We start from the raw sequence: 54,959 nt of genomic DNA on the forward strand, positions 1-54,959 counted from the left end.
GGCGCCGAACAGCTCCGGCGCCACGTCGAAGGCGGCCTCCGAGGCCGCCGTCGTGTCGGTCGGCCCGGTATCGTCGGCCGCTCGGTCCGCGGCGGCGTCGCGGTCGGTCGCTGGGTCGACCATTAGTCGTCCGCCGAGAGCGGCTGGCCCTCGGCGTCGGTCGGCGCCGGACTCTCGCCGTCGGCGAAGGGGTACCACGACTGTTTCCCGTCGGCGAGACAGGGGTCCTCGTACCCCTCGACCTCTTCGGGCTCGGCGAGTTCGACGATGGTCTCGTGACCGGTGGCGTCGACCCACTCGCGGAAGGTCTGGCCCTCCTCGCGCAGCGCGGCGTAGGCCTCGACGAGGTTTGCGATCATCCCCGGCACCTCGTCGGCGGGGACGCGCTGGCGCACCCACTCGATGAACGTCGGCTCCTCGCCGATGCCGCCGCCGACGCCCACGTCCAGCGCCTCGACCATCTCGCCGTTCTTGCGAGCGCGCATGCCCTGCAGGCCGATGTCGGCGGTCATCGCCTGGCCGCAGTCGGCCGTGCAGCCGGAGTAGTGCATCTTGATGCGGTCCACGTCGTCGGGCAGTTCGACCTCCTTGGCGAGGTACCGCAGCATCCGAGCCATCCGGGCCTTCGTCTCCGTCAGCGCCAGCGAGCAGAACTCCGTCCCGGTGCAGGCCATCGCGCCCTGCTCGAAGGGGTTGGGCTCGGGCCGGTAGGTGTCGAGCAGGTCCTCGTTGAGGAGGTTCGCGAGCTGCCCGTCCGGCACGTCCATGATCAGCGGGTTCTGGCGCCGGCTCAGCCGGACCTCGCCGGAGCCGTACGCGGAGGCGAGGTCGGCGAGGTCGATGGCGTCCTCGGCGGGCATCCGTCCGACCGGGACGGAGAGACCGACGTAGTTGCTGCCGTCTTTCTGGTCGTAGACGCCGACGTGGTCGTGGGCGCCCCGCTCGCTGGACTTGCCGGCGTTGTAGGTGTACTCGCCGCGGAGGTCCGTGCCCGCGCGTTCGAGCTCGAAGTCGAGCCGCTCGTCCAGTTCCTCGCGGATGGCGTCGGTGCCGTGCTCGTCGACGAAGAAACGGGCGCGGTTCTTCGAGCGGTTCTCGCGGTTGCCCGCCTCGTGGTAGTACTCGACGAACGCCCGCACGGTCTCCTTGGCCTGGTCGCGCGTGACGAACAGATCCAGCGGGCGGGCCTCGCGCGGTTCGCGGCCGCCGAGGCCGCCGCCGACGCGGACGTTGAAGCCCTTGACTTCCTCCCTTCCGTCAGACTCCGTCTGCCGACTCTCCGAGTCGAGCTCGGAGACCTCGATGAACTTGTGCGCCGGTTCGAGGCCGATGTCGTTGATCGAGTCCTGGGCGCAGCCCTGGCGACAGCCCGTCACCGAGATGTTGAACTTCCGGGGCATGTTGGCCAGCTCGTCGTCGCCGCGAATGTCGGCCTGGATCTCGTCGAGCAGTTCCCGGGACTCGACGTACTCCTCGGCCTTGCCGGCGACCGGGCAGCCGGAGATGTTGCGCATCGTGTCCCCGCCCGCTGAGCGCGAGGAGACGCCGACCGCTTCGAGCTTCTCCCAGATCTCGGGGACGTCCTCCAGCTTGAGCCAGTGGAGCTGGATCGACTGGCGGGTCGTGAAGTCGATCCACCCGTTGCCGAACTCGGGGTTCTCGACGGGGCCCTCGGCGTAGTCGCGAGCGACCTCGCCGATGGCCTTCAGCTGCTCGGGTTCGAGCACGCCGCCGCAGTTGGTCAGCCGCATCATGAAATACGACTCCTGGCCCCCGCGGTGGTGGAATACCCCCCAGAACTTGAACCGGGAGAACCACTCGTCGCGTTCGTCCTCGGGGATGGCGTCCCACCCCTTCTCGGCGAACTCCTCGATCTTCTCGCGTACTTCGTCCCCGTACATCTCGTCCTTCCAGGCTTCCTTCTTGTGTGGCATGGATTGTCTCTGTTTAGGTTTGTCCGCAATTTCGGCAAATACTCGAACGTTCGTCTTCTTGTTTACGTCTCAGCTAGCCGACTGCGACGCATATAAGAATAATCGTTTAACACTTCGATATACTGTCTCGATATTCGAACGAACGCTCGAAATACAATGATCTTAAACGCATTTGGGTGGGATCGGGCGGCAGTTCCGGTCGTGGGGTCAGGTGCCGAGTCGGTCCGTGGCCGGCGCGAGGTCCGCGTGCGAGCCGGCGGTCAGGGGGTGGGCGTCCACGTCGGGCGCTTCGGCGTCGACGACGACGGGGTCGAGCCGCGAGAGCACGTCGTAGAGCCGGCCGGAGCCGGCCGCGAGCGTGTGATCGCAGGCGACGCGGGCCGCGTCGGCGTCGTAGACGGCGTGGAGCGGGTGGAGCCGGCCGTCGCTGCGGGGCACCGCGGCGGTGTCGGCGCAGGCGTCGAAGCAGTCGTCGAGCAGCGACGTGTCGACGGTCGGCACGTCGCCGGCGACGACGGCGACCGCGTCGCCCGTCGTGACCCGGACGCCGGTCCGGACGGCTGCGACCGGGCCTTCGTCGGCGATCGGGTCGACCGCGAGCCGGTGGGGGAGGTCACCGAGCGCCTCGGACGCGGCGGCGCGGTCGTCGGCCGAACAGGTCACCACGACCTCGTCGACCGCGGACGCGACCGCGTCGGCGACCCGACGCAGCGGCGTCGCTTCGGCGTGGGGGTCGAACGCGTTCCCGACGCCGGCCAGCAACAGTGCCGACCGCATCTCAGTCGTCCCCCGGGGCGGCCGACTCCGAACCACCGCTCGCGCCGACGAAGCCGCTCTCGGTCGCGATCTCGGCGACGTGGGGCTGGAACACCCACGCCGCCAGCAGGACGATCGGGATCATCGAGACGGCGACGATGGAGTAGCCGATGTGCAGGTTCGCCAGGAACGGCGCGGAGTAGACGAGCGGGTAGACGATCCCGCCGACCGTCCCGACGCCGCCGACGACGCCCGCGACCGCGCCGGAGCTGTTGGGGAACATCGCCGGCACCTGCGCGAAGATGGAGCCCTCCGCGAAGGCGCAGGCCGTTCCGACCAGGAAGCCGGCGGCGACGGCGCCGAGCACGACGCCCGAGAGGCCCGCCAGCGTCATCCCGAACATCGTCAGAATGACGAAACACAGCGTCACGAACGTCCACTGCTCGCGGTAGCGTCCAGTGAAGACTGGGAGGATGTTCCGCTCGTTGCGGGCGAGCACGTCGCTGACGTAGCCGCCGATGGGTCGCAGCAGGCCCGCCGCGACAGAGAACGTCGCCGCGAACGTCGACGCGAGCACGAGGTTGTCCGTCGAGAACCCCTCCCGGTAGTAGGTCGCGAGCCAACCGTTCATCGACAGCTCGAGCCCGAAGGTCATCACGTAGGCGAGCGCGAGGACGACCGTCCCGTAGCGGGTGGCGGTGTAGAACCAGCCCTTGAAGCTCGCGTTGTCGGCGGTGGCCTGCCGTTTCTCGTCGCTCTTTGCGGCCTCGCCGAGCGCGTAGTAGACGACCGCCAGCAGGATGGAGACACAGCCCGTGTAAAAGAAGGCAGCGCGCCAGTTCGTCTCGAACAGCGGACCGCTCCAGTTCGAGCCGAACACGCGCGGGAGGATGAGCGCGCCGCCGGCCGCACCGGCGTTGCCGATGCCGGCGTAGATGCCTTCGGCGGTCCCGAGGTTCTCCTCCTCGAACCACTCGGAGACGTGCTGGATCCCGATGACGAAGGTGATCCCCGCCGTCGCGACGATGAGCCGCTCGACGAAGAAGACGGCGTAGCTCTGTGCGAACGCGCTCGCTATCGAGAACACGCCGACGTACGTGAGCACGATGGCGAAGACGGCGGGCGCCCCGAACTTGTCGGAGAGCCAGCCCGTCAGGATGCGGCCGAACGGCGCCAGCCAGATGGCCGCGCTCGCCAGGATCCCGATCTCCGCCAGCGAGAGCCCGAACTCCTCGGCCATCGGCTCCGTGAACGGGGCGAACGAGAACCAGATCAGGAACGAGAAGTTGAACCCGACCGTGGCGAGCACCAGCGTCCGCCACTTGGTCATCCTGATCAGTCCCATGCCGGCACCTCCCCCTCACCGGCGGCCGCACCGACGACCGCTGAACCGTAATTAACGACCATTTCCGTTTGTTCGTCCAGTATTTTATCGAATCCCATATTGAACGTCCACCTTTACACGGATATAATTTGGATACTCGTAACATATAATCCTAGTCGTTTAGAAGTTCAACACAGTAGCTCGGCATCTGGACGAACGGGAGATATTAGGAGGAATAACGAAGATATAAGGATGTAATACGTCGAATCCGCACTCGGAAAACCGGACGGGCGTCGAGTTTCGGACAGGGGTCGCCGAATCATCAATCTTCTATCACTGCGCGAGTGTGCGCGCCGGACGCGGCCGGACGTCGCGGGTCAGATCGCGCCCGTTCCGGCCGCTGGGTGTGATGAGCGGCGGTAGCGAGGGTGGCGAGAGATCCGGACGGAGCGGTCAGTCGTCGGCGCGCGCGGTCGACGTGGCCGCGGCGGTCGCCCGGTCGGCGGGTGCGACGAGTCGGACGGCGCACTGTTTGAAGTTCGGTTCCTTCGACTGTGGGTCAAGCGCGTCGACGGTGAGGCGGTTGGTCGCCGGGTGGTGGATCGGGAGCCAGACCAGCCTCTCCGGCACGGCTGGGTCCGGGTCGACCGTCGCGGGGACGGCGTCACGGCGTGTCTCGACGACGACCGCGCCCTCGTCGACGGCGTCGCTAGCGGCGACGGTCTCGGGGTTGATTCGCGCGACCACCGGATCGAGGTCGTCCACGTCCCGCGAGCGGACGCCCGTGTTGTACTGCTCGGACTCGCGGGCGGTCGTCAGCGTCAGCGGGTAGTCGTCGTCGACCGGTTCGGGTAGCCCTTCCTGACGGGCCGTCGAGAACCCCGCCTTCCCGCTGGGCGTCGGGAACGACCACGATTCCTCGCCCGTGTCCGGTTCTGGCGCGACCCCGTTGTCGCCCTCGCTCGGGACGTAGCCGCGGTTGCCGTCGTCGCCGTCGTAGTAGCGATAGCCGGCGTCCGTCTGGGCGTCCGGCGCGGGCCAGCGCAGCGCCTTGCGGTCCTCGAGGCGGTCGTAGGTGATACCTGACATGTCTGCGATACTGCCGGCGGTCATCCCGGCGAACTCGTCGAACAGCCGCTCCGGGTCGGGATTCGGGTCGTCGAACAGCTCGGGGAACAGCCGCGCGCCGATCGTCGAGACGATCCGCAGGTCGGTCCAGACGCCGCTGGGCGGTTCCGTCGCCGCTCGCACGCGCGAGACGGTCCGCTCCATGTTCATCGCCGTCCCCTCGGATTCGCCCCAGGTCGCCGCTGGCAGGACCACGTCGGCGAGGTCGGTCGTCTCGGTCCGGAAGGCGTCCTGGGCGACGAGGAACGTATCCTCGAGCGCCGCCTTGGCCGCGCTCGCGTCGGGCATCCCCGCGACCGGGTTGGTCGCGACGGTGTAGGCGACCCCGACCTCGTCGTCGAACGCGTCGAACGTGCCGACGGGCCCGGGGCCCGCGTCGTCCGGGAGCCGGTCGACGGGCACGCCCCACTCCTCGGCGACGAACGCGCGCTCGTCGGGGTCCTGGAACGGTCGCTGGCCCGGCCAGCTCCCCTTGCACGAGCACACCCGGGTCCCCATCGAGTTGGCCTGGCCCGTCAGCGAGAACGGGCCGCTCCCCGGCCGGAGGTTGCCCGTCGCGAGGCAGAGGTCGATCAGCGCCCGGGAGACGTCGGTCCCCTGGACGTGCTGGTTGACGCCCATCCCCCAGTAACACAGCGCGTCCCGCGCGAAGGCGTCCGCGAGGCGGTCCACGTCGGCCATCTGGACGCCGGCCCGCTCGGCGGCGGTCTCGCTGTCGGGCAGCGTCTCCCGGAGGTCGTCGAACCCCTCGGTCGCCTCGGCGACGAACTCTGCGTCGACGCGGTCGGTCTCGACGACTCGGGCGAGCACCGCCCGCGCCAACGCCAGGTCCTGTCCGGGCTCGGGCGCGACGTGGGCGTCGGCGTGGCCAGCCGTCTCGGTCTCGACGGGGTCGACGGCGATCAGTTCCACCCCGTCCTCGCTGGCCGCCTGGCGGATCCACCGGAACATGACGGGATGGGCCGCCGCCGGGTTGGCTCCCCAGACGACGTGAGCCTCGGCCTCGGGGATGTCGTCGTAGCTGCAGGGCGGCGCGTCGCTCCCGAACGCCTGGTAGTAGGCGGTGACGGCGCTGGCCATGCACAGCGTCGTGTTGGCGTCGTAGTACCGGGTCCCGAAGCCACCGCGGGCCAGCTTACCCAGCGCGTAGGCCGCCTCGTTGGTCTGCTGGCCGCTGCCCAACACCGCTACTTCGCCGTCGGGGTAGTCTTCGATCCCCTGGAAGGCGCTCAGCGCCTCCGACAGCGCCACGTCCCACGTCGTCGAGACCAGCTCGCCGTCCCGGCGCACCATCGGTCGCGTCAGCCACTCCCCGCCGGGGTCGGCCGTCTCGCGCACGCCGCGCTGGCAGGCCAGCCCCTGGTTGACCGGATGGGCCGCGTCGCCGCGCACCACGTCGATCCCGTTCCCGATGTCGGCCCCCCGCTGGAGGTGCCCACAGCCGACCGCACACCGCATGCAGGTCGTCGGCACCCAGTCACTCATGGCCCGATCACCACCGGTCGGCCCCGACTACCGGTTCGTCCCGATCTTCCGCTGCAATGTAGACGATCTCGGACCATTCTGTCGTTCACTAGTCTATACGTCCTACACTAAACACTATCCCTTAGAGAATTAAAGTATATTTCGAAGAAATCGGAACGAACGGTCAGTTCGGTAGCGACTACCCTGGCAGGTAGTCCCTCATCGACGAGGACTCGGGTTCGGGCAGGTCGAGGTCGGCACCGGTAAGCGTCTCCACCGTGGAGGCGACGGCGACGGCGAACGCGGTCGGTTCGACGGCGGCCGGTGCGTCCGAGAGCGACTCCGTCTCGCCCACCGGAACGACCGCGTCGGCCGCTTCGACGGTCGGGTCGCCGTCGACACGGTTCGCGACCACGGTGTCGACCGCGGCGTCCACGTCGGCCAGTCGGTCGCACAGCCGCGGGACGGCGTCGCTCCCGCGCTCGGCGTCGGGGACGACGAGCGCCACGGCGTCGGCGGCGGTCACGGCCGCGACCGACTGGTTGGCCCCCACGGGCGGCACGTCCACGAAGACGGCGTCGTAGCGCTCGGTCGCCGCCGACAGCCGCTCGGCGAGCCTGCGAGCGCACTCGCTGGTCTTCGCGCGCGCCAGGCGCTCGAAGGGCGTCCGCGCCGGCGCCACGGTCACCGACCCCGGGACGTCGAGCCCGAGTCGCGTCTCTGCCGCCGCCAGCGGCCGGTCGTCGGTCAGCACGCGCGTCACGTCCGGCTCGATCCGCTCGGGCACGAACGCTGCCAGCCCCTGGGTCGAAAACGCCGCGTCGACGACCGCCACGTCGCGGCCGGCCCGCGCCAGCGTCGCCGCGAACTCGACGGACAGCCGCGTCGCGCCTGCGCCGCCGACGCCCCCGACCACCGCGTAGATCTCACCGCCCCGCGTTCCGTTCATGTGGTCGGTTTGTCAGCTACTCTGTGAAAAACCTACGCCTCGCGGTCCGGTCGGAACGGGGGCGGTTCGGTCGCTACTCGGCGCTCCCGGAGATCGACGCGGCGATGTCGTCGAGTTCGTCGTCGTCGAGATCCGGCCGCTCGCCGAAGACCGAGTGGATCGGCCGTCCGCCGTCGTCCTCGAACCGTGGGACGACGTGGCCGTGGGTGTGGGGCACTTCCTGGCCTGCGACCTCGCCGTTGTTGAACGCGACGGTCGACCCGTCGGCGTCGACGGCCGACTCGATCGGGTCGACGAGTCGCTGCATCGCGGCGAACACGTCCGCCGCGAGGTCGTTCGGCATGTCCTGGACGTGTTCGTGGTGCGCTTTCGGGATGACCAGCGTGTGCCCCGACGCCAGCGGGTTCGCGTCGAGAAAGGCCAGCACGTCGTCGTCCTCGTAGACGGTTCGACTCGGGATCTCCCCGGCCACGATCGAGCAGAAGATGCAGTCGTCGCTCATGCCCGGGTGGTCGACGCGAGTCCCAATCAAGGCGTCGGTGGGTGGCCCATCGCGCTCGTCGTCGGGGGTGCAGTCGCCGGTGCGGGCTCGTACGTCACGCGAGAGACGACCTGCAGGACACGTACGTCGTCCGCGTCCCGTTCGGGACTGCGGGACGCGTCCGACTGAGCGAGTTCGCACGGCGGCGACGCGGCCGGGAACGCGACGCTTAACCGGCCGAGGCAAGTACGAGGGGCCAATGAGTCGCTCAGGCGAGTTCTGCCCCCGTTGCGGGACGGAGATAGAGGCGGACCTCGACGCCCGGCCGGCGGCGCCGGGCGGGGCGGGGTCGCGCGACGGCGACAGCGTGCTCTGTGACGACTGTTACTTCGAGGAGTTCGATCTGGTCGACGCGCCCGACCGCATCGACGTGCGCGTCTGCTCGCAGTGTGGCGCGGTCCACCGGGGCAACCGCTGGGTCGACGTGGGCGCCGAGGACTACACCGACATCGCCGTCGAGGAGGTCTCGGAGGCGCTTGGGGTCCACCTCGACGCCACCGACGTGAGCTGGGAGGTCGCGCCCGAACAGGTCGACGAGAACAACATCAGGATGCACTGCCAGTTCTCCGGCGTGGTCCGGGGGACGCTCGTCTCCGAGGAGGTGGTCGTCCCGGTGAAGATCGCCCGCCAGACCTGCGACCGCTGTGGCCGGATCGCCGGTGGCTCCTACGCGGCGATCGTGCAGGTCCGCGCCGACGAACGCACGCCGACCGCCGAGGAGGAGGAGACCGCACAGGAGGTCGCCGAAGCCTACATCGCCGAGCGGGAGGCCACCGGCGACCGCAACGCGTTCATCACGGAGGTCACGGAGGTCGACGAGGGGCTGAACATGAAGATCTCCACCAACCAGATGGGTCAGGGGATCGCCAAACGGATCACCGACCGCCTGGGCGGGGGCTTCGAGGACTACGAGACGCTCGTGACGGAAGACGGCGACGGCAACGAGGTCTATCGCGTGACCTTCGCCGTCCGCCTGCCCCGCTACCGGGCGGGGGAGGTCATCGACCCCGAGGACGGCGACGGGCCGATCCTCGTCCGCAGTGTCCGGGGCAACCTCAAGGGCACCCGGCTGGCCACCGGCGAGGACTACGAGGCCAGCTTCGAGGACGGCGACGCGCCCGACGCGCGCCGCCTGGGCACTCGCGAGGACGCTACGGAGACGACCGTCGTCGCCGTCGAGGACGAAAACGCCGTGCAGGTGCTCGACCCCGAGACCTACGCCGCCGAGACGATCCCCCGTCCGGAGTATTTCGATACCGACGCCGACGAGGTGCCCGTCGTCAAGAGCCGCGCGGGCCTCCACGTCCTCCCCGAGGACGCCGTCGACGCCGGCGAGGACTGACGAGAGCCGTCGATCGCCGGAACGGCGGCGGCTTCTGACCGGGCGGCGACAACTTTTTTCGTGGTTCGACCGGTTGACCGACACATGCGCGAAGCCCTCCGTTCGATTCGGACCGTGACTCGCCGGTTCGTCGCGCTCCTGCCGGTGCTGATCGCCGTCTCGACGCTGCCGACCGTCTTGCTGGTGTTGTTCAACGGCGGTGTCGTCACCGCTCTGGAAGTCGCGATCGCGGGCTGGCTGCTGGCGACGCCGGTGACGGCGCTGCTCGTGTGGGTCGTTCTGAACCTCTCGCCGGTGGACCTGCCGGGGTCGCTCGGCGAGCGCACCGTCGACCTCCCGTCGGTGCTCGACGGCCGGGAGGCGAGCGGTAATCGACCCGACGGCGACGACCCCGTCGAGACGCTCCGCGAGCGGTTCGCCCGCGGTGAGATCGACCAGACCGAGTTCGAGCGCCGCCTCGACGCGCTGCTGGCGGCCGAAGACGGTGCGGGTGAACGGGCGAGCGAGGGCCCGTCGGATTCGGCCGTGCGACCACCGGCGGCCCGCCAGGGGTCGCACGCGCAGTCACGGACGGACGACCGCCCGCAGGCGCCCGGTCGCGACCGCGAGCCGGAGTCGACCTGAACGGCGCTCGGACTCGAAACCGTTTCGGCCGTCGACCGTCTGGGGAGGAGTAGATGGACGAGCGCGACGAGCGACTGGCGGTCGTCGTCGACAAGCCTCGCGCGGAGGCGGTCATCGACGACCTCGAACGGGCGGGCGTCTACGACCCCGACCGCGCGGTCCGCGAGTACGACGAGGGCAGCGTCTCGCTCCCGGTGACCGCAGTTCCGGTGGCCGTCGACTACCGCGAGGTCGTCCGACAGGTGGGCGAACCCCGCCTCCGAGACCTCTCCGACCACCTCCGCGAGCGCGGCTGGACCGACGAGGAGATCGAACTGGCGCCGTCGTCCTGGGCGGTTCTGGGGACGGTCGTCCTCGTCGACCCCGGCGAGGCGCCACGGCCCGAAGAACTCGGCGAGGCGCTGCTGGCCCTGCACGGCGCCGCCGACACCGTCCTCGCTCGCGGCCCGATCACCGGCGCCCACCGCGAGCCGGACGTGACGGTGCTGGCGGGCGAGGGCGACACCGAGACCGTCCACCGCGAGCACGGCACCACGTACGCGATGGATCTCGCCGAGGTGATGTTCTCGCCGGGGAACAAGGCCGAGCGGGCGCGGATGGGCGACACCGTTTCGGACGGCGAACGCGTCGTCGACATGTTCGCCGGTATCGGCTACTTCACGCTGCCGATGGCCCGCGCGGGCGCAGAGGTGACCGCGATCGAGCGCAACCCCGCTTCCTTCGAGTTCCTGCTGGAGAACGTCCGCCGAAACGGCGTCACCGACCGCGTCCAGCCCTACCGCGCGGACTGTCGGGACGTGCTTCGCGTGGCGGCGGATCCGCCACGGACCGACGAGGGCGACGAAGCCGACCTCGCACAGGTCGGCTCGACGACGGACGTACGGGCCGACCGGATCGTGATGGGCTACTACGACGCCCACGAGTACCTCGACAGCGCGCTCGGGGCGCTCGAACCCGGCGGCGTCGTCCACATGCACGAGGCCACGCCCGAGGGACTGGTGCCCGACCGCCCCGTCGAGCGGTTGCGTGGGGCGGCCGCCGAGCGCGGCCGGTCGGTCGAGGTCCTCGAAACACGGCGCGTCAAGGGCTACAGCGAGGGCGTGGCCCACGTCGTCGTCGACGCGCGCGTCGACTGACCGGGTCGGTCCGAGGCGGACGGATCGGTCGGTCCCGTGGGGGTCGTCGGCTCGGTGGCACGGCTCCCGACAGCGTGGGGCGGTTCCGGACCGCGGGCACCACAGTAGTTTTTATCCCGTGGGGCGGAACAGTCCGTACATGGCGCCGGGGCCGTACGAGCGGGTGCTGGAGACGCTGGACGATTTAGACGCCCGTCTCGCCGGCCTGGAGGTCGGCTACAACGAGACCAACGCCTCGGCGGCCCGGGAGCACGTCGACCGGTTGGGGGCGTTCTTCGAGAACGAACCCGAGCACTTCGTCGCGCTCGAGGAGGCCGTCGACCGGCTCGTCGAGACCGAGGACTCGGCACACGCCGCGACGGCCAAGGAACACGCCGACGCCCTCAAAGAGCGCGTCGAGGTCCAACTCGACGAGGAGTAGCGTCTACTCGTTGAGCAGTGGTTTCTGTTCGATCTGTCGTGGAAGAAAACGGAGTGAGTGTGACCGTAGTCGACGGTGAGCGATGAAAGCCCTCGGCGCGCTCGTGGTCGCTGACCGAGATATCCGCGCTCTCCGCACCGCTCGCGCGGATAGTGCCCGCTCAGACGACTAGACAAGCACGAGCGCGCCTCGCCCTTTCAGTCCGCCGGAAGACTCACTGCGTTCGTCTTCCGAGCCTCGGCTCACTCCGTTCGCCGAGACGCCAGGACAGCACTGCCACGCACAGCAGCCGCAAACGGCCACGATCCTCCCCAACCGATTCGCTCACTCGCTACGCTCGTTCGCTCATCCCTCGCGCGGTGCTGTCGCGACACGAGAGTCGCGACAGCGCGCGCCACCACAATTGCACACTCTATCCCCTACACTGAGCGAAGACCGAGAACGAAGGAGTGGTGCGGGAACCGTCGCGTGACACCTCACGGGAACGGCGAGCGACGGCTCGCGCTCACAGCCAGTCGACGAAGGTGCCCTCCAGTAGCGTCTCCTCTTGGTGGTCGACGTAGGCCGATTGCATCCCCCAGATGGCTTCGGCGAGGGGAACGTTCTGGTCGACGGCGGCGGCGACGTGGTCGTGTTTCCAGCGGGCGGGGGTAATCCGGCGGTCGGCTCGCTCGCGTAGCGGGCGGACGTAGCGGCGGGCGGCGTCGGTCGGCAGGCCCTGGGTCTCCAGGCCCTGCCGGGCGGCTTCGAACAGCTCGCCGTAGACGTGGTCGAGGTCGGTCGTCTCCTCGCCGTCGCTCGTGATCCAGGTGAGGTCCGCGGCCAGTCCCTCGCGGCTGGCGGCGTAGAAGTTCTCGCGGGCGGTCTCCCACTCCATCGCGCGGACGGGGTGTTCGATACTGGTGAGCGTGGTGAGCAGGCCGGCGAACACCGCCTGGAAGCTGACGGCGTCGCGGACGGTCGGCTGGCCGGGCAGCGGCCGGAACTCGATGCGGGCGTTGGCCTGGGGTTCGGTGGGGCCGTCGAAGACCGGGCGGATCCACCGCCAGTAGCTGCCGTGTTTGTGTCGGAAGTGAGCGAAGGCGTCGTCGAAGCGCTGGCCGGCCTCGACGTCCATCGGGACGATGGTCTCGTCGGCGACGACGTCGTCGATGGCCGCCTCGACGGAGTCGAAATCGGGGGGGAATCGGACCTTGTCGGCGGCGCCGTCGTCGTCGGGGTTGAGCACGTCCTCGAAGACGGTGATACGGTTCTCCAGCCAGGCGTCCTCGACGATCGTCTCGTCGTCGGCGTCGTCGTCGTACAGATCCGGCGGGAAGAACGGGGCGTTGACGCCGAGTGCGAGCAGCGGGCCGGCGACCCGCAGGGCGTAGCGGAAGTACTCGGGCAGGTCGGGGGCGTGGGGGATCTGGTAGTGCGGTTGAATGGAGGTGATGAGGCTCTCGGGCATCACGGTGTCGGCCGACAGCGAGACGTGGGGCGCCTCGACCCGCATCCCCGTCGGGTAGTCGGTGTTGGCCATCGTGTGGTAGCGAGCGGCGTCGGACATGTTGGTCGCGATGCGGACGCCGTCCTGTTCGACCGAGTCACAGAGGTAGTCGGTGGCGGTCTCGCCCGTGGGTGGAACCGTCCACATGCCGTCGCTGACCAGACGGATGTCGTCGCGGCCGGTCCGGTCGAGGGCGGGCGCGAGGTTGGCCTTGAGTTCGTGCTCCTGTGCGACGAGGCCGTGCTCGTTGAGCGGCTGGGGGCTGGTCTGCATCTCGGCGTTGTGCAGCCCCAGCTCCTTCTCGAAGCCGATGAGATCGAGCAGGCCGCGGGGCACCCGCTTGAGCGAGCCCGAGCGGGCGTCGACGGCGTACAGTTCGAGTTCGAGGCCGACGATGGCCTCCGTGTTGTCGAAGGTGCCGTCGCGCACCTCGGCTTTGAGCCGCTCGGCCTCCTCGGCGGCCCGCCGGTCGAACGCCTCGCGGTCGACCGCCTGTGCCGCTCGGACGCGAGCCGCGAGTTCGGAGCCGGACATACCACTCCGTTCGACCGCCGCGGTACTTGAACGTGGGGCACTCGGCCGAGACGAGCCACGAGATATTTACCGCCGAGCCCCGACGCTGGGACAGATGCCCCGACTCACCCGCCGCCGCGCCCTCCAGGCCGCGGTCGGACTGGCGGCCGGCCTGGCCGGCTGTCCCGACGGCGGGACCGACGCCGGTCCCGAGGACGCCGCCACCCCTGTCGAGTCGTCGTCCCGGTCGGTCCCCACGGCCGCCGCTGACCGCGTCGTCGACCCCGAGTACGTCACCCTCCGCGCCGACGAAGCCGACTACAGCGACCCGCTCGCCTGGTTCGTCCCCGACCCAACGGACAGACCGACCGCCGACGCCACCGTCGAGCCGACCGCCCGCGAGACCGACGGGCTGATCGCCGACGCGGCCACCGCCGAGACGCTCGTCGTCGCCGACCGCGCGGCCGAGACCGAGGTCTCCGCGAGCGCCGAGACCGCCCGTCGGTTCGTCGCCGAGACGGACTTCGACAGCGAGACGCTGCTGGTCGAGGGGCGCTCGGTCCGCGAGTGCTACCGGCTGGTGCTCTGTCACGTCATCTGGAACGACGGTGAGGTCGAGACCGGCTACGGTCGGTTCCTCCGTGGCGCCGACGTGGCCTGCGAGAGCGGGAAACGTGACACCCGCGCCACTATCGCTCGAATCCCGGCCGCCCTCGACCCCGACGAGTTCGAGATGGGTGCCACCGGCGTCGCCAACGGGCGGTGTTTCGGGGTGGGACGCGAGCGCGAGCGCACTCGCTCGACGCCCCGCCCACGCTCGGCGACCGCCGCGGACGCCCCCACCGCCACCGACGGGGAGTCCCGATGACGGACGAGCGAACGGAGTCGGCTGACGCCCGCCTCACCCGCCGCGGAGCGCTCGCGCTCGGCGCCACGACGCTGCTGTCGGGCTGTGGTGCGTTGCCGAACCCGCTCGGGGCGAACCCAGTAGAACTCGACGCGGCGCCCCTCGCTCGGATCGCCGACCGCGAGAGACCGACGGTCGACCACTCGTTGCCCGTCGACGTGGCCGACGCCCACGTCGCCGACTCCCGGGAGCGCGCCCACGCGATGCTCGACGTGGCGCCGCTGCCGCTGACCCCCGAGGACCTCCCCAACGGCGCCATGCGCGAGGAGATCGCCGACCGCGCCGAGCACGCTCGCGAGCACCTCGCCGAGGCGGTCCGTGCGACCGACACCCGCGAGCGGCTCGAACTACTCGCTCACGCCCGCGGCCCCGCCCGCGCAGTCGAAGCCGCCTGGGCCGCTATCGAGGACGAACTGGCCGCCGTCGACGTGCGCTCTACCCGGCGGTCGGTCGACGAGGACCGCCGCGAGTTCCGCGAACGGCGGACCCTGGTCGGTGAGGATCCGGTCCGGGCGCTCGTCGTCCACGCGCTCGTCGGCGACTGGCTCCGCGACGCCGAGCGCCACCTCGCGGAGGGGTTCGACGAGTCGTCCCCGGTCACCCCGCTGGTCGTCGGCGAACACGCCAGCGAGGTCGAACAGGCTCGCGCCACCCTCGCCGACGCGCGCCACGTCGACGAGCGGTTCACCGCCTCGCTGTCCGAGCCCCGATCGCTGGAGACGACGTTCGCCGACGCCCGCGACGCGCTGGCCGAGACGATCGATTCGCGGATGGCCGACAAACCCGCCGAGCACGCCGAAGTTCCTGCTCTCGTCGACGGCGGCGGCGATCTGGACGGGACGGTCGCCGGCGCGGCGCTCCGCGAGTTGCACGGCGACCTCCCCTACGAGGGGGAGTTCGTCCCGGAGACCGAACTTCCCGGACGGATCCTGTGGCAGGTCGAGTCGCTGGCACAGATCGGCGGCTTCGAGACGCTGCGCGAGCGGATCGCCGCCGACGAGCACCGAACTGTCGAGAGCGCCGACGACGTCGAGACACTGCGCCGGGCAGCCGAGACGGCCGTCGAGGACGCGCTCGAAGCAAGCGCCGACGAGCGGCTGGCGCGGACGGAACTCGCCTCGCTCGCGGGCTGGTTCGACTACGTGAGTCGTCACCTCGATCGACAGGCCGGCGACGACCCGGTCGAACTCGGCTGGGTCGTCGAGGATATCGGCCTGTATCTCCAGATCGAGGTGATCGCCGGCGCGGTCCCCGCGGCCGTCGACGAGACCCTCGCCGCGCTCGGTGTCGAGTGAACTGGCGACCGCGACCGTCGTTCCGTTCGAGACCACGAGACATTTATCGAGCCGCTCTCTCGACAGTCGTGTCGATGGATAGATTGACCCGACGACGGCTGCTGGCCGTCACGGGGGCGACGGCGCTGGGGGGCTGTGCCGGCCTCGGGGTCGGTGGTGAGCTGGAACCGACGCCGCTGGACGCGACGGCGGTCGCGACCGCCGTCTCGGGGTCGCTTCCGACCGTGACCGAACCGTTTCCCGTCACCGTGGCCGGGTCGCACTTCGAGGCGTCCCGGCGTGCGGTTCGGTCGACGCTCGACGGACTCCCCGACCCGATCCCGTCGACCGGGCCGCCCGACGAGGCGACGCGGGCGATGGTCCGCCGCGGCGTCGAGCGCACCCGCGTGAACCTGACGGCGGCGGACGACGCCGAGACGGCTCGGGAGCGACTCGGCGAACTCCGCGACGCGCGCTCGTCGGCCGCGCGCGCCGCGGCCGCGTGGGCGTTCGCGACCGACGAGCTGACGCGCGAGGCGGTGCGCTCGCGGGGGCGAACGCTCGAACGCGAGGTCGAGGCGTTCCGCGACGCTCGGACTCTCGTCGGCGACCCCGACGAGCCCGTCCGGGCGCTGTTCGCCAACTCGATCGTCGGGTCGCTGGCCGAGCGGGCGGGCGACGACGCCACGCCCGAGTGGGACGACTACGAGCGCGACTCCTCGGACGCGCCGACCGCCGCCGACGCCGCGGCCGAGCAACTACCAGACGTGCGAGCCGTCGGCAAGCGCGCCGGGACGATCGCGGAGGGCCGTGCGCGACTGGCGGACGCCCGCCACCTCGACGAGCGATTCGCCGATTCGCTTGCCGACGCGTCGCCGATGGTCTCGACGTTCACCGAGGCCCGCGACGGGCTGACGGCGACGCTCCGATCGGGAGTCGCGGAGTTCCCCGGGCCGGACGTCGACGCGGCCGAACTGGTCGGGACCGACGCGGGCGACGTCGGTCGGGCCGTCGAGGACGCGCTCCGACAGCTCCACGCCGCCGCCCACTACCTCGCCGACCGCGAGGCGACGGGCGACCCCGCCTCGGACGTGCTCGCGCGCCACAGGGGGCTCGCCCAGGCTGCCGCCTTCGAGACGCTGCGCGACCGGGTGACCCACGGCGACGGACTCGGCGTCGACAGCGCCGCGGACCTGCGCGAGCGCCGCGACGAGGCCGTCGACGCCGTCGAGACGGCGCTGGCCGAGAGCGCGGACCGCCGGCTGGCGCGAGAGCTACTTTCGTATCCGGTCGCGCGGATGGAAAGCACCGACGCGTCGCTGCGCGAGTGGGACGACGCGACCCTCCAGCAGGCCGCCGTCGTCGACCGGGCCAGGTACTACATCGAGTTCGCCGCGCTCGCCCGCGCGGCGCCCGACGCCGTCGACGAGACGCTGGTCGAACTCGCCGCCTTCTGACCGACCGAAGCCGCACCGACTCCGTTACGCGCGTCGCTCGACCGACTCGACCGCTTCCGCCGGGGTCTCGACGTGTTCGATACCGTCGACGCCGTCGATGCTGTGAGTGTCCAGGCCCGCGACCGGCTTGCCGAAATCGAGCGCGTGACCGAGTTCCGAGAGCGTCCCGGTGCCGCCGTCGACGGCGACCACGGCGTCGCCGTTCATGACGACGAGGACGTTTCGCGCGTTGCCCATCCCGGTCGCGAGGGCCGTGTCGACGTACTCGTTGGCGTCCGCGCGGCGCTCGGTCGGGAGGATCCCGATCGTTGACCCGCCGGCCTCGCTCGCGCCGCGACAGACCGCCTCCATCACGCCGCCGAGGCCGCCGCAGACCACCTCGTGGCCCCGCTCGGCGAGTTCCCGGCCGAGTGTTTCGGCCGTGGCCGCCTCTTGCTCCGTAACGGTCCCACCGCCGATGACGCTGACTCGCATAGACGGTGCTGGCGCGTGGAACGGTCAAAACCGCTCCCATCTGCGAGCGGACGCGTCCGGCGCAACTACCTTGTATACGGGAGTGTATACGAACGGGTATGAGCAAGAGCATCCGCGTCGACGAGGAGACGCACGCGGCGCTCGCGGCGCTGAAGGGCGACGACGAGACGTTCGACGACGTGCTCCTACGTCTCATCGAGGACCGACGCGAGCGCGTTCGGGAGGGTGCCGGACTCTGGGAGGGTACCGACGCCGCCGAGAAAGCCCTCGAAGCGAGGAAGGAGATGAAACGCGGCGTCGGCGAGCGATGACCGTCTACGATAGCAGCGTTCTGATCCACTATCTCGACGGCGAAACCGGAGCAGTCGACTACGTGGAACACCACCAGAATCGACGTGCGGTCGCACCGCAACTGGTACTGTTCGAGGTGTATCAGGGGGAGCTGTTCAAATCCGGCCCACCCGATTTCGACGCCGTCGACGACGCGCTCGGCTGGCTCTCGGTCGTCGAGAAGTCGTCCGGTATCGCTCGCGCTGCCGCCGAGTTGCAGGGCGAACTGCGCGACCGTGGGGAGTTGCTCGCCGCTCGCGACGCGTTCATCGTAGGAACAGCGAGACAACTCGGCGAACCGCTCGCCGTTGCAGACTCCGATTTCGATGTCGACGGAATCGACGAGCTACTCGACGTCGATTTCGTCTGAGGCTCTCTCGGCGAGAACGGATACGCGTAACCGGGCCCCAGAAGTCTCAACCTGTCAGTTCGAACCCTACACGAGGTCGTCGATCGTGTCGAGAAACGACTGGAAATCCTTCGCACCGGCCTGTTCCGCGATAGAGCGGAGCGTGTCGGTCGCGACTTCGTCGTGCAGCGGGACCGTCACGGTTCGTTTCTCACCCGTGTTCGGGTCGATATACCGGAGTTTGACGTGACTTCCGGTCTGATCGACGCGCCGGAAGTTCCACTTCCGAAGCGCGTCGATCAGTTCCCGTCCGGAGTAGGGCCGAGACACAGAGGCGATGCTTCCGGGTCGAAAATAACGCTTTGGTTTGCGGGTATTCGTCGCTCGGGCGACTCTACTCGTCGGTCAGCCACGGTGCAGTGGCTTCTTCCAGATCCGCATCGTCGGGGTCCGGTCGCTCGTGGAGTTCCAGCGCTTCGGCGAGGTTGGCGAGTGCTTCCGCCTTGGTGTCGCCCTGACTCGCAACTCCGGAATCGTCGTCACGCGCGACGACGTACCCGTCGCTCTCGGTGAGCGTGACGGTGTCGGACTCGTCGGGCTCGCGGGACTGGACTCCCATACCTCCCACTGGTCGGGCCCAGGGCAAATCAGTTTCGGCCGATTCTCTCCGCTCTCGACGTCAGGCTGGGGCTGGTACGGATTCAGTCGGTCGCACGTGACGAACAACGCAAGAAAACGGAATCTATACTGACGACCTACTCGACCTGCTCGAACCAATCTTCGACGCGGGCGACGGGTGCGCCGGTGATCTCCGCCACGTCGGTGGGCTCGCGTTCGAGCATGTCGGCGACGGTGTCGATGCCGGCGTCGCGCAGGCGGTCGGCGTAGGTCGGGCCGACGCCGTCGACGGTGTCCACGTCCGGACTGTCCGGTTCGTCCTCGGCGTCGGTCGCTTCCTCGGCAGCCTCGGCGGCCTCGGCGGCCTCCTCGGCGACGGCGTCGACCGCCGCGGCGGCGTCAGTGTCGTCGCTCTCCGCCGAGCGGTCGGCGTACCACTCACAGACTTCGGGCCAGACCTCCTCGTGCGATGAGGAGGAGACGGAGAGGCCGATGTGGCCGGTCGAGTACTCGATGGTGGTCACGTCGTCGCTGCCGACGACCTCGTTGAACGGCTTGGAGGCGTCGGCGGGGATGAGGTGGTCGTACTCGCCCATGATCTGGAGGACGGGCATGTCGATCTCCTCGACGTCGACGTGGACCCCGTCGAGCTCCATCTCGTTGTGGTAGAGCTTGTTCTCCTGGTAGAGGTCGGTGAGGAACTGGTCGTAGGCCTCGCCGGCGACGTCGATGCCCTCGGAGAGCCACCGCTCCATGCGGCCGAAGTTCTCGACGAAGTCCTCGTTGTCGAGGTTCTCGTAGAAGCGGACGTACTTCGAGACGTAGTTGTCCACGGGGTCCATCAGCGCGAAGCCCACGTCTAAGAACTCCGCGGGGACGTTTCCGAAGGTGTCGGTGATCTCCTCGGGGTCGTAGTACTCCTCGGAGCCCCACTGTTCGAGGAGGCCGCCGGTCCCGTCGAAACACAGCCCCGCGGCCATCAGGCCCAGTGCGTTGACCTTCTCGGGGTGCAGCGCCGCGTACATGGCCGACATCGTCCCGCCCATGCAGTAGCCGAGGACGTTGATCGCGTCCTGGCCAGACCGCTCGCGCACCACGTCGACGCAGTTCTCGATGTAGCGGTTGACGTAGTCGTCGAGCGTGAGGTGCTGGTCCATCCGCGAGGGCTCGTTCCAGTCGATGAGGTACACGTCGTGACCGGCTTCGAGCAGCCGGCGCACCACGGAGCGCTCCTCCTGGAGGTCGAGGATGTACGGCTTGTTGATCAGCGCGTAGACGATGAGGATCGGGACGTCGTGGGTCTCGTCGGGCTCGATACCGGCCGCCTCGGGCTGGTAGTGCAGTAGTTCGAGCTTGTTCTCCTCGTAGACGACCTCGCTGGGGGTCTGGCCCACGTCGACGCTCTCGACGCTCGCCAGCGCGTCGGGGAGCTCGGCGTTCTGCTCGGTCGCGTCGGTCATCGTCTCTAAGGCGGTGCGCTGGGCGTCCAGCGCCAGGGAGATGGGGTTGAACGGGTCCGCGCGTTCGCTCGCCATCTTACTCCTCCAGGTGGTCGAGGATCTCGTCGAGCTTCCGTTCGACGTCCTGCTGGCGCCGTTCGAGCTCGACGAGGCGCTCGCCGACCTCGTCCATGTCGTCGCGGGTCGGGAACCCGAGCTGGGAGATGGTCTCCTGGCTCACGTCGTCGGCCTCGCGGCGCATCTCCATCATGCGCTCGACGAGCTGGCCGTTGGCGGCGGCGAAGGCGCTGGTCGACATGACCTCCTTGAACGCCTCGTTGGCCGACTGCAGCCAGATGTCCCGGTACTCCGCGGGGGCGACGTCCTCGCCCTGGGCGGCGTCGGTGGTCCGCTCGAACATCTGCTCGGCGGCGTCCATCCACACCTCGTAGGCGCGGTTGTACCCCTGGATCCCTTCGGCCATCGCCTCGTCTTCGGGCACGGAGTCCTCGACGGCCTCGGCCCACGACTCGACGAACGCGGCCTGGGCCTTCATGTTCTGTTCGAGGGAGTCGGCGACGGCGTCGTTCATCTCCTCGACCATCTCTGTCCACTGCTCCTGCATCTCGTTGGTGTTGCTCATGGGTATATCTCTGGTATGCTGAAAGAAAAAACCGTGTTCCTACGCGTCGACGGCGGCGGCGGCCCGCTCCTGGACGTCGCTGACCTGGTCCTGCAGGTCCTCCATCTGGTCCTGCAGCGTCTCGAGCTGGTCGCCCCACTGCTCGGCGACGTCGACCGACTGGGCCTCGAGCTCCTCGTGGGCCTCGGTGAGCATCGCGACCTGCTCGTCGAGGGCTTCGACGTAGTCGCCCGTCAGCTCGTCGTAGGCGTCGATACCCTCCTCGTACTCGCTGGCGACGGTCTCGAAGACCTCCGCGTGGTTCTCCAGCAGGAAGTCGTACTGCTCGTCGACGGCCGCGCGCATCTCGTCGACGGTGCCGGCGGTGCCGGGCATCGACGACTCGATCACGTCGAGGTAGCCGTGGACCATCGTCTGGGTCAGCTCGACGCCGCGGCGCTGGGCCGACTCCTGGCTGTCGAAGCTGTCGACGACGGCCTGGCTCATCGTCTGCTGCATCTCGAGACTCTGCTCGAAGGCCTTCTGGCTCTGCTCGATGGTCGCGCGCTGCATCTCGAACGCCGTGGTGATGGGGGTCGTGTATGCCATGTGTATCACTCTCTGTTCCGCTTGACCGGGATGACGACGGTCTGGACGATGTCGCCCTCTTCGATGTCCAGCGCCTCGCGCTCGGCGTCGGGGATAGATATCCGGCCGCCCGACTGGACGCGCGTCTTGAACGTCGCCGTCTGACTCATCGCGCCGAGCTGGTTCATATCCAGCCCCCCTGCGCCCGCCTGCATCATCCGACTCAGCATCTCCTGCTGGGTCTCCATCGCCTGCTCGCTCATCTCCTGCATCCCACTGAACATCGGCGGCCACGTCGGACCGTCGCTCTCGTCGGTCATCGGTCAACGATACGTACACCCCTCAGTTACATAAGGATTGCGCTCAAAACCATCGATTACCATTCGATACCATTCGATGGATCCGGATTCGGCTACCGGTCGTCGGGGTGGGTGCAGCCGGGCAGTCGACGCTCGGCGGACGGGGTAGCTGCGGCTTACCGGCGGGGTGGGGTCGGCCCGCCTCTGCGGGGCTCTCGACGTTCCCGCCGCCGCGAGAACCCCCAGCGGTAAGCGGTGCGTATGCCACGAATCGGCTCGAGAAGCTGCATCTCGGCTGATATCGGCGTTCTCGGACCACTACGTTTTAATAGCATCAAACCCAAACGCGGGTATCGATGAGTTCTGAACCGCACCGAAACGCGCTGCTGGACACGTGGGCGGAGACGTCCTCGCACATGTTCAACAGCGTGGTCGCGGCCAACCGGGCGGCCTTCGCGGCCTTCGGCGTCACACCGTCGGACGACGACGGGCCGGCGGCCGTCGACCGTATCGAGGCCGACGAGGACCTGCCCGAGTGGCACGTCGAGCTGACGGAACACGACCGCGGTCGGCTGGGCGTCGGCGACCGCGTCGAGTTCACCAAGACCATCTCCGACCGCGACGTGCAGTCCTTCGCCGCCGCGAGCGGCGACACCAACCCGCTGCACCTAGACGACGAGTTCGCGAGCAAGACCCGCTTCCGGGGCCGCATCGCCCACGGCACGCTCGTCGGCGGCCTCATCTCCGCCGGCCTCGCACGCCTGCCGGGGCTCACGATCTACCTCTCGCAGGATCTCGAGTTCCACAACCCCGTCCGCCTCGGCGACCGGCTCACCGCTGTCTGCGAGATCGTAGAGGACCTGGGCGACGACCAGTATCGGCTGACCACCCGCGTCGTCGACGACGGCGAGACCATCATCGACGGCGAAGCCGTCGTCCTCGTCGACGAACTCCCCGACGACGAGTAGCTCGTCGCTGCGTTCTCCCGCCCCCGACAGCCGCCGCTCACGCCTCGCGCTCGTAGCTCCCTTCCCCTTCGAGTCGAGCCCGTTCCCGTACCACCGAGGGGGTCCGACAGACCCCGGGCGCACCCGTCACCTGCGGGACGGTGCAGTTGTTGCAGCTCTCACAGAGCGCCCGCGCGTCCTCGCCCGACCTCCACTCGCCGAGCAGTCGCGCCCCCAGTCGCGGCTCGGCGTAGAACGGCCGTCCCATCCCCACCAGATCGCAGGCCGGCTCGCCGTCGGCCCCGCCGCCGAGCACGTCCTCACAGGTCTCCCGCTTCCGGATGCCGCCCTCGCACAGCACCGGCACGTCCACCCGACGGCGCACCCGTCGACAGAGGTCGGCGTTCCAGCCGGGTTCCTCGGGGAAGCGCCGGCTCTGCAACCGATTCAGCGCGGCGACCGCTCGCGCCTTCAGCGGACTCCCCAGCGCCCCGGCGTAGCCCGACTGCAGGTCCGCGTGCTCCCACGCCCGCTCGGGGTAGGCGCCCCGGACGACGCTCATGTCCCAGAACGTCGAAACCTCGACGGGCGCCACCGCGTCGTAGCCGATCTCGGCCACGCGCTCGCAGATCTCGATCGCGTCCTCGCGTGAGAGCCGTCGCCGGACGAACCGCGGCGCGGCCGTCTCGGCGGGCACCTTCGTCACCAGCGGGATGTCCCCGGCGTGGTCGCGCACGGCGTCGTGGACCGCTTCGAGAAAGCGCACGCCGCCGCTGCCCGGCCGCTCGCCGGGACCGGTCCCGAACTCGTCGTCGCGGCGGTTGTAGAACGGTGAGAGAAACTGCTGGACGATCCCCATGTTCGCGCCCGAGAGGTGGATCCCGTCGTAGCCGGCGTCAGCGGCGTAGCCCGCCGCCTCGCCGAACCGCTCGGCCAGCTCGGACACCGCCGCCGTGGACATGACGCGGGGCCGAAACTCCACGAGGCCCGCGCGGTCGAGCGCGCGCAACTGTGCGGGCGGCCGCGAGACGGCCAGTTCCTCGTGGTCGGGCTCGCGAGCGCGGTGTTCGGCGTGCCAGACGGCGAGGCTCCGCAGGCCGCCGTGGCCCAACTGGACGAAGATCCGGCCGCCGTGGTCGTGGACCGCGTCGGTCAACCGCGCGCAGCGCTCGACGAACGCCGGGTCGTGGAAGCGAGTCATGTTCGGCGCGGCGCAGCCGCTGTCGGCGGTGACGATGCTGGCGCCCTGGAAGATCAGTCCCACGCCCGAGGCCGCGGTGGGTTCGAGTTCGTCGAGCAGGGTGTCGACGGCGTCGGTGCCGTTGCCGGCGCACTCCAGCAGCGGCGCGCGGTAGAGACGGTTCGGAACGTCGACCCCGCCGATCGAGACGGGATCGTCGAGCGTCGGCATGGTCGGACTAGCCGAGTCCGCAGGTTAAGCTTACTCCCCAAGTATGGCGGCGGCTACCGGTCGCCCGGGCGTTCGAACCGTCTCGCAGTTATTTATCGCCGATCCGACTCCTTCCGATCGATGGCCGAGCGGATCCTGCTCTCGCTGGACGGGAGCGCGACCGAGAGGGACCGGACCGAGGAGACCGACCGAGCGATCGACCTCGCGCTCGACCTGGCGGCACGCCGCGGCGGGACCGTCCACGCGCTGTACGTCGTCGACACCGGGCGGTACGGCGAGCCGGCGCTGTCGAGCGCGGAACTGGTCGTCGACGGCGTCGAGGACACGGCCCACGACCTGCTGGCGACGGTCGATCGGCGCGGCCGCGACCGCGGCGTCACCGTACTCACGCGCTGTTGCCACGGGCGACCAAACGAGGAACTGCCCGCCTACGCGGTCGAGATCGACGCCGACGCGGTCGTCCTCGCGGGCCGGCGTCGCCCGGGTCGCGTCCGGCGGGAACTCGACCGGGTCGCGGACGTGGTCGTCGCCCCCAGCGTACTCGTTCGACGCTGACTACGACCACCGTAGTCGCTCGTCGCCGACAGCGGTTCGGGTTGCGTATCCACCCGTGAGACACTTCTCGTCCCCGCGCCAGATCGAGGTATGCGCGTCGCAGTCGCCGGCACGTTCGGACCGATCCACGACGGACACCGCGCTCTGTTCCGGAAAGCGCTCGAACGCGGGGACGAGGGAGTCCTCGTCGCGCTCACCAGCGACGAGTTCGCCCGCGGCGAGCGCGAGCGTCCGGTTCCCGATTTCACCGACCGGCGCGAACGGCTCTGCGAAGCGATCGACGCCTTGGACGAGTGGGATCGCGACGTGGAGATCCGCGAGCTACACGACGAACACGGCATCGCGTCGACGGAGCCGACACTCGACGCGCTCGTCGTCTCGCCCGAGACGGCCCGAGAGCTCGCCGACATCAACGCCGAGCGCGTCCGCCGGAACCTCGCTCCGATGGAGGGGTTCGTCGTCCCGTTCGTCCGCGCCGACGACGGCGAGCGGATCTCCTCGACACGGCTGGTCGCCGGCGATATCGACGAGCACGGCGAGCTATCGGCGGGCGAGCACCCCCCCTCCGACGAGGTATCCGGCGACGACTCCGAGGACGACGCGGCGGACGCCCGAGCGTCAGCGGACGACGGTCACCGGTAGCGCCGAGCGCTCGACGATCCCCTTCGCGACGCTCCCGAGGACGCGCTCGTGGGCCTCCGAGAGGCCGCGGTGACCGACGAAGACGCCGTCGTATCCCTCTTCCGTCGCGAAGTCTGGGATCGTCCGCACGGGGTCGCCGTACAGCAACTCGGCGTCGACCTCGATCCCGGTCTCGGCTGCTCGCTCGTTCGACCGCTCGACCGCGTCGTCCAGCAGACGCTCGCCCCGGCGCTCGGCGTCGTCGACGCTCTCGACGACGAGCCGGTCGTCGTACTCTGTCCGGTCGGCCGGCGGCTCGGCCCCGCCGGTGTCGTACACGTCCGGGTCGACCGAGTGGACGGCCGTCAGCGCCGCACCTGCGGCGGTCGCCATCGCTACGGCGTGGTCGAGCGCCCGGTCGCTCTCCGCCGAGCCGTCTATCGCCACTGCGAATCGCATACGTGAACGTATGGCACGAACCGTCCTGAGCCTTTCTCCCGAGGCCGGTTCGACTCCGCACTACGTCCGTTCGTCGCCGGCGTCATCGTCCGCGGCCTCGTCGCTCTCCGCACCGTCTTCCTCGTCCGCTCGGACCGTCAGCACCGGCACGTCGGCGGTACGGACCACCTTTTCGGTGACGCTGCCGAGGAGGTACCGCTCCAGTCCCGTGCGGCCGTGGGTTCCCATGACGACGAGGTCGATACCCTGGTCGTCGACGTAGTCGAGGATCGCACGGTGGGGGCTTCCGGTCGCGACCGACCCGGTCGCTTCGACGTCGGCGTCGCGCGCTCGCGTCGCGGCCGCCTCCGTCGCGTCCTCGCCCATCCGCTCGAACGATTCGACCAGGTCGACGGTCCCGGCTTCGGCGCCCACCGACGCCACGTCGACGACGTACAGCGAGTGAACCGTCGCGTCGAACTGGGCCGCCAGCTCGATAGCTTCCCCGAGCGCCGCGCTCGCGCCGGTGCTCCCGTCCGTCGGAACGAGGATGTCCTCGTACATACACGAGGGTTCGATTCGGAGCTATAAACTGGTGACGGCCGCTCCCGGTTCCCGAGGACTCACTTCTCCACGTCGAGCAGCGCGACCCGCTCGCTCACCGCGTCGGCCAGCGTCCCCTCGACCGCGTCGAGTTCCGCGTCGCTCACCTCGAAGTACTCCCGGACTCGGTCGGCGTCGTACGCCCCGAGCGTCTCCGCGGGCTCGATCCGGCCGGGACCGTCCATCCGACGGACGGCCGCAGCCGCTGCCCGTTCGGCTGCCGCGACGGCGTCGCCACCCTCTCCCTCCTCCGACGCACTGGCCGCGCCCTCGGGTTCGCCGGCGTCGACCAGGACGACCGCCGGCCGCTCGCCCTCGTCGACGCCAAGCGCCAGCGCGCGGTCGATCTGCCTGGTACCGGCGGCGTACAGCAGGATCTCGACCGCGCGGTCGCGGGCGACGTTCTCGCCGCGGGCGAGCGCCCGGTCGGCGAGTGCGACCGCCCGACGGAGGTGCGCGCGGTCGACGACGTAGCGCGCGTCGAACGCCTGGACCGTCACGTCGTGCTCGTCGCCGATCGCGCCCAGCCGAGCGACGAACGCGTCCAGGTCCTCCACGGTCGCGACCCCCTCGACCAGCTCCATCAGAAGTCACCCAGGCTCGACTGGTCCTCCTCGTCGTCCGGTTCGGTGCCCGCGGCTCCGCTCCCGTCGTCGCTCGCGCCCCCGTCGTTCTCGTCCGGGCGGGCGCTGTCGTCGGGGTCGACGCCGTCCATCGACGGGTCGCGATGGCCGGCGTTCTCCAGCACCGTCTCCGCCGTGCGCTCGCGCCCGCGGAGCGCGCCGAGGACGACGGACTTGTCGGCCTCGCGGAGGTCGGCGCGGTTCTCGATGCCCGCGTCGAACAGCCGACGGGCGCGCTTGCGGCCGACGCTCCGGACGCCCGCGAGGTCGGTCAGCTCCTCGCGGACGCCGTGTTCGGCCCGGACTCGCGCCTCGCGGATCGCCGGCGCGAGGCCGAGGCCCAGTTCACCCGCGAGCGACTCCGCCGCGCCGAGCAGCCACTGGGCGGTCTCGACTTTGCCGCGCACGTCGCCGGGACCCACGCCGTAGCGGTCGGTCACGACCTCTTCGTCGACCTCGCTGGCCCAGTCTTCGAGCATGCGGGCGGTCTTCAGCGCCGACAGCCAGTCCTCGAAGGCGGGGTCGAACTCGCTGGGCATCGACCCCAGGAACTCCGCCTCGCGTTCGAAGGCGAGCATCTGGTACTCCTCCTCGTCGCCCGAGCGCAGGTACAGCTCGTACATGTCCGGCGTGCGCGCGACGAGGTGGTACAGGCCCATCGCGGTGGGCTCCGGCCGTTCGGCCGCCTCGCCGCCGCCGTCGTCGGCCAGATCGCTCGCGGTCGTAAATCCCGGTGGCTCCTCGCCCTCGGCGACCGCGTCGGTGGCCGCCGAGCGCTCGGCCGCGCTCGCCCCGTCGTCCGCGCGGGCACGGCCGTCGCCGCGCTGCCAGGCCCGCAGGCCGTCGATGATCTCCGCCGCGCTCATCGGGTCGAGATACAGCCGCGAGACGGTGTGGCCCAGCGACGTGGCGGTCAGATCCTCGCCCTCGCCGCTCGGCTCGCGTTCCATGAACTCGTTTCGCTCCAGGTACTCGATCATGTCGTCCATCACGCGCTCCAGGCGGCCGCGCTCGGTCGTCTGGGAGGCGTACAGCGTCCCTTCGAGGAACTCCAGCAGCCCCTCCCGGGAGTTGGCGAATCCGGAGGCGACGGTTGCGAGGATGTGCGTCCGCAGCGCGGGCTCGGCGGCCAGTTTCGACTCGACGGGCTCGGGGTCGGCCCAGACGTAGCGCTCGAACAACTCGTCGAGTTCGTCGTGGCTGTTGGCGATCAGGAGTGCCTCGCCGTAGGGGTCCAGCCCCGGGCGGCCGGCCCGCCCCATCATCTGGTGGACCTCCAGCACCGACAGGGGTTGCATCCCGCCGGCGGTGCCGTCGTAGCGGCGCCAGTCGCGGACGACGACGCGCCGCGAGGGCGTGTTGACCCCCGCAGCGAGCGTCGGCGTCGCCGAGACGACCTTGACGAGCCTGTCGCGGAAAGCCTCCTCGACGAGCGCGCGATGTTCGCTCGCGCAGCCGGCGTGGTGGAACGCCGCCCCCTGCTCGACGGCGTCGGCGAGGTCGTCGCTCGTCTCGGTGTCGCTCACCTCCCGGATCTCCGCCGCGATGTCGGCCAGTCGGTCGCGTTCGTCGGCCGTGAGATGAGGTTCGACCGTCGAGCCCAGCCGACCGGCCGCGGCCTCGGCGTTGCGCCGGGAGTTGACGAACACCAGTGTCGAGCCCTCGTCCTCCAGCGTGTCGCGGACGATGGCCGCGGTGGGTTTCTCGGAGTTGCGAACCGGTAACTCGCTCTGGGACCCGTCTTCGAGGTGGAGCGCCTGCCCGTAGTGGACCCCCTTCTTCAGGTCGATGGGGCGCCAGTCCGAATCGACGAGGGCGGCGTCGAGCCAGTCGGCCAGCGCCTCGGCGTTGCCGATCGTCGCCGACAGCGCGACGGTCTGCAGGTCGGGATTGAGCTGGCGCAGCTTCGCCAGCGTCACCTCCAGCGTGGGGCCGCGCTGGCCGTCGTCGACGAGGTGGACCTCGTCGGAGACGACGCAAGTCAGATCGTCGAGCCACGGCGCGTCGTTCCGCACGAGCGAGTCGACCTTCTCGCTGGTCGCGACGACGACGTCCTTCGTGGCGAGCCAGCCGCCCTCGGACTCGTAGTTGCCGGTCGAGACCCCCACGTCGAGGCCGTACTGTTCGAACTGTTCGAACTCCTCGCGCTTCTCGCTCGCCAGGGCACGGAGGGGAACGATGTAGAGCGCCTTCCCGCCGCGCTCGACGGAGGCGAGCATGGCGAGCGTGGCGACCAACGTCTTCCCGCTGGCCGTCGGCACGCTGGCGACGAGGTTCTCGCCTTCGGTGATACCCGCCTCCACCGCTTGGCCCTGTGGCGGGTACAGCGACTCGATGCCGTCCGCGCGCAGGTGGTCGGGCAACCACTCGGGCACGGCCGGGATGTCCGCGACGTCCATTACTGGCGAGGTAGTGCGCTCCGCGATTTAAACTGTCGGGACCATCTTTTTCCGGACGGGGTTTCCTCGCGCGCCTTTGGCGCGCTGCGGGGAACCCCGTCCGCAAAAACATGGGTGAAAACACCGGGAGAGCAAGCTCTCCCGAGCCCTCGTTCGCTTCGCTCACGAGGAAGGCCGCATCTCGGCCTTCGGCCTCGATGCGGTGAACCGCGCGCCCCCGGCGCGCGGATGCTCAGTACAGGTGCGGGAGTGAGCGGTGCGGTGGCGCGTGCTGTCGAGCGGTGCGAGGTCGACCGGAGGGAGACCTCGATGCGAACGGGGAGCGAAGTGACCCGTGAGCGTGCCCGCCTCTTGGCGGGCCGCTCGAAACAGTCACGCGAGGGATGAGCGGAGGAACGAAGTGACAGAGCGAATCGGTTGGGGAGGTGTGTGGTGCGGTGTGGTTGCTATGCGGGCCTGGCGGACTGAACGGGCGAGGCGCGCGTGGCGGCGTAGCCGCCACGGACTGTGGCGGTCGGCGGAGCCGACCGCCCGCTCGCGCTCGTGCAGTCGCCTGAGCGGGCACTATCCGCGCGGTGCGAGGCGCGCAGCGCCTCGAAGCGAATAGCGTGGGAGCGAAGCTCCCACGGACCGTGCGAGCGGGCCAGTGGCCCGCGAGCAGACGGCCCTGCCGTGAGCGGGCGGTGCCGAGAGCGCGGATATCCCGTCTTGGTTCGAGAGAGCGAAGCTCTCTCGTCATCCTGAAAATCTCCGATTTTCAGAGACAGCGACCGCGAGAGCGAGGCGCGACCACCGGGAGCGCCTCGACACGCGAACGGCGACCGAAGGGAGCCGTGAGCGAGCGCGCCGAGGGCGTTCACCGCTCACTGTCGAGTGCGGTTGCGCTTGATCCACTCGCTTCCAGACGAACTGGACTAGAAACGCACGATACACTCGCAACGCGAACGGCACGCCCTCGTCCCGAGTACCACCCACGCTTAGGTTCGCGCACACCCACAGCCGATCCATGCAGGTCGAAGCACACTCGGCGAACGAGACGGTCGAAGTCGTCGACGGCGTCCACCTCACACAGCTGGCGGTCGGCGACCGGATGAGTATGCAACACGTCCACATCGAGCCCGGGGCCGTCGTCCCGAAGCACAGCCACGAACACGAACAGGTCGGCTATATCACGAGCGGCTCGGGCGTGTTCGTCGTCGACAGCGATGCGTCGAAGACGCATCGTGTGAACGGGGAACCCGTGAACGGCGAGGAGTTCCCGGTGAGTGCGGGCGACGCCTACCACCTCGGGAGCGAGGAACCGCACAGCGTCGCGGCGACGGGCGACGAGCCCCTCGACGGTATCGACGTGTTCGCGCCGCCGCGGACGAACCCCGACTGGATGGAGTGAGCGGCGCGACCGCGCTCGAACCGCGCGTCGCGAACACCTGAGTCCAAAGGTCTAAGCACCGTCGTCGCCAACCACGAACCACTATGAGCACCGAAACCGAGGACGGCGACGACCTGCGCGAGCGCATCTCGAACTTCCTGCGGCGGAACTTCCCGCAGATCCAGATGCACGGGGGCAGCGCGGCCATCGAGGAGATCGACCGCGAGAGCGGCACCGTGACGATCCAGCTCGGCGGCGCCTGCTCGGGCTGTGGCATCTCCCCGATGACCATCCAGGCCATCAAGACCCGCATGACCAAGGAGATCCCCGAGATCGAGACGGTCAACGCCCGTACGGGCGGCGGCATGGGCGGCGGCGAAGGCATGATGGGCGGCGACACCGGCCCCTCGATGCCCGGCGACTCCCGCGGCGGCGACATCGGCGGCGACGACGAAGGCCCCGAAGCGCCGTTCTGAGGCCGTCCCCTCGGTTCACCTTCTCGCGTTTTTCCCATCGACCAGGCGCGGCGCTGGCACTGGAACGGTAGCCGAACGTACCGAGCGACGGTCGTGAAAAGCGTCTACAGCCCGAGTGCGGTCGTGACGGGGATCCCGGCGGCGACGGCGCCGAGGAGATACCCACCGAGGACGCCGGCGTTCAGCGGCGGGAGGCCGGCGTGGGCGCCCTCGACGCGGTGGACGAGATACAGCAGGCCGCCCATGCCGACGAGTCCGCCCACGAGGGCCCCGAGGGCGGGCGCGTTGGCGTTGAGCGCCGGGACGACCGCGGGCGCGTCGAGGAAGTGCCCGGCGCTGACCGCGAGCATCCCGGGGATGATCGCGTCGCCGAGGCCGAGCAGGGCGATCTTCGAGCGGGTCGGCGACCCGGCGTCGTCGCCGCGTTCGTCCGCCGGTTCGGTGTCGGCGTCGTCGCCGCCCCCGTCGCCGATCAGGTCGAACTCGGGGTCGCGCATCGAGAACTCGAGCGAGTGGGGGACGACGAAGACGATGGGGGCTTTCAGGTCGCCGAGGCCCGCGGCGAGTTCCTGCATGTGCCCGGAGACGTAGACGGCGTAGGCGTCGTAGCCCGCCCACGCGACCAGGAGGACGACGACCGGGAGCGGCCCGAACCCGAGCCCGAGCATCGGGATCGCCGCGGCGCCGAAGACCACCGCCGCGACGTCGTTGACGTACCACTCGGGGTAGCCCCAGAGGACGGCGAAGGTGACGACGGCGACCGCTATCGAGGCTGGGCTCGTCGGCAGGCCCATCAGGACGCTCCCGCTCGCCGCGATCGCCCCGACCCCGGTCAGGGCGACGAACGCGACGGCGGTGAGCGTGCCCGCCGACCCCAGCAGGAACACGCGGACGAGCGCCTCGCCGTAGCCGTAGCGGAACGCGGCGACCATCCCGGCCGTCGCAACGAGGAGCATCGCCGCGAAGACGCCGACGTTCCCGACGCTGCCTGGATTCTGGAACATCGCCAGCCCCATCGCGTCGACCTCGTCGGTCAGCGCCAGCCCCAGCAGGATGGTCGCGGCGTAGCACGCGACGATCCCGACGTAGGCGTAGGTGCCCGAGGGGATCCCGGTCGTCGACTCTGTCGCGTCGGCGACGGCCTCGCCATCGTCTGCGGCGTCGGCGGCGCGCTCGCTCACGGCTCGGTCCCCCCGCCGAGCCGAGTCGTCGACGCCGACGACGTTCGTTGCATGGTCGAGTCCGAGGGCCACCGCCGGCAAATACTTCCCGGACTCGCCGCCGACGCTCCCGGGCTCGCCGTCGAGTGCGGCGGCCCGTGATCGAGCGTGGGGCGAGCACGGGGCGGACGCGGAATCACGGAGTTTAATTCCGTCCGACGCGCCCACCCTGTCATGAGCGAGACAGACGGTCCGGGGAACGTCCTGTTCGTCGTCATGGACACGGTCCGCCAGAGCCACCTCTCGGTGTACGGCTACGACCGGCCGACGACGCCGAATCTCGAGGACTTCGCCGACGACGCGCGCGTCTTCGAGGAGGCCGTCGCGCCGGCACCCTGGACCCTGCCCGTCCACGCCTCGCTGTTCACCGGGCTCTACCCCACTCAGCACGGCGCCACCCAGGAGAACCCCTACCTGGAGGGCGCCACCACGCTCGCCGAGTCGCTGTCGGCGGCGGGCTACGCCACCGCCTGTTACTCCTCGAACGCCTGGATCACCCCTTACACCAACCTCGCCGACGGCTTCGACGACCAGGACAACTTCTTCCAGGTCATGCCCGGCGACCTGCTGTCGGGCCCCCTCTCGAAGATCTGGAAGACGATGAACGACAACGACACGCTCCGGTCGGTCGCCGACCGCCTGGTCGAACTCGGTAACACCGCCCACGAGTACTTCGCCGAGAGCGGCGGCGGTGACACCAAGACCCCCGAGATCGTCGACCGCGTTCAGGACTTCGTCGAGGACAGCGAGGCCGAGGGCGACGAGTGGTTCTCGTTCATCAACCTGATGGACGCTCACCTCCCGTATCACCCCCCCGAAGAGTTCGCCGACGAGTTCGCCCCCGGCGTCGACTCCACCGCCGTCTGCCAGAACTCCAAGGAGTTCAACTCCGGCGCCCGCGACATCGACGACGAGGAGTGGGAAGACATTCAGGGCCTCTACGACGCCGAGATCGCCCACATCGACCACCACCTCGGTCGGCTGTTCGACTGGCTGCGCGAGACCGACCGCTGGGAGGACACCCTGGTCGTCGTCTGCGCCGACCACGGCGAACTGTTCGGCGAACACGATCTGTACGGCCACGAGTTCGGCATCTACGACCCGCTCGTCAACGTCCCGCTCATGGTCAAACACCCCGAGGTCGCCGCCGAGCGCGACACCGAGACGCAGGTCGAGTTGCAGGATCTGTATCACACCGTCCTCGACCACGCGGGCGTCGAGGCCGATACCGGCGGCGAACCGTTCGACCGCGCCCGCTCGCTGCTCGACGCCGACTATCGCGAGTTCGCGAGCGTCGACGCGCCCCGCGGGGGCGACTCTCGCTTTTCGGCCCACGACGACGGCGAACTCGACGAGTACGCCTTCGTCGACTACCACCGGCCGGTCGTCGAGCTGAACCAACTGGAGAGCAAGGCCAGCGCCGCGGGCATCGAGCTGGACACCGACTCCCGGTTCTACTCGCGGATGCGCGCCGCCCGCCGAACCGACGGGAAGTACATCCGCAACGAGCGCATCCCCGACGAGGCCTACCGGCTCGACACCGACCCCGACGAGCTGGACGACCTCGTCGGCGACGACGACGAGGTGATCGCCGCGACGGAGGACGCGCTGGTCACCTTCGAGTCGGAGATGGACGGCGAGTGGGCCGACGTGACCGACGAGGACGTACTGGACGACATGGGCGAGGAGGCCAAAGACCGCCTGTCGGACCTGGGCTACATCGAGTAACCGTGAGCGAAACCGGACGGGATCTCTTCGACTTCGTCGACCGCCGGACGGCCGTCAAGATCGTCGGCGGGTTCGCCATCGCCTTCGTCGCCCTCGCGCTGATCGCCTACGGGATCGGCATCGAGAAGATCCAGCGCGAACTCGTCCGCGCCGACCCGCTGTGGCTGGCCGCGGGCTGTCTCTCGACGGCTATCGGCCTGGTCGCCTGGGCGAAGGCCTGGCAGGTCGTGCTCCGCGTCGTCGGCTACCGGGTCCCGTTCCGCAAGCTCGTCGTCACCTACTACGCCGCGACGTTCGCCAACTACGTCACCCCGCTGGGTCAGGCCGGCGGCGAGCCGTTCATCGCCTACGTCCTCTCCCGCGATACGGAGGCGTCCTACGAGGACTCGCTGGCCTCCGTGGTGACGGCCGACCTCCTGAACCTGCTGCCCTTCTTCACCTTCGCGGCTATCGGCACCGTCGTCCTCGTCGTACGGACGACTCTTTCGGGGCAAGTCCGCGGCGTCGCGGGCATCCTCGTCGTCTTCGCCGTGGGCGTGCCCGTCGCCGCGGTCGTCGGCTGGCGCTCGCGCCGGCGCGTGGGGTCGTTCGTCCTGCGCGTCGCCGCCCCGGTCGTCCGCCGGACCCGCTTTCTCAGCGTCGACGGCTTGCGCGAGCGACTGCGCGAGCTCAACACGGCCTTCGAACGCATCGCGGCCGACCGCCGTGCGCTGGCCCACGCGCTCGTCTACTCCTTCGTCGGCTGGCTCTTCTTCGCGCTGCCGCTGTACGCCGCCGTCGAGGCGGTCGGCCGGGAGATCTCTATCTTCCTCGTCTTCTTCATCGTCCCCGCGAGCACGCTGGCCGGGCTGACCCCCTCGCCCGGCGGTCTCGCCGGCGTCGAGGCGGCGCTGGCCGGCCTGCTCGGGACGCTCGGCGGGTTCTCGTTCGCGACGGGGCTCTCCATCGCCATCGTCTACCGGCTGGCGAGCTACGTGTTCGCGGTGCTGGCCGGCGGGGCGGCGGCGCTGTACGTGGTCTCGCGGTCGTGATCGGAGTCTCTACGGGGCGCGGTGCACTCGGTCGGTCGGCTCGAACGCGTATCGAAACACGTCCAGCCGTCGATGTAATCGAACATTGCCGACGACGACTTCCTCGAAGCCGAATCGCCAGCGAACTCGGGGGCTCGATACGGCAAGCAGCAGTTCGCCGCTCTGAGATCGAGACGTGTCCTGTAGGGGGCGGAGTCATTCGGGTCTCACATACAGCACCCCTTCTCTGAGCTCCCCGTACTCTACTCGGTCGACGAGTTTTCCATCTCTGGTACGTACTTCGAGCTTCATCCCCGAGTTTGACAAGGCCGGGCTATCCCTCTCTAAGAAGATCGTTCGAGTTCGGTTCCGTGGTGTGGGCGTGCGGTCCTTCGGTTTCCCAGTGACAAGTCGAATCGATGTGTGTGGGTCTACATCTGTGAGCGTAGCGGGGTGCGAAAATGACAGCTTCTCACCGTAGTTTATCTCGTATCCGGCAAGATCGACGGTGCTGTCTGTATTGACCTCAAGAAGGCAATACTCTGCATCTAAATTGCCCGCATCATCTCCCTCAGGGTTTGGCAGTACCTCGGAGAAGTAGATCGGAGAAGACGGCCGTTTTTCGGCATGGTCACCGTTCTGATCCGGTGAGTTTGAATGTATCGTCGAGGTTCGCAGTTCGGAGGTGTCTTCGTCGGAGTGACCAGGGTCCTGTACGTTCTCCGACTCAGATCCGCAACCCGAGAGACAGATCACAGCTACGGACACGCTTCGAACGAGGTCTCTCCGACGTATTGTCATTGATTCAACCGTCCTACTCGATACAGTTGTATTTACACATTATCGCGCCACCTCGAGGAGGGGATACGATCGCTTGCGGAGCGTATGCGATCGAAAGCAGCGATAGTAACATCACGGTCGATTTGACCTGATACAGCGGTATTAGAGAGTGGCTCTCGACCAAGCTCTCTATCGCCATCGTCTACTGGCCAGCTACGCTTCCGCGGTGCTGACCGGCGGCGTCGCTACGCTGTCCGTCGTCTCGCGGTCCAAAAACGTCGGGAACCGGTGTGTGCGGCCGCCTCAGACGGCGCCGAGTCGGATCTCGTCGTCTGTGACGGTCTCGATCTTCTCCTCCTGGAGCGGGTAGGTGTCTTCGCCGCGGCTTCCCCAGCCGAGCTTGGTCATGATCGTGTCCGAGATGTCCGGGTCGGGCTCGACGTGAGCCGTGCCGTGGCTCACCTCGACGACACGACCGATCTCGTCGCCGTCCGCGCCGATCACTTTCTTGCCCTCGTCAGAGTCGGTGATTTCGGTATCAGTCGCCATAGCGCTCCAACGTATCGGTGTTGGCCACCTGTGTCCGTCCCTTGCGACTGCAGGTGGTCGGCGCGCTCGTCCGAGGCTCTCGCCGACCCACCCGAGCCACCGGGAGCCCTGGGTCGCGGGACGGTTGCGGTGCTGTGCGGGGCGGTCGCGGGGCGGTTGCGGTCGCGGGACGGTTGCGGTCACGGGGGCGGTTGCGGTCGCGGGGTAGTTGCGGTGCTGTGCGGGGCGGTCGCGGGGCGGTCCTGGTGGACTGAAAGGGCGAGGCGTGCGTTGCGCGACCGAAGGGAGCGCAACGATTGGCCGAACGGGGAGCGAAGCGACCCGTGAGGCGCGCTCGCGTGTAGTTCAGTCGCCCGAGCGGCCCCTATCCGCGCGAGTGCGGCGCGGTGCGGTTGTTCGACGCGCGGATATGTCGCTCGGCGACCGCGAGAGCGAGGCCGACCGAAGGGAGGCCTCGTCAACGCGAACGGGGTCTGCGCGAACGAAGTGAGCGCAGGCTCGGAAGACAAGCGGAGCGAGTCTTCCGGCGAGCGGAGCGACCCGTGAGCGAGCGGGTCGAGGGCGTTCGTCGCCTGCTGTCGTCGGCAGTCGCAATTTCTCGTGGCGGGCGGGGTGAGGGCGTTCAGCGCTTGCTGTCTCCTGCGGTCGCGGTCACTGCTGGGGTCGCGGTCACTGCTGGGGTGGCTCCACCAGCTGCCGCGGCGGGGAGAGTCAACGCACACAGTCGAGTGCGGTCGCTCGCGGTACTGACTGGTCTGGAAAGGGGAAAGTAGGGGGGGAAAGTAGGGGGGAAGTCCACCGGAAGGCGGGCAACGGAGGCCGGCAGGGGGGAGAGCCGGCGGGTCGGAAGACCCGTTCGGTCCCGGGCTGCGTCGGGGGAGACGCGTTGGGGGGGAATGCCCGGGATCGACCTCCGGCAGCGCGCTCGTGCCGGCGAGGACCGCATGCGAGCCCGGCCGACCCGGGCCGGCCCGCGAGGGAACGCCGCACGCCGGATGGCGCGGTCGGGCTCCCGCCGCGGGCCGGTCGAACCCACACCCCACCAGGCACACACGGATGCGCACGGTGCGATGGGTCGTCTGGGCTCGCACTTGGTCCGCATCTCAGCGTTGTGGGGGGATTCGTATAATGGGGTAGGCGCGTTTTCTGAGCCTGAAAGAGCCGACCGCTCGAAAGGCCTTTGTAACACCTCAATAGATCACACTGGTAGTGGACGACGAACGGGCCATCGAGGAGATCCTCGATACCATCGGAGACGAACACGCCCGCCGCGTGCTCGCGGCGATCAGTCGCGAGCCGCGGTCGGCGAAGGACCTGAGCGAGGAGTGCGACCTCTCGCTGCCGACCGTCTACCGCCGCATCGAGATGCTCACCCAGTACGACCTCGTCAAAGACCAGACCCTGGTAGCCGACGACGGCAACCACTACAAGGTCTACGAGTCGAACTTCGAGTCGACGGTCATCTCGCTGGAAGACGACGAGTACAAGGTGCGGATCTACCGCGAAGAGAACCTCCCGGACCGGTTCAGTCAGCTCTGGGACGACCTCAACCCGGAGTAGACCCTGCCGCGACGGGACGCCCCTGCGAATCCGCGACGGCGCCAGTCCAGCGCTCGCTCGATTCCGCGCGACGGATCGGCGAAATTATATGTCGGAGCGTGCTGTCGGACAGACGACGCCAATGGTAGAAGTCGTCGCGGTCATGCGGGGGGTCCTCGCGCTGATGCGGATGGCGGTGTTCGGGCTCTCGCTCGGGATCACGTTGATCAGTTTCCAGGCGTACCGGCAACGCCCGTCCGAGCGCCTGCAGTACGCCTTCATGGGTTTCGCCTTCATCAGCATGGGCGTCGCCAGCACCGTCATCGCCCAGATCGGGGCCCGTGAGGCGTCCGAAGTCGTCCGGCTGTTCTTCCGGATGACCGAGGCCATCCCCTTCATCATCGGGTTCACGATGCTGTACGTCTCGCTGTACCGAGACTGAGCGAACGCGATGCGTTCGCGATGGTCGCGGGGCGAGCACAGCGAGTCCCGCGGGACTGACCGACGGTTCGCGCCGCTCGACCCGTCGCGCGAGCGTCCGCGCCCGCGCCCGGACGCGACGACGAGTCCAAGCCACGCCGTTTATGACCCACGGGCCCCACTAGCAGTCCAATGACTGAACCGTCCACCCAGGTGACGCGCCTGTTTGGTGGTCCCGGGAGCGGGAAGACGACGGCACTGCTCGACAGGGTCGAGACCCTGCTCGAAGAGAACGACGACGTGGAGTTCCGGGACGTGCTGGTGGTGTCCTACACCCGGGCGGCCGCGGCCGAGATCCGCGAACGCCTCGCCGAACGACTCGGCGAGTCCCCGCGGGCGCTCAAGGGGAACGTCTGCACGATGCACGCGAAGGCGTACGAACTCCTCGACCTCTCGCGGGGGGACGTGGTCGGCGAGTCCGACAAGGAGGAGTTTTGCGACGAGTTCGGCGTCGAGTACGAGGACGAGTACGAGGGCTCGCGACGCCGGACCGCTCGCTCGACCACGATCGGCAACAAGATCATCGCCACGAGCCAGTGGCTCCAGCGGACCCGCCGGGACGTGGCCGACTGGTACGACGTACCCTTCAAGTGGGACGACGAGGTCGTCCGGCTCCCGCCGGACATCGACGACAACGCCCAGACCGGCAACAAGTACACGCCGACCTGGCCCTCCGACGACGACCGGATCAGCGTCCCCGAGACGATCCGCGCCTGGCGCCAGTACAAGGGCGAAAACGACGTGGTCGGCTTCGCCGACATGCTCGAACGGGTCGCACAGCGCTCGCTCATGCCGAACGTCGACTACCTCGTCATCGACGAGTTCCAGGACATCACGACGCTGCAGTACGACGTCTACCGCGAGTGGCGCCCCAACATGGAGACGGTGCTGATCGCAGGTGACGACGACCAGGTCGTCTACGCCTGGCAGGGCGCCGACCCCGATCTGCTGCTGGAGGAGCAGGTCACCGACGACAACATCCTGCCCAACTCCTACCGGCTCCCCTCCCGGATCTTGAACGTCGTCAACCGGGAGGTCAGCCACATCGACAAGCGCCAGGAGAAAGACCTCAACCCGCGCAAGGAAGGCGGCCGCGTCGAGGGCGTCGAGAACCCCTCGATGATCGACCTCGTTCGCAACGTCCGGACGACGATCGAGCAGGACGAGGACGGTACCGCGATGATCCTCTTCCGCGCGCGCTACCAGATGTTCCAGTTCATCGACGAGTTCATCGGCGAGGGGATCCCCTTCACGTGCCTGACCGACCAGCGGATGTGGACCGATCGGCTGACCCAGTACGTCCGCGCCATCGAGAAACTCGACGAGGACGAGCCCGTCACGGGTCTGGAGGCCCGCCGGCTGGCGGACATGCTCGCCGACTCGGCGTTCGGCACGAGCGAGCGCGACGATCTGTTCGACGAGCTCGACGAGATGGAGGAGGCCGCCGACGTCGAGGATCTGGAAGAGCTGTCGGTCGAACCGGAGACGGTCCGCGACTACGCGCCGTTCGCCCCCGACCCGCGGGCCGCGGCCGACATGCTCCGGAAGGTCACCAGCTTCCAGGAGCGCTCCGTCGAGGCGTACTTCTCCGGGGAGTACGCGGGCATGGAGACCGACCGCGTGCGCCTGGGCACCATCCACAGCGCGAAGGGTCGCGAGGCCGACCACGTCTTCGTCGCCACCGACCTCACCGAGAAGGTCGTCGAGCAGATGGCCGCCACCGTCGACCAGTCCGACCGCGACGTGCCGGGCGACGAGGAGTTCACCAAGCGCACCTCGCCGGTCCCGACGCTCACCGACAACGAACGGCGCGTGTTCTACGTCGGGATGTCCCGCGCCCGCGAGCGGCTCGTCATCATGGAGAACCTCGTCGACGGCGCGCCCACGCTGCCCATCGACGTACTGTTGAACAACGAGCCGACCGGCGACTCCATCGAGGACGTGCTCGCCAACGCGCAGGAACTGGGCGACGCCGTCGCCGCCGACTGACCGTCGTTTCGCCGCCGCGTTCGCCGATCGGTTCTCTTCCTCGCTTCACTCGTCGACGGTGCCGCCTTCCAGGTAGTGGGCGGTCTTGTCCCGCGTCGCGCTGGCGCGCTTGACGAACTCGACGGCGCGCTCGTCGCCCTCGCGGCGGTCCGCGCGGACGTGTACGTCGAGCCCCTGGTCGCGGAACTGCGCGAGCAACGCGTCGAGCACGGCGGGGTCGCCGCGGACGGTGTGCTCTTCGCCGACGACCTCGCCGCGGTCGACCGCTCGCACGGTCTCGACCGCCGGCAGGAGGATCGACTCGCCGAGCCGCCTGGCGCGCTCGCGGGTCTCCGCGGGCGCCTCGTCGCGCTCGACCGCCTGGAACACTTCCCGGATCACCCGCGAGAACAGGAACTCCCGGCCGTAGTCGAACGGGAGCGCGAAGGCGTGCGCCAGGTCCGACCGATGGACGGCGGAGGTAGTGTACTTCAGCCGACGCTCGCCGTCCGCCGAGGCGAGGACGACCCCCTCGCGGCCGCGCCAGTCGAGTTCGTCGATAGCGTCCGCCACCGCGTCGACCGCCGCCCTGGGGTCGTCGGTGCCGAACGAGCGGACCTGCTCGAAGCCGTACGTCTCGCACAGAGCCCGGCGCTCGTCGACGGGCAGCGGGTCGCCGGTCGCGCGCTCCCGGAGGTCGAAGACGCGGAAGGCCACCGAATCCACGTCGTCGTAGTCGTGAGCGGTGTAGGGATTCTCCGGGCCGACGAGTTCCCCACAGACCATCAGGTCCGGGTGGTCGGCGAAGAAGGCGCCCAGGTCGCACTGCTCGCGGACGATCTCGGTGGTGTAGCGGCAGACGCGACCGCTGCGAGTGAACGCCAGTGGGCCAACGGGGTCGTCGCGGTCAGTATCGTCCCACTCGTCGGGGCGCACGTCCGCGACGCGGACGTTGTAGCCGTTCAGCTTCTCCTCGACGGTGACGGGGCCGTCGAAGAATTCGACGATTCCGGGGTCGAGGACGAGGACGCGCGGGATCGAGGGGAACCCGCGGACGACGGCGCTTCCGAGGATGGCCGTCCCGCGTTCGACGCCGTGGCGCGCGTCGGGGAGGTAGCGGTACTCGCGGCCGCGATAGGTCCCGCGCTCGAAGTGCTCGAAGAGGTCCGCGGCGTCCGCGACGCCGAAGACCGCGCCCCAGTCTCGGCACATACCGACCGTTCGAGTGCCGGGCGCTTCAACTCCGCGCCGACGAGTGCAACGGCTGTCGGAGGCGGTTCACACCCATGGAAACAGTAGTGATCGACCGTCCCCCCGGACGGCCGGCACGAGCGATGGACAGGCGAGATGCCTATGACCGCGACGACCGAGCCTCGCGCACCTCGGCGCCGTCACGGAGTTTGTCTTCGCAGAACGGACAGACGCGGGGGCCGGTGTGACCGTCGGGCGTGAATACGCGTACGTACGCCTCTGTCACGAACGACCCACAGTTCTGACACTCTGGCATCCCTTGAGTAACTGTAATCCTCCGTCATATGCTTTCCGGCCGTCGACGGCGGTATAGACCGATTAACTTCCCCTTTCGCCCCGGCAGGAGCCCGATTCCGCCCGGTACTACCGCACTACCGATCCCGGGGTTGACACAACTGTCCGATCACACGAGTGCGTGCCGATAGGGCCGAGCGGACTACGAGAGGTCGTCCGGCGTCGGGGACCGAACCGAGACGAACGCGACCCAGCGGTCGTGACGAGTTGCATCTCCGATCCCCGCCTCCCGAACCGAGGGCGCTTCCGGGTCACTGCGACCGGTCGGTCCAGAACCGGTCGAGCTGGCCGTCGAGGAACTCGGCGGTCATGCGGACGAACTCCTCGCGCTCGGCGGGCGAGAGGTACTCGTGGACCGACCGGGGGGCCCCGGCCGTGTAGCGGCGGTCGGCGAACACGCGGACGCCGACCTCGTCGGTACCGCGAACGACGCGGCCGATGGCCTGGCGCGCCCGGCGGACCGCCGGAACGGTCAGCGCGTAGGCGAAGGCGTCGTCCTCGCCGAACGCCTCGGCGTAGGCCCGCCGGACCGCCTGGACGCGCGGTGACCCGACGTTGACGAGCGGGACGCCGATCACCAGCGCGGCGGCCAGCTTCTCGCCGTCGTAGTCGACGCCCTCCGTCAGCGTCCCCCGGGTGCTGGTGACGAGTACTTTCCCACCGCCGCGGAAGAAGTCGGCTTTCAGCTCCTCCGTCGCCTCGTTGCTGGAGCTCTCGTCGACGAGGACGGGTTTGTCGACGGCGCCCGATAGGTAGGCGCCGGCCCACTCGGCCTCGCGGTAGTTGGGCATCGCGACGAGGACGTTCCCCGGCGAGCGCGCGACCGAACGGAGGACGTGGGCGTACTCGTCGCGCGTGCGGTTCCAGCCGTCGCCCAGCGGGTCCATCTCCGCGGGGTCACCGCGGTTGCGCGCGGTGAACGGCTCGGCGTCGACCGTCCAGCTCGCGCGGTTGTCTTCGGGGAACCGCAGCGGGTAGCTCGTCGCCCGGACGGGCCGACCGTGGTCGCCCTCGTCGGGTTCGGGTCCTGGTTCGGGATCGCCCTCGCGCAGGGATTCCAGGCCCGACACCTCGGTGAACACGGAAAGCGGCGAGAGGGTGGCGCTCATGAGGACGCCGCCGCCCAGCGAGTCGAAGATTTCCTGCAGCGACTCGGCGGGCATACAGTCGAACAGGACGAGCCCGGGCGTGTACACCCGGAGGTACTCGGTGTCGACGGCGTCGGCGGCCTGCCCGGTCTTCGGCGCGTACTCCAGTTCGATCTCCCGGAGATACCGGTCGTGGCCGCGCTCCCACCAGTGGCCCATCACGGCGCCGACGGCGGCGCAAACGGGCTGGCGGGTCAGGCCGAGGCCGTCGATGGCGTCCTCGACGGCGGCGCCGACGACCGAGAGCGTCCGCCAGAGTTCCCCGTCGTAGCCCTGGCGCTCGGCCCAGCGGGTGAGTTCGTCGGGTTCCGGTTCGTCGGGGTCCCGCAGCGGGACTTCCACGTCGCGCTCGGGGACGCTCTCGGCGGGGTCACCGACGCGCCAGTCGCGCTCGAACTCCTCGTCGAGGTAGCGCTCGACGCGCTCGTCGAGCCACCCCAGGAGGTCGTCGTAGAACTCCCGCGCCTGGTCGAGCGCCGAGAGGGGCACGTCGTGGCTCGCGAGGCGGTCGCGGACCTGCTGTTTGCGGTCCTCGCTCTCCCGTGCCCGCGAGAGGAGGTGGTTGCAGTCGTTTCGGGCGCGCTTGATCGTCGACCGGCCCACCCGATCCGAGAGCAGGTCACGGACGCGCTCTTCGAGGCGGTGGGCCTCGTCGACGACGAGGAACGTCGAGGAGTCGAGCGCGGCCGCGACGAGCGGGCGCGACCCCGGGTCGAAGACGTGGTTGTAGTTGCCGATTATCACGTCGGCGTGTTCGAGCATGACGCCCATCGCCCGGTGGGGACAGGTTCCCCGCTCGACGCTTTCGGGCAGGTAGTCGTCGGCCGTCACCACTCGCGACTCCCCGACGGAGAAGTCGACGGGCGAGCCCTTGTTACGGGCGAACCAGTCGGCCTCGAAGGGGCAATACAGCGGCTCGTCGTCGCCGGCGGTCATCGACTCGGGCGCGCTGGGCTGGCTGCGCGGGTAGGGCGACTCGGCGCCCCCCGTTTCGAGCGCGCTGTCGAAGGTGCGGTAGGTGTCGGCGTCCATGCGGGCCTCCCGGACGAGGTCGCTCGCCAGGCTCGGGTCCCACCAGACGTCATCGGGATCGGCCGCGAGCGCGGCGTCGGCGACCGGTTCGTCGCCGGACCGGCGGTCGCCCTCGACGAGGTCCGCGGTGGTCTCCCGGAGGTCCTCACAGCGGTCGTGGGTCGAGGCGTCGTCGGGGAACGCGCCTTCCCGGCCGTAGGGACAGAGGTCGCGCTTGCCGACGAGTGCGACGCCGTCGAGCGGCTCCGGACTGTCGGGCTCGCTCGCCAGCCGGGCGTTCATCGCCCGCAGGTCCTCGACGAACTGGTTGCGTTGCTGTTTGACCGGCGTGACGACCACCACGCGGTCGTACTTGCGGGTCGTCCGGACGAGCGTCGCGCCCGCGGTGAGCGCGGCCATCGTCTTGCCGGTCCCGCAGGGTCCCTCCATGGCGAAGTAGCCGCCGCGTTGTCCCACTTCGATCGCCGTCTCGATCGCGTCGGTCTGGCTCTCGTAGGGATCCGCGAACCCGAACACGTCGCGCCAGGCCTCGGCGGGGTCGCCACTCGACCACCCCTCGGGACCCCCGTCGTCGCCGTCCCCCGACCGGCCGTCGCTCTCGGCTGACTCGCCGGCGGCGTCGGCGCTCCTCGTTCCGACCTCGGTCGTCTCGTCCTCGCTCGCGGCCCGGTCGTCGGCCATCGTGCGTTCCTGTGTCGTCCTCGCGTATGAACGCACGGATGCCGCGGTGGGTCGACCGCCGGCGGTTGCGCCCGACGGTGGGCGACCGACTCGCTCGTCGCGGCGCTCTCCCCCGATTTCGGGTGCCCACTCGTCCCGATCCACGGGAGACTTAAGTTGGTGGAGACTGGAATTCCGGCACTACGGTCGATGACACGGGTTGGCAGGGGATCTCGGCGAGGCGGTTCGAAGGGGGCGAAGAGATGACGGGTTCCGACGGCGACGACGACCCGATAGCGGACGACGATCCGACCGACTCCGACGACACAGACGCCAGCGTCGTTCGAATCCTGCATCTCGACCCCGACGAGACGGTGACCTCGCGGCTGACGGCGGAGACCGCCGATCTCGAGGGGATCGACTACGAAGGGACGAGCGACGCCGACCGGGCTCGCGCGCGGTTCGACGCCGGCGACGTGACCGTGTTCGTGGTCGAGCCGGACGCGCCGACGGACGTGGCGGCGCTGGTCGAGGACGCTACTGCGGCCGGTGCGGCGGTCGCCCTCTACACGCGGGTCGACCCCGGCGACGTGGACCCGGCGGTGTTCGACGCGGTCGACACGCTCGTCGAGAAGTGGACGGCCGAGGAAGGGCTGGACTTCGTCGTCGAGAAACTGTTGCGGGCGGCCCGCACGCCCGACGCCGCCTCGCGGTTCGCCCGGGCGTTCGACCGGGTGGACCCGGACACCCAGTCGTCGTGTTCCTCCCTCGTCTACGAGGACGGCACCGCCATCTGGGAGTCGACGCCCCTCGACGAGTACTTCGACCGTCGCGGCGTCACCACGGCGGTCCCGGAGACGCCGAACTTCTATCGACAGCTCACCGCCGCGCTCTCTCAGGACCCCGACGCGATCCGGACGATCCGCGGCCCGGACGTGCCCGCCGAGCCGACGGAGTTCTCCGTGCCGACCGAGGACGGTCGGGCCCGGTTTCGCTACACCGAACACGAGTTTCCCGACACGGTCGGCCCGCTCCGGCTGGTCGTCGTCGAGGACGTGACCTGGTCGGCCCGGTCGAGCGCCAGGCTGGAGCTGCTCGACCTGTTGGACCGCCACGTCCAGGACGGGATCAGTGTCGTCGACGCCAACGGTCGCGTCGAGTACCACAACGAGTCGTTCGCCGGCCTGTTGGGCTACGACGACATGGTCGGCGAGCACACCGCGGCCTACATGGCCGAGGGACAGCTCCAGTCGGGCCAGCGGACGCTCCAGCAGCTACGGACGTCCGACCGCGACAGCGCCGTCATCGACATGACCTTCGAGACGGCCGACGGCGAGGAGCGGACGCTGGCGGTTCACTTCTCGGTCCGCGACGGCGAGGACGGCTACGAGGGACTGGTCAACGTCGCCCGCGACGTGACCGAGCGCCGCGACCGCGAGCGCACCCTCGAACGGTACCGCCGGCTCGTCGAGAGCGCCGGCGACCCGATGTACGTCCTCGACGACGACGGTCGCGTCGAGATCTGCAACGACGCGCTGGTCGAGCTGTTCGACGGGGACCGCGAGTCGCTGGTCGGAACCCCCCTGTCCGAACTGCTCCCCGAGGCGGCCGCCGAGCGCATCACCGAAGCGCTCGATCGGGTGAGCGCGGCCGACGAGAGCGTCACTCGCGGGTTCGACCTCCCGACCCCGACGGGCGAGGTCCGGCAGTTCGAGGCCACCGTCGCGGGTCTGGGCCCGGCCGACGACGCGGACGGCTCGGTCGGGATCCTCCACGAGGTGACCGCTCGCGAGCGCCGCGAGAGCGAACTGGACCTGCTCAAACAGGTGCTGACGCGCGTGCTCAGACACGACGTGCGAACGGGGTTGACCGTCGTTCGCGGCCAGGCGGAGGTGCTGGCCGAGCGCACGGACGGCGAGCAACGGCGGATGGCCGAGACGATCGTCGACCGCAGCGAGCAGCTCGTCGAGACCACCGAGAAGGCCCGTGCCATCGAGCGGGTCATCGACAGCGACGAGGGACGCGTCGCGCTCGATCTCAGGTCCGTGGTCAACCGGAGCGTCGCCAACGTCGCGGCCGTCCGCGGGGACGCCGAGTACGACGTGCGGATCACCGAGCAGGTTCCGGTCCGCGCCCACCGCGCGCTCCCCTACGCCGTCGAGAACCTCGTCGAGAACGCCGTTGCGCACGACGAGGCGACCCCCGCCGTGACGATCACCGCGGTCGACGGCGGCGACGGGACCGTCGAACTCCGGATCACCGACGACGGTCCCGGCATCTCACAGTCGGAACTCGACGTGCTCGCCGACCGCGAGGAGACGCCGCTCAAGCACGGCACCGGCGTCGGTCTCTGGCTCGTCTCGTGGGTCGTCGAGCGCTCGGGCGGCGACCTCGAGTTCGACACCGGGGACGACGGAACGACCGTCACCGTCTGTCTCGACGCCGGCGACCCAGACGAGGAGAACTGACTCGCGCCCGTCGGACACGGTCCGTCTGGGGGCGCTGCCGACCTGCGGCTTTCTCCGATCGTTCGTCGTCGACGGGTCCGTGCCTACCCACCGGATCGCCGTCGTCGCCGTCGGCAACGCCGTCGGGGCCCACATGCGAGCGTACGGCCGGCTCGACGACGGCCGCGAGTTCCTCGACGCTCGGGCGAGCCCGTGTCTATCGAGTGATCAACCGAGGTAATCGGCCAGCCGCTCGGCGGCCTCCTCGACCCGCGGGGAGACCAGCGCGAACCGGAGCCAGTCGGCGCGTGACTCGCCGAACGCCTCCCCGGGCATCCCCGCGACGCCCGCCTCGTCGATCAGCCGTTCGACGTTGTCCATCGTCCCCGGGAAGCCGTCGAAGCGGGCCATCACGTAGAACGAGCCGCCAGGCGTCGTGTACTCGGCACCGGACGCGTCCAGTGCGTCGGTGAACCGGTCGATACGCTCGCCCAGGCGCTCGCGGTTGCGCTCGTAGTACTCCGGCGGCGTCTCCCGCAGCGCCCGCAGCACCGCCGCCTGGGCCGGCCGGCTCCCGGTCACGTTCTGGATCATGTGTCTGGTGCGGGCGCGCTCGACCAGCTCGCCTAGCGGTCCGTCTTCCGGCGGGAAGACGGCGTAACCGACCCGCAGGCCAGTGATCGCCAGCGTCTTCGAGAAGGAGTTGGTGGCGACGACGTGGTCGGAGTCGGCCGACAGCGCGCTCTCGAAGGACCCGGTGAAGTCGTAGTGGTCGTACACTTCGTCGGCGACGAGGACGGCGTCGCGTTCCGCTGCGATCCCCGCGAGCGCCTCGACCGTCTCCGGCGGATACACCGCCCCCGTGGGGTTGTTGGGTGAGTTGACGACGATCGCGGCCGTCCCGTCGCTCGCGGCCGCCCGCACGTCGGCGGGGTCGAGCTGGCCCGTTTCGTCGACGGGGACGTACGTCGCGTCGGCGTCGAGCAGGTTCGCTCGCCCGGCGTAGTAGGGGTAGACGGGGTCGGTCATGATAACTTCCGACCCGGTCCCCGCCCGCTCCAGCGCGCCCGTCGTCGCGAGGTGGTTGGCCTCGCCAGCGCCGTTGGTGACGATCACCCGGGAGCGGTCGACGCCGCGCCGGTCGGCGATCTCGGTGCGGAGTTCGGTGAGCCCGACGCTCGGGGGGTACTGGAACTCGCTCACGTCGCCGTCCGCGTAGTCGCGCAGTCCCTCGCGGAGCGGTTCGGGGGGTGCCCAGTCGGGGTTGCCGCTCACCATGTCCACCACGTCGCGGTCGGCGTCGGCCGCGTACTGCATCACCCGGAAGAACTGGGGCGTCTCGTAGTCCATCGGATACCCGCTCGTTGGCCGCCCCCGACGTAAACCCTGGCGCTCGGCTGTGCAGACGGGGTCGACCGCACGGACCGGCCGACGCCCGGTCAGAACAGCACGTCGACCTGCCGGCGCGTCGTCGCCAGGTCGCCGGAGTTGTCGACGGTCACGTGGTCGCGTTCGGGCGGCTCGAAGCGGTCGAGCGCGTTCTCGTAGACGGACACGTCCGCCTCGCTCGGGTCGTCCTCTCGGTCGCGGATCCGCCGACGGGCGACCTCGTCGTCGCAGACCACGCGGACGAGCGTCAGGTCGGCGCCGACCGCCTCGGCCAGGGCCGCCGCGTCGTCGCGGCGAGCGCGGCGCTCGAACGTGGCGTCGAGGACGACGGGACGGCCGTCGGCGAGCGCCTCGCGCGCCCGCTCCAGCAGCGCGCCGTAGACGCGCTCCTTCTCGGCGCGGCTGTATGTCGGGTCGTCGACCACCTCGCGGCGGACGGCGTCGCTGCGGATCCGCTCGCCGTCGAGACGGTCGGCGATCGCCCTCGCCACGGTCGACTTCCCGACACCCGGGAGCCCGCATTGCACGACGAGTCGCGGTGGCATCTACGTCGGACTGGGACTCCCCGCCTCAAGAACGTGGGTGTCACGTCGCCGCCCCGCGCTCTGCCGTCCCCTCGCCACGGGCCCCGGCCCGCTCCCCCTCGCTTCGCCCCGACGACCGTCCCGTGAATCGCCCCGTCCCCTGCGCTTTTCCGGGGGCCGCCCGTCGTGCCGATATGCGTGACTTCGCCGAGGACCCGCCGGTCGAGCAGCGGGTCGGCGACCTGTTGGCCGAACGCGCCGAGACGCTGGCCGTCGCCGAGACGGCTACCGGGGGGCTCGTCGGGGCGCTGCTGACGAGCGTCCCCGGCGCGAGCGACTACCTCGACCGCGTCGTCGTCCCCTACGACTACGACGCGCTCCGGACGACGCTCGCGGTCCCCCGCGAGACGCTCGACGAACACGGCGCCGTCAGCGAACCCACCACCCGCGCCCTCGCCCGGGCGGCCCGCGACACCGCCGACGCGACCTGGGGTCTCGCCACCGCCGGCGTCGCCGGCCCCGGCGGCGGCACCGAGGACAAGCCGGTCGGCACCGGCTTCGTCGGTATCGCCTACGCCGCGCTCTGGGAGTCGGGCGACTCGACCGCCAGCGTCTCGCGCTACGAGTTCGACGGCGACCGGACGGCCGTCCGCGAGCGACTGGCCCGCCGGGCGCTGCGGGACCTGGAGACCGCCGTTCGCGGCCGGGCCGACTGACCCGACTCTCGTCGCGGCCTCGGCGGTGGCGTGGCGACACAGCGGTGCGGCGTCTCACCGGACGGCCGACCTCGGCCGTGAGCCTCCGGGGCCACTCACTTACTTGAACATTCCTCGTCAGTGGGGCCCTACGGTTACCGTTCCGGAGGACCACGTGGGAACCGTATGACCGAACCGACGGTGCGACTCCCGCTCCGACCGCTCGGCCGGCGTCTCGAACACGACGGGTCGACGCTCCGACTCGTCGGCGAGTGCGTGTCGACGGGCGCGCTCCTGGCGCTGACCACCCAGGGGTTCGCCGCGATACCGGGAGGCGTTCCCGTCTGAGCGGCGGTCGTCTCCGCGACGGGGGACGCCGCCGCCCGTCCCTTCCGGCACCGAAGGGCAACACTTGTCCCCCGCGGGTCCATCGAATCGCCCCATGGACAAGCGCGGACACGTGTTGAACGCGGTCTTTCTCGCCGTCGGGCTCGGGTTCATCCTCGAACCCGCGGGCAACGTCGAGACGTTCCGGACCATCGCCGCGGTGTTCGTCCCGCTCGTGCTCGGTGCCCTGTTCCCCGACGTGGACACCCACTTCGGAAAGCACCGCAAGACGCTGCACAACCTCCCCGTCCTGGCGATCGTCGCCGCGTACCCGATCTACTTCGGGAACCTCCACTGGGTCTGGCTTGGCGTGCTCACCCACTACGTCCTCGACGCGCTCGGGACGACCCGCGGGCTCGCCCTCTTCTACCCGCTGTGGGACGAGGAGTTCGGTGCCCCCATCGGCGTCCCCGTCAGCAGCGACTACAGCGACGCGATGATGCTGGTCATCACCGCCTTCGAACTCGTCGTCGCCGCCGGCCTCGTCCACGTCCTCCCCGCCTACCTCCCCGAGGGCGTCGCACTCCCGTTCTGATCCGGTTTCGACCCGTCGGCCGACCGTGTTCGATACGGACGAGTAGGGTGTGGTGGCGGTGCGTCGTCTGCGGTGTGTGATGCGGTAGTGGTGCGGTAGTGGTGTGGTAGTGGTGCGGTCGGCGCGTGCTGTCGCGCGCTCTCGTGCGCGCGACGAAGCCGCGCGAGGGATGAGCGAGCGGAGCGAGCGAATCGGCTGGGGAGGATCGTGGCCGTTTACGGTACCGTGCGGGGCGGTTTGCTGTCGCAGTCCCTGGTGGACTGAAAGGGCGAGACGCGCTCGCGTTCAGTTCAGTCGTCTGAGCGGGCACTATCCGCGCGAGTGCGGCGCAGTGCGGTTGACCGAGCGCGGATATCCCGGTCAGCGACCGCGAGGGGGTCGAGGGCTTTCGTCGGTTGCTGGTCGTGGTAGTCGCAGCGGTTCGTAGCGAGGGGGTCGAGGGCTTTCGTCGGTTGCTGGTCGTGGTAGTCGCAGCGGTTCGTAGCGAGAGGGTCGAGGGCTTTCGTCGGTTGCTGGTCGTGGTAGTCGCAGCGGTTCGTAGCGAGGGGGTCGAGGGCTTTCGTCGGTTGCTGGTCGTGGTAGTCGCAGCGGTTCGTAGCGAGAGGGTCGAGGGCACACGATGCGGGCCGCCGGTTGCGATCGCGACGGCGACCGGATTCGTCCGAGAGGCCACGCCGAGGGGAACGCTTTTACTGAGCGGGAGGCATCACCCGAGTACCATGGCCTCCTGGGAGTGTGCGATCGACGGCGACGACGAGCAGTTCGAGCGGGTCGAGGACCTGATCGTCCACCAGTCGACGGCACACGAACGCATCGAGTGCAAGGTCTGTGGGACCGTCCTCCCCGACGGCTACTTCGCGATCCGCCACGCCTTCGACGAGCACAGCCGCGCGGAGTACGTCCGCGCCTACGACGCCACCGCCAAGGAGGTCCGCCGTCGCGAGAACACCAAGGAGAACATCGAAGAGGAAGCGGACATCCGCGAGGTAATCGACCGGCTCGAAGGCGGCAGCGGCTCGCTGTAGCGTCTGTCACACCGATTCTCGCCGGAAAAATCGAATCGCGAGCGCCCGCTACTTCGAGGAGAGCAGGTAGCCGCCGACGCCGAGCGACAGCACTGCCAGCAGGACCGAGACGAGGCGGATGAGCTGCGGGGTCGCGCCCAGCGGCGGCTCGGCGGTCCGGGTACTCATCGCGTCGTAGCGCTCGATCTGCTGTCTGCGCTGTTCGAGCTGGGACTCGTTCACGTCCTCGTCCTCGCTCGGGTAGCCGTAGAACCGCTCGTCCGAGGGGGGCAGCGACTCCGCGTCCTCCGGGCGTTCGATGACGACGCCGGGTTCGGTCCCGTTGTCGTACATCGCGCGGACCTCCCCGTCGGTCGGGTAGCCGAAGTCGTCGGCGCCCTCGCCGACGGCGACGCGGTACTCGCCGTCGTTCTCCAGAGTGGTCACGTACAGCTCCTGGCCGCGCTCGGAGAGGTTCTCGTAGGTGACGATCTCGTAGCCCTGCTGTCGCAACTCTTCGGGCGGGGCCGGCGCGGTGTCGCCGGTGTCGTGGGTCAGCATCGGCTGGACCGGGAAGAAGGCGGGGACGGCGAACAGGACGACCGCCAGGACCGCCAGGCCGGTGCCGAGTTGGCTGCGTCGGTTCATTCCAGATCAGCCCTCTCGAACAGCGCGTAGCCGATCAGTAGCGGGACGACCAGCCAGAACGCCAGGACGACGAGCGAGAACCCGTCCTGGAGGTAGACCGGCAACACCTCGTTGGCTTCCGGCGAGCCGTAGCTGATGTCGTCGGGCAGGCTCGAGTAGAAGACGATATGGCGCATCTCGGCCGGCAGCGCGAGGTTGACGGCCTTGCGGTAGGCCAGGTACGGGCTGGTGTACTGGACGGCGTTGTACAGGTCGGGGTTCGGACTGGCGCCGAGCAGGGTCGTGTGAACCCAGCGGGCGATATTGCCGAACGAGACGGCCGGGAAGACGTAGAGGATGACGAGCACGAAGTACGTCCCGAAAGCGCCCGCGATGGCGCGGCTGCGCGAGGCGGCGGCCGAGGACATCGCCAGCGCGATGCTGACGAACGTCGACCCGTAGACGAGCGTGATCAGCAACGTGCCGAAGATCATCCCCGCGGGGAACGCCCCGTGGCGGGTCAGCGCCGTGCTGATCGCGGCGACGTACATGAACGCGACGCCGCCGGCGACGATACCGTTGCGGCTCAGCAGCTTCCCGACGAAGACGCTCCGGCGGGTGTTCGGCAGTGAGAGCAGGAACTTGATGCCGCCGCCTTCCCGTTCGCCCGCGATGGCGAGGTAGCTCGCCACCAGCGCGACGATGGGGAGGAGGACGGCGAGCAGCAGCGTCAACACGCGGAAGAGCGCGCGCACCTGCTCGACGTCCGCTCCGGACGCTCCGCCCGAGACGTAGCCGACGAACGCCGCGATCAGCCCGAGGACGATCGCCGCGGCCCACAGCATCTTCGAGCGCCGGGCGGCCTTGAAGTCCTTCTTCGCGACGGTGACCGTGCTCATGCCGAGACCTCCTGAGACTCCTCGAGGTCGATCCCCTCGCCGACGGTCCCGTCGCCGTCGCGGCCGCCGCCGGTGAACTGGTTGAACAGCTCCTCCAGTGAGGTGTTGTCCGCGAGGATGTCGACGACCTCGGCCTCGCTGTCGACTCGCTTGACCACGTCGACCTTGGCGCTGGGGTCGGAACACTGGGCGGTCAGCGTCCGGTCGGCCACGTCGACGGTGGAGACGCCGGGGATGTCGGCGACGCCGTCGGCTCGCGGCGGCTGGGCGCACTCCAGTTCGATGGTCGCCTCCCCGGTCGCGCTCTCGCGCAGCCCCTCGATGGTGTCGACGGCGACGAGTTCGCCCTCGTTCATCACGCCGACGCGGTCACACACCGCCTCGACCTCCGAGAGGATGTGGCTGGAGAAGAAGACGGTCGTCCCCTCACTGGCGCGGTCGCGGATGACCGACCGCATGTGCTGGATGCCGTTGGGGTCCAGCCCCGTCGAAGGTTCGTCGAGGACGAGCAGGTCGGGGTCGTCGGCCAGCGCCATGCCGAAGGCGAGCCGCTGTTGCATCCCCTTGGAGTAGCCCGAGGCGACGCGGCCCGCGTCCTCGCGGATGCCCACGAGGTCGAGCAGGTGCTCGGGGTCGTCGTCGGCGTCTTTGGTCTCGACGGCCCACTCCATGTACTCGCGGCCGGTGAGGTAGTCGTCGAAGCCGTACCCCTCGGGGAGGACGCCGATGCGCTCGCGGATGGCCGCACACTCCTCTTGGGCGTCCATGCCGAACACCTCGGCCGACCCGTCGGTCGGACGGATGAAGTCGAGCAGCATGTTGATCGTCGTCGACTTCCCCGCGCCGTTGGGCCCGAGGAAGCCGAATATCTCCCCCTCCTCGATGGTGAGGTCGAGGGAGTCGACGGCGACGACGTCCTCGCCGAAGGTCTTGGTCAGTCCGTTCGTCTGGATGGAGGGCATGTGTCGTACTCGTCCGGCGAGAACACGGGGCCGATGTAAGTGTCTTTTCGTTGGGCGAACGACGACGGGACCGCTCTCGTCCGCGGCGATACTCTCACTCGTCGGCGACACCGCTCGCCCGAAAGACGGTGACGCCGTCGTTCTCGTGGACGCGCGCCCAGCCGTCGGCGGCCGCGAACGAGCGGTCGAGGGTGCCGAAGTCGACGAACGTCGTCCCGCGGACGGTGTAGCGGCCCTTCGGGACGACGACGTAGTCGGGGTCGGCGTCGACGGTCGCGACCGCCGACGCGACGCAGTCGGCGGTCCTGCAGATCGAGGCGGCCCGGAACGCGGCGAGGTGGCGGTCGTAGGCGGTCGAACTCGCCCACTCGACGCCCCACGGGCCGACGGCGATCGACCGCCCCGACAGCG

The 54,959-nt window shown here is 69.4% G+C and carries 56 protein-coding genes (2 of these 56 running past the window's edge); 24 read left to right on the plus strand and 32 right to left on the minus strand.

Translation table 11 applies throughout. The features are described from left to right. The 7 genes from I7X12_RS11400 to I7X12_RS11430 form a co-directional block, all read right to left on the minus strand. A protein-coding gene (locus tag I7X12_RS11400) for a hypothetical protein (protein WP_198060205.1) crosses the window boundary here: on the minus strand, positions 1–123 show its 5' portion. The gene continues 51 nt to the left of window position 1, outside the view; only the first 123 of its 174 coding nucleotides appear in the window; the start codon lies at positions 121–123; its stop codon lies beyond the left edge, outside the window. Then, entirely contained in the window at positions 123–1,934 is a 1,812-nt protein-coding gene (locus I7X12_RS11405) for a nitrite/sulfite reductase (protein WP_198060206.1), read from the minus strand. Before I7X12_RS11405 ends, I7X12_RS11400 begins: the two co-directional genes overlap by 1 nt. A gap of 207 nt (positions 1,935–2,141) precedes the next feature. Then, complete coding sequence (gene mobA / locus I7X12_RS11410; protein ID WP_198060207.1) at positions 2,142–2,711, minus strand: molybdenum cofactor guanylyltransferase; 570 nt, start codon at positions 2,709–2,711, stop codon at positions 2,142–2,144. A 1-nt stretch (position 2,712) separates the two neighbouring features. Continuing rightward, the gene (locus I7X12_RS11415; protein WP_198060208.1) at positions 2,713–4,035 is read right to left on the minus strand and encodes an MFS transporter; all 1,323 of its coding nucleotides are present in this window, start codon (positions 4,033–4,035) and stop codon (positions 2,713–2,715) included. Positions 4,036–4,467: 432 nt separating this feature from the next. Beyond that, positions 4,468–6,627 (minus strand): assimilatory nitrate reductase NasA, encoded by a 2,160-nt coding sequence (nasA, locus tag I7X12_RS11420; protein WP_198060209.1) that lies wholly within the window; start codon positions 6,625–6,627, stop codon positions 4,468–4,470. Between the two features lie 178 nt (positions 6,628–6,805). After that, the gene (locus tag I7X12_RS11425; RefSeq protein ID WP_198060210.1) at positions 6,806–7,555 is read right to left on the minus strand and encodes an AAA family ATPase; all 750 of its coding nucleotides are present in this window, start codon (positions 7,553–7,555) and stop codon (positions 6,806–6,808) included. 73 nt (positions 7,556–7,628) lie between these two features. Then, entirely contained in the window at positions 7,629–8,057 is a 429-nt protein-coding gene (locus I7X12_RS11430; RefSeq protein ID WP_198060211.1) for an HIT family protein, read from the minus strand. Positions 8,058–8,295: 238 nt separating this feature from the next. Here I7X12_RS11430 and I7X12_RS11435 point away from each other — a divergent pair, with 238 nt between their 5' ends. The 4 genes from I7X12_RS11435 (at position 8,296) to I7X12_RS11450 (ending at position 11,619) form a co-directional block, all read left to right on the plus strand. After that, complete coding sequence (locus I7X12_RS11435) at positions 8,296–9,438, plus strand: 60S ribosomal export protein NMD3 (RefSeq protein WP_198060212.1); 1,143 nt, start codon at positions 8,296–8,298, stop codon at positions 9,436–9,438. Positions 9,439–9,522: 84 nt separating this feature from the next. Beyond that, entirely contained in the window at positions 9,523–10,062 is a 540-nt protein-coding gene (locus I7X12_RS11440) for an SHOCT domain-containing protein (RefSeq protein WP_198060213.1), read from the plus strand. Between the two features lie 53 nt (positions 10,063–10,115). Then, positions 10,116–11,198: a class I SAM-dependent methyltransferase gene (locus tag I7X12_RS11445; RefSeq protein WP_198060214.1), complete on the plus strand. Its 1,083-nt coding sequence runs from the start codon at positions 10,116–10,118 to the stop codon at positions 11,196–11,198. Between the two features lie 139 nt (positions 11,199–11,337). Then, on the plus strand, positions 11,338–11,619 hold the full coding sequence (locus I7X12_RS11450) for a hypothetical protein (protein ID WP_198060215.1): 282 nt from the start codon (positions 11,338–11,340) through the stop codon (positions 11,617–11,619). Between the two features lie 505 nt (positions 11,620–12,124). Here the strand turns inward: I7X12_RS11450 and I7X12_RS11455 are convergent. Next, a complete protein-coding gene (locus I7X12_RS11455; RefSeq protein WP_198060216.1) occupies positions 12,125–13,642 on the minus strand; it encodes a glutamate--cysteine ligase family protein in 1,518 nt (505 codons plus the stop codon). A 94-nt stretch (positions 13,643–13,736) separates the two neighbouring features. Between I7X12_RS11455 and I7X12_RS11460 the strand changes: the two genes are divergently transcribed. The 3 genes from I7X12_RS11460 (at position 13,737) to I7X12_RS11470 (ending at position 17,259) form a co-directional block, all read left to right on the plus strand. After that, a complete protein-coding gene (locus tag I7X12_RS11460) occupies positions 13,737–14,489 on the plus strand; it encodes a hypothetical protein (protein ID WP_198060217.1) in 753 nt (250 codons plus the stop codon). Next, positions 14,486–15,823, plus strand: a complete 1,338-nt coding sequence (locus tag I7X12_RS11465; protein ID WP_198060218.1) for a hypothetical protein — start codon at positions 14,486–14,488, stop codon at positions 15,821–15,823. Before I7X12_RS11460 ends, I7X12_RS11465 begins: the two co-directional genes overlap by 4 nt. Positions 15,824–15,897: 74 nt before the next feature. After that, positions 15,898–17,259 carry a hypothetical protein gene (locus I7X12_RS11470; RefSeq protein WP_198060219.1) on the plus strand — a complete coding sequence of 454 codons (1,362 nt, stop codon included), beginning with the start codon at positions 15,898–15,900 and terminating at the stop codon, positions 17,257–17,259. A gap of 24 nt (positions 17,260–17,283) precedes the next feature. Here I7X12_RS11470 and I7X12_RS11475 read toward each other — a convergent pair whose 3' ends face one another. Continuing rightward, entirely contained in the window at positions 17,284–17,733 is a 450-nt protein-coding gene (locus tag I7X12_RS11475) for a TIGR00725 family protein (protein ID WP_198060220.1), read from the minus strand. Positions 17,734–17,831: 98 nt separating this feature from the next. Between I7X12_RS11475 and I7X12_RS11480 the strand changes: the two genes are divergently transcribed. Both I7X12_RS11480 and I7X12_RS11485 read left to right on the plus strand, forming a co-directional pair. Continuing rightward, complete coding sequence (locus I7X12_RS11480) at positions 17,832–18,044, plus strand: antitoxin VapB family protein (RefSeq protein ID WP_198060221.1); 213 nt, start codon at positions 17,832–17,834, stop codon at positions 18,042–18,044. Then, complete coding sequence (locus I7X12_RS11485) at positions 18,041–18,433, plus strand: PIN domain-containing protein (protein ID WP_198060222.1); 393 nt, start codon at positions 18,041–18,043, stop codon at positions 18,431–18,433. Before I7X12_RS11480 ends, I7X12_RS11485 begins: the two co-directional genes overlap by 4 nt. A gap of 66 nt (positions 18,434–18,499) precedes the next feature. Here the strand turns inward: I7X12_RS11485 and I7X12_RS11490 are convergent, their stop codons facing one another. From I7X12_RS11490 to I7X12_RS11515, 6 genes are all read right to left on the minus strand, one after another. Continuing rightward, positions 18,500–18,742: a type II toxin-antitoxin system HicA family toxin gene (locus tag I7X12_RS11490; RefSeq protein WP_198060223.1), complete on the minus strand. Its 243-nt coding sequence runs from the start codon at positions 18,740–18,742 to the stop codon at positions 18,500–18,502. Positions 18,743–18,806: 64 nt separating this feature from the next. Continuing rightward, the gene (locus I7X12_RS11495; RefSeq protein ID WP_198060224.1) at positions 18,807–19,031 is read right to left on the minus strand and encodes a type II toxin-antitoxin system HicB family antitoxin; all 225 of its coding nucleotides are present in this window, start codon (positions 19,029–19,031) and stop codon (positions 18,807–18,809) included. A gap of 136 nt (positions 19,032–19,167) precedes the next feature. Then, positions 19,168–20,565 (minus strand): class III poly(R)-hydroxyalkanoic acid synthase subunit PhaC, encoded by a 1,398-nt coding sequence (gene phaC / locus I7X12_RS11500; protein WP_198060225.1) that lies wholly within the window; start codon positions 20,563–20,565, stop codon positions 19,168–19,170. Position 20,566: 1 nt separating this feature from the next. Then, positions 20,567–21,112, minus strand: a complete 546-nt coding sequence (locus I7X12_RS11505; protein ID WP_198060226.1) for a poly(R)-hydroxyalkanoic acid synthase subunit PhaE — start codon at positions 21,110–21,112, stop codon at positions 20,567–20,569. A 39-nt stretch (positions 21,113–21,151) separates the two neighbouring features. Continuing rightward, complete coding sequence (locus I7X12_RS11510; protein WP_198060227.1) at positions 21,152–21,700, minus strand: hypothetical protein; 549 nt, start codon at positions 21,698–21,700, stop codon at positions 21,152–21,154. A 5-nt stretch (positions 21,701–21,705) separates the two neighbouring features. Continuing rightward, positions 21,706–21,999, minus strand: coding sequence for an AbrB/MazE/SpoVT family DNA-binding domain-containing protein (locus I7X12_RS11515; protein WP_198060228.1), 294 nt, complete (start codon positions 21,997–21,999; stop codon positions 21,706–21,708). Between the two features lie 395 nt (positions 22,000–22,394). Between I7X12_RS11515 and I7X12_RS11520 the strand changes: the two genes are divergently transcribed. Then, positions 22,395–22,946: a MaoC family dehydratase gene (locus I7X12_RS11520; protein ID WP_198063856.1), complete on the plus strand. Its 552-nt coding sequence runs from the start codon at positions 22,395–22,397 to the stop codon at positions 22,944–22,946. 37 nt (positions 22,947–22,983) lie between these two features. Here the strand turns inward: I7X12_RS11520 and I7X12_RS11525 are convergent, their stop codons facing one another. Continuing rightward, positions 22,984–24,336, minus strand: a complete 1,353-nt coding sequence (locus I7X12_RS11525) for an oxidoreductase (protein WP_198060229.1) — start codon at positions 24,334–24,336, stop codon at positions 22,984–22,986. Positions 24,337–24,456: 120 nt separating this feature from the next. Here I7X12_RS11525 and I7X12_RS11530 point away from each other — a divergent pair, with 120 nt between their 5' ends. Together I7X12_RS11530 and I7X12_RS11535 are read left to right on the plus strand one after the other, a co-directional pair. Then, positions 24,457–24,891, plus strand: a complete 435-nt coding sequence (locus I7X12_RS11530) for a universal stress protein (RefSeq protein ID WP_198060230.1) — start codon at positions 24,457–24,459, stop codon at positions 24,889–24,891. A gap of 90 nt (positions 24,892–24,981) precedes the next feature. Beyond that, positions 24,982–25,533 (plus strand): phosphopantetheine adenylyltransferase, encoded by a 552-nt coding sequence (locus I7X12_RS11535; RefSeq protein ID WP_198060231.1) that lies wholly within the window; start codon positions 24,982–24,984, stop codon positions 25,531–25,533. Here I7X12_RS11535 and I7X12_RS11540 read toward each other — a convergent pair. The 4 genes from I7X12_RS11540 to I7X12_RS11555 are packed head-to-tail and all read right to left on the minus strand — an operon-like array spanning position 25,510 to position 29,575. Further along, the gene (locus I7X12_RS11540) at positions 25,510–25,971 is read right to left on the minus strand and encodes a universal stress protein (protein WP_198060232.1); all 462 of its coding nucleotides are present in this window, start codon (positions 25,969–25,971) and stop codon (positions 25,510–25,512) included. The two genes, I7X12_RS11535 and I7X12_RS11540, sit on opposite strands and share 24 nt — an antisense overlap. Before the next feature lie 60 nt (positions 25,972–26,031). Beyond that, complete coding sequence (locus I7X12_RS11545; protein ID WP_198060233.1) at positions 26,032–26,514, minus strand: universal stress protein; 483 nt, start codon at positions 26,512–26,514, stop codon at positions 26,032–26,034. 59 nt (positions 26,515–26,573) lie between these two features. Continuing rightward, positions 26,574–27,137: a KEOPS complex subunit Cgi121 gene (gene cgi121, locus I7X12_RS11550; protein WP_198060234.1), complete on the minus strand. Its 564-nt coding sequence runs from the start codon at positions 27,135–27,137 to the stop codon at positions 26,574–26,576. Beyond that, entirely contained in the window at positions 27,137–29,575 is a 2,439-nt protein-coding gene (locus I7X12_RS11555) for an ATP-dependent DNA helicase (RefSeq protein WP_198060235.1), read from the minus strand. Before I7X12_RS11555 ends, cgi121 begins: the two co-directional genes overlap by 1 nt. Before the next feature lie 1,006 nt (positions 29,576–30,581). Between I7X12_RS11555 and I7X12_RS11560 the strand changes: the two genes are divergently transcribed. Continuing rightward, a complete protein-coding gene (locus I7X12_RS11560) occupies positions 30,582–30,965 on the plus strand; it encodes a cupin domain-containing protein (RefSeq protein ID WP_198060236.1) in 384 nt (127 codons plus the stop codon). An 83-nt stretch (positions 30,966–31,048) separates the two neighbouring features. Beyond that, entirely contained in the window at positions 31,049–31,420 is a 372-nt protein-coding gene (locus I7X12_RS11565) for a NifU family protein (protein ID WP_198060237.1), read from the plus strand. A gap of 104 nt (positions 31,421–31,524) precedes the next feature. On the opposite strand, the gene I7X12_RS11570 is transcribed toward I7X12_RS11565, so the two are convergent. Then, positions 31,525–32,601 (minus strand): presenilin family intramembrane aspartyl protease PSH, encoded by a 1,077-nt coding sequence (locus tag I7X12_RS11570; protein WP_198060238.1) that lies wholly within the window; start codon positions 32,599–32,601, stop codon positions 31,525–31,527. A gap of 213 nt (positions 32,602–32,814) precedes the next feature. Between I7X12_RS11570 and I7X12_RS11575 the strand changes: the two genes are divergently transcribed. Further along, positions 32,815–34,368 carry a sulfatase gene (locus I7X12_RS11575; protein WP_198060239.1) on the plus strand — a complete coding sequence of 518 codons (1,554 nt, stop codon included), beginning with the start codon at positions 32,815–32,817 and terminating at the stop codon, positions 34,366–34,368. Positions 34,369–34,370: 2 nt separating this feature from the next. Beyond that, entirely contained in the window at positions 34,371–35,399 is a 1,029-nt protein-coding gene (locus I7X12_RS11580) for a lysylphosphatidylglycerol synthase transmembrane domain-containing protein (RefSeq protein ID WP_198060240.1), read from the plus strand. Between the two features lie 195 nt (positions 35,400–35,594). On the opposite strand, the gene I7X12_RS11585 is transcribed toward I7X12_RS11580, so the two are convergent. Both I7X12_RS11585 and I7X12_RS11590 read right to left on the minus strand, forming a co-directional pair. Further along, complete coding sequence (locus I7X12_RS11585; protein WP_198060241.1) at positions 35,595–36,179, minus strand: lamin tail domain-containing protein; 585 nt, start codon at positions 36,177–36,179, stop codon at positions 35,595–35,597. Positions 36,180–36,461: 282 nt separating this feature from the next. Beyond that, on the minus strand, positions 36,462–36,707 hold the full coding sequence (locus I7X12_RS11590) for a PRC-barrel domain containing protein (protein WP_198060242.1): 246 nt from the start codon (positions 36,705–36,707) through the stop codon (positions 36,462–36,464). Between the two features lie 1,209 nt (positions 36,708–37,916). Between I7X12_RS11590 and I7X12_RS11595 the strand changes: the two genes are divergently transcribed. The 3 genes from I7X12_RS11595 to I7X12_RS11605 all read left to right on the plus strand — a co-directional run bounded on the left by I7X12_RS11595 (position 37,917) and on the right by I7X12_RS11605 (position 40,715). Then, positions 37,917–38,267, plus strand: coding sequence for a winged helix-turn-helix domain-containing protein (locus I7X12_RS11595; protein ID WP_179920137.1), 351 nt, complete (start codon positions 37,917–37,919; stop codon positions 38,265–38,267). A 121-nt stretch (positions 38,268–38,388) separates the two neighbouring features. Next, positions 38,389–38,688 carry a DUF7521 family protein gene (locus I7X12_RS11600; RefSeq protein WP_198060243.1) on the plus strand — a complete coding sequence of 100 codons (300 nt, stop codon included), beginning with the start codon at positions 38,389–38,391 and terminating at the stop codon, positions 38,686–38,688. Positions 38,689–38,858: 170 nt separating this feature from the next. Next, complete coding sequence (locus tag I7X12_RS11605) at positions 38,859–40,715, plus strand: UvrD-helicase domain-containing protein (protein WP_198060244.1); 1,857 nt, start codon at positions 38,859–38,861, stop codon at positions 40,713–40,715. A 45-nt stretch (positions 40,716–40,760) separates the two neighbouring features. On the opposite strand, the gene I7X12_RS11610 is transcribed toward I7X12_RS11605, so the two are convergent. From I7X12_RS11610 to I7X12_RS11615, 3 genes are all read right to left on the minus strand, one after another. Then, a complete protein-coding gene (locus I7X12_RS11610) occupies positions 40,761–41,906 on the minus strand; it encodes an RNA ligase (RefSeq protein ID WP_198060245.1) in 1,146 nt (381 codons plus the stop codon). Positions 41,907–42,045: 139 nt separating this feature from the next. Then, positions 42,046–42,201, minus strand: a complete 156-nt coding sequence (locus I7X12_RS20945) for a DUF7563 family protein (protein WP_425484368.1) — start codon at positions 42,199–42,201, stop codon at positions 42,046–42,048. 289 nt (positions 42,202–42,490) lie between these two features. Beyond that, positions 42,491–45,100 (minus strand): ATP-dependent DNA helicase, encoded by a 2,610-nt coding sequence (locus I7X12_RS11615; protein ID WP_232342806.1) that lies wholly within the window; start codon positions 45,098–45,100, stop codon positions 42,491–42,493. A gap of 242 nt (positions 45,101–45,342) precedes the next feature. Between I7X12_RS11615 and I7X12_RS11620 the strand changes: the two genes are divergently transcribed. Continuing rightward, positions 45,343–47,547: a PAS domain-containing sensor histidine kinase gene (locus I7X12_RS11620; RefSeq protein ID WP_198060246.1), complete on the plus strand. Its 2,205-nt coding sequence runs from the start codon at positions 45,343–45,345 to the stop codon at positions 47,545–47,547. Between the two features lie 207 nt (positions 47,548–47,754). Here I7X12_RS11620 and I7X12_RS11625 read toward each other — a convergent pair whose 3' ends face one another. Both I7X12_RS11625 and I7X12_RS11630 read right to left on the minus strand, forming a co-directional pair. After that, positions 47,755–48,876 carry a pyridoxal phosphate-dependent aminotransferase gene (locus I7X12_RS11625; RefSeq protein ID WP_198060247.1) on the minus strand — a complete coding sequence of 374 codons (1,122 nt, stop codon included), beginning with the start codon at positions 48,874–48,876 and terminating at the stop codon, positions 47,755–47,757. A gap of 89 nt (positions 48,877–48,965) precedes the next feature. Continuing rightward, entirely contained in the window at positions 48,966–49,460 is a 495-nt protein-coding gene (locus I7X12_RS11630; RefSeq protein WP_198060248.1) for an AAA family ATPase, read from the minus strand. Between the two features lie 173 nt (positions 49,461–49,633). On the opposite strand from I7X12_RS11630, the gene I7X12_RS11635 reads away from it, so the two are divergent. The 4 genes from I7X12_RS11635 to I7X12_RS11650 all read left to right on the plus strand — a co-directional run bounded on the left by I7X12_RS11635 (position 49,634) and on the right by I7X12_RS11650 (position 52,081). After that, positions 49,634–50,155, plus strand: a complete 522-nt coding sequence (locus I7X12_RS11635; protein ID WP_198060249.1) for a CinA family protein — start codon at positions 49,634–49,636, stop codon at positions 50,153–50,155. 165 nt (positions 50,156–50,320) lie between these two features. Continuing rightward, positions 50,321–50,482, plus strand: coding sequence for a hypothetical protein (locus I7X12_RS11640; protein ID WP_198060250.1), 162 nt, complete (start codon positions 50,321–50,323; stop codon positions 50,480–50,482). Between the two features lie 94 nt (positions 50,483–50,576). Then, a complete protein-coding gene (locus tag I7X12_RS11645) occupies positions 50,577–51,056 on the plus strand; it encodes a metal-dependent hydrolase (protein WP_198060251.1) in 480 nt (159 codons plus the stop codon). A gap of 719 nt (positions 51,057–51,775) precedes the next feature. After that, positions 51,776–52,081, plus strand: coding sequence for a DUF7565 family protein (locus I7X12_RS11650; RefSeq protein ID WP_198060252.1), 306 nt, complete (start codon positions 51,776–51,778; stop codon positions 52,079–52,081). 48 nt (positions 52,082–52,129) lie between these two features. Here I7X12_RS11650 and I7X12_RS11655 read toward each other — a convergent pair whose 3' ends face one another. The 4 genes from I7X12_RS11655 to I7X12_RS11670 all read right to left on the minus strand — a co-directional run. Beyond that, positions 52,130–52,708, minus strand: a complete 579-nt coding sequence (locus I7X12_RS11655) for a hypothetical protein (RefSeq protein WP_198060253.1) — start codon at positions 52,706–52,708, stop codon at positions 52,130–52,132. Continuing rightward, complete coding sequence (locus I7X12_RS11660; protein ID WP_198060254.1) at positions 52,705–53,586, minus strand: ABC transporter permease subunit; 882 nt, start codon at positions 53,584–53,586, stop codon at positions 52,705–52,707. The genes I7X12_RS11655 and I7X12_RS11660 overlap by 4 nt, the downstream gene beginning before the upstream one ends. Then, positions 53,583–54,548, minus strand: coding sequence for an ABC transporter ATP-binding protein (locus tag I7X12_RS11665; RefSeq protein ID WP_198060255.1), 966 nt, complete (start codon positions 54,546–54,548; stop codon positions 53,583–53,585). Before I7X12_RS11665 ends, I7X12_RS11660 begins: the two co-directional genes overlap by 4 nt. Positions 54,549–54,642: 94 nt before the next feature. Continuing rightward, a protein-coding gene (locus tag I7X12_RS11670) for a glycosyltransferase family 39 protein (RefSeq protein WP_198060256.1) crosses the window boundary here: on the minus strand, positions 54,643–54,959 show its 3' end. Its footprint extends 1,267 nt past the window's final position; 317 of the gene's 1,584 nt are visible here — the last part of the coding sequence; the start codon falls outside the window, past its right edge — the gene reads right to left on this strand; it ends in the stop codon at positions 54,643–54,645.

Source organism: Halosimplex litoreum (genome assembly GCF_016065055.1).
In the GTDB taxonomy this organism is placed as follows: Archaea; Halobacteriota; Halobacteria; order Halobacteriales; family Haloarculaceae; genus Halosimplex; species Halosimplex litoreum.

Bases quoted from the DNA above. Each gene is read 5' to 3' on its own strand.
- I7X12_RS11405 (WP_198060206.1), bottom strand. From the start codon at position 1,934: ATGCCACACAAGAAGGAAGCCTGGAAGGACGAGATGTACGGGGACGAA.
- mobA (WP_198060207.1), bottom strand. From the start codon at position 2,711: ATGCGGTCGGCACTGTTGCTGGCCGGCGTCGGGAACGCGTTCGACCCC.
- I7X12_RS11415 (WP_198060208.1), bottom strand. From the start codon at position 4,035: ATGGGACTGATCAGGATGACCAAGTGGCGGACGCTGGTGCTCGCCACG.
- nasA (WP_198060209.1), bottom strand. From the start codon at position 6,627: ATGAGTGACTGGGTGCCGACGACCTGCATGCGGTGTGCGGTCGGCTGT.
- I7X12_RS11425 (WP_198060210.1), bottom strand. From the start codon at position 7,555: ATGAACGGAACGCGGGGCGGTGAGATCTACGCGGTGGTCGGGGGCGTC.
- I7X12_RS11430 (WP_198060211.1), bottom strand. From the start codon at position 8,057: ATGAGCGACGACTGCATCTTCTGCTCGATCGTGGCCGGGGAGATCCCG.
- I7X12_RS11435 (WP_198060212.1), top strand. From the start codon at position 8,296: ATGAGTCGCTCAGGCGAGTTCTGCCCCCGTTGCGGGACGGAGATAGAG.
- I7X12_RS11440 (WP_198060213.1), top strand. From the start codon at position 9,523: ATGCGCGAAGCCCTCCGTTCGATTCGGACCGTGACTCGCCGGTTCGTC.
- I7X12_RS11445 (WP_198060214.1), top strand. From the start codon at position 10,116: ATGGACGAGCGCGACGAGCGACTGGCGGTCGTCGTCGACAAGCCTCGC.
- I7X12_RS11450 (WP_198060215.1), top strand. From the start codon at position 11,338: ATGGCGCCGGGGCCGTACGAGCGGGTGCTGGAGACGCTGGACGATTTA.
- I7X12_RS11455 (WP_198060216.1), bottom strand. From the start codon at position 13,642: ATGTCCGGCTCCGAACTCGCGGCTCGCGTCCGAGCGGCACAGGCGGTC.
- I7X12_RS11460 (WP_198060217.1), top strand. From the start codon at position 13,737: ATGCCCCGACTCACCCGCCGCCGCGCCCTCCAGGCCGCGGTCGGACTG.
- I7X12_RS11465 (WP_198060218.1), top strand. From the start codon at position 14,486: ATGACGGACGAGCGAACGGAGTCGGCTGACGCCCGCCTCACCCGCCGC.
- I7X12_RS11470 (WP_198060219.1), top strand. From the start codon at position 15,898: ATGGATAGATTGACCCGACGACGGCTGCTGGCCGTCACGGGGGCGACG.
- I7X12_RS11475 (WP_198060220.1), bottom strand. From the start codon at position 17,733: ATGCGAGTCAGCGTCATCGGCGGTGGGACCGTTACGGAGCAAGAGGCG.
- I7X12_RS11480 (WP_198060221.1), top strand. From the start codon at position 17,832: ATGAGCAAGAGCATCCGCGTCGACGAGGAGACGCACGCGGCGCTCGCG.
- I7X12_RS11485 (WP_198060222.1), top strand. From the start codon at position 18,041: ATGACCGTCTACGATAGCAGCGTTCTGATCCACTATCTCGACGGCGAA.
- I7X12_RS11495 (WP_198060224.1), bottom strand. From the start codon at position 19,031: ATGGGAGTCCAGTCCCGCGAGCCCGACGAGTCCGACACCGTCACGCTC.
- phaC (WP_198060225.1), bottom strand. From the start codon at position 20,565: ATGGCGAGCGAACGCGCGGACCCGTTCAACCCCATCTCCCTGGCGCTG.
- I7X12_RS11505 (WP_198060226.1), bottom strand. From the start codon at position 21,112: ATGAGCAACACCAACGAGATGCAGGAGCAGTGGACAGAGATGGTCGAG.
- I7X12_RS11510 (WP_198060227.1), bottom strand. From the start codon at position 21,700: ATGGCATACACGACCCCCATCACCACGGCGTTCGAGATGCAGCGCGCG.
- I7X12_RS11515 (WP_198060228.1), bottom strand. From the start codon at position 21,999: ATGACCGACGAGAGCGACGGTCCGACGTGGCCGCCGATGTTCAGTGGG.
- I7X12_RS11520 (WP_198063856.1), top strand. From the start codon at position 22,395: ATGTTCAACAGCGTGGTCGCGGCCAACCGGGCGGCCTTCGCGGCCTTC.
- I7X12_RS11525 (WP_198060229.1), bottom strand. From the start codon at position 24,336: ATGCCGACGCTCGACGATCCCGTCTCGATCGGCGGGGTCGACGTTCCG.
- I7X12_RS11530 (WP_198060230.1), top strand. From the start codon at position 24,457: ATGGCCGAGCGGATCCTGCTCTCGCTGGACGGGAGCGCGACCGAGAGG.
- I7X12_RS11535 (WP_198060231.1), top strand. From the start codon at position 24,982: ATGCGCGTCGCAGTCGCCGGCACGTTCGGACCGATCCACGACGGACAC.
- I7X12_RS11540 (WP_198060232.1), bottom strand. From the start codon at position 25,971: ATGCGATTCGCAGTGGCGATAGACGGCTCGGCGGAGAGCGACCGGGCG.
- I7X12_RS11545 (WP_198060233.1), bottom strand. From the start codon at position 26,514: ATGTACGAGGACATCCTCGTTCCGACGGACGGGAGCACCGGCGCGAGC.
- cgi121 (WP_198060234.1), bottom strand. From the start codon at position 27,137: ATGGAGCTGGTCGAGGGGGTCGCGACCGTGGAGGACCTGGACGCGTTC.
- I7X12_RS11555 (WP_198060235.1), bottom strand. From the start codon at position 29,575: ATGGACGTCGCGGACATCCCGGCCGTGCCCGAGTGGTTGCCCGACCAC.
- I7X12_RS11560 (WP_198060236.1), top strand. From the start codon at position 30,582: ATGCAGGTCGAAGCACACTCGGCGAACGAGACGGTCGAAGTCGTCGAC.
- I7X12_RS11565 (WP_198060237.1), top strand. From the start codon at position 31,049: ATGAGCACCGAAACCGAGGACGGCGACGACCTGCGCGAGCGCATCTCG.
- I7X12_RS11575 (WP_198060239.1), top strand. From the start codon at position 32,815: ATGAGCGAGACAGACGGTCCGGGGAACGTCCTGTTCGTCGTCATGGAC.
- I7X12_RS11585 (WP_198060241.1), bottom strand. From the start codon at position 36,179: ATGACAATACGTCGGAGAGACCTCGTTCGAAGCGTGTCCGTAGCTGTG.
- I7X12_RS11590 (WP_198060242.1), bottom strand. From the start codon at position 36,707: ATGGCGACTGATACCGAAATCACCGACTCTGACGAGGGCAAGAAAGTG.
- I7X12_RS11600 (WP_198060243.1), top strand. From the start codon at position 38,389: ATGGTAGAAGTCGTCGCGGTCATGCGGGGGGTCCTCGCGCTGATGCGG.
- I7X12_RS11605 (WP_198060244.1), top strand. From the start codon at position 38,859: ATGACTGAACCGTCCACCCAGGTGACGCGCCTGTTTGGTGGTCCCGGG.
- I7X12_RS11610 (WP_198060245.1), bottom strand. From the start codon at position 41,906: ATGTGCCGAGACTGGGGCGCGGTCTTCGGCGTCGCGGACGCCGCGGAC.
- I7X12_RS20945 (WP_425484368.1), bottom strand. From the start codon at position 42,201: ATGCCAGAGTGTCAGAACTGTGGGTCGTTCGTGACAGAGGCGTACGTA.
- I7X12_RS11615 (WP_232342806.1), bottom strand. From the start codon at position 45,100: ATGGCCGACGACCGGGCCGCGAGCGAGGACGAGACGACCGAGGTCGGA.
- I7X12_RS11620 (WP_198060246.1), top strand. From the start codon at position 45,343: ATGACGGGTTCCGACGGCGACGACGACCCGATAGCGGACGACGATCCG.
- I7X12_RS11625 (WP_198060247.1), bottom strand. From the start codon at position 48,876: ATGGACTACGAGACGCCCCAGTTCTTCCGGGTGATGCAGTACGCGGCC.
- I7X12_RS11630 (WP_198060248.1), bottom strand. From the start codon at position 49,460: ATGCCACCGCGACTCGTCGTGCAATGCGGGCTCCCGGGTGTCGGGAAG.
- I7X12_RS11635 (WP_198060249.1), top strand. From the start codon at position 49,634: ATGCGTGACTTCGCCGAGGACCCGCCGGTCGAGCAGCGGGTCGGCGAC.
- I7X12_RS11640 (WP_198060250.1), top strand. From the start codon at position 50,321: ATGACCGAACCGACGGTGCGACTCCCGCTCCGACCGCTCGGCCGGCGT.
- I7X12_RS11645 (WP_198060251.1), top strand. From the start codon at position 50,577: ATGGACAAGCGCGGACACGTGTTGAACGCGGTCTTTCTCGCCGTCGGG.
- I7X12_RS11650 (WP_198060252.1), top strand. From the start codon at position 51,776: ATGGCCTCCTGGGAGTGTGCGATCGACGGCGACGACGAGCAGTTCGAG.
- I7X12_RS11655 (WP_198060253.1), bottom strand. From the start codon at position 52,708: ATGAACCGACGCAGCCAACTCGGCACCGGCCTGGCGGTCCTGGCGGTC.
- I7X12_RS11660 (WP_198060254.1), bottom strand. From the start codon at position 53,586: ATGAGCACGGTCACCGTCGCGAAGAAGGACTTCAAGGCCGCCCGGCGC.
- I7X12_RS11665 (WP_198060255.1), bottom strand. From the start codon at position 54,548: ATGCCCTCCATCCAGACGAACGGACTGACCAAGACCTTCGGCGAGGAC.